This window comes from Singulisphaera rosea (assembly GCF_054877945.1).
The window spans coordinates 115,344-165,594 of sequence record NZ_JBTYIP020000023.1 but is presented as its reverse complement, the minus strand read 5'-3'; the positions used below and the strand labels follow the sequence as shown (position 1 = coordinate 165,594).

64 protein-coding genes and 1 tRNA gene are annotated in these 50,251 nt (G+C 59.7%); 46 read left to right on the top strand and 19 right to left on the bottom strand.

All coding sequences use genetic code 11. From position 1 onward, the window contains the following. Positions 1-424: 424 nt before the first annotated feature. From ACYOEI_RS29980 to ACYOEI_RS29950, 7 genes are all read left to right on the top strand, one after another. Positions 425-1,306 carry a DUF475 domain-containing protein gene (locus ACYOEI_RS29980; protein ID WP_462853343.1) on the top strand — a complete coding sequence of 294 codons (882 nt, stop codon included), beginning with the start codon at positions 425-427 and terminating at the stop codon, positions 1,304-1,306. Beyond that, positions 1,300-1,485, top strand: a complete 186-nt coding sequence (locus ACYOEI_RS29975; RefSeq protein ID WP_462853342.1) for a YdaS family helix-turn-helix protein — start codon at positions 1,300-1,302, stop codon at positions 1,483-1,485. The genes ACYOEI_RS29980 and ACYOEI_RS29975 overlap by 7 nt, the downstream gene beginning before the upstream one ends. A 54-nt stretch (positions 1,486-1,539) precedes the next feature. Continuing rightward, positions 1,540-1,764: a type II toxin-antitoxin system HicA family toxin gene (locus ACYOEI_RS29970; protein ID WP_462853341.1), complete on the top strand. Its 225-nt coding sequence runs from the start codon at positions 1,540-1,542 to the stop codon at positions 1,762-1,764. 109 nt (positions 1,765-1,873) lie between these two features. Continuing rightward, positions 1,874-2,056: a hypothetical protein gene (locus ACYOEI_RS29965; RefSeq protein ID WP_462853340.1), complete on the top strand. Its 183-nt coding sequence runs from the start codon at positions 1,874-1,876 to the stop codon at positions 2,054-2,056. 565 nt (positions 2,057-2,621) lie between these two features. After that, positions 2,622-3,044, top strand: a complete 423-nt coding sequence (locus tag ACYOEI_RS29960) for a hypothetical protein (RefSeq protein WP_462853339.1) — start codon at positions 2,622-2,624, stop codon at positions 3,042-3,044. A gap of 627 nt (positions 3,045-3,671) precedes the next feature. After that, on the top strand, positions 3,672-4,613 hold the full coding sequence (locus tag ACYOEI_RS29955; protein ID WP_462853338.1) for a DUF1559 family PulG-like putative transporter: 942 nt from the start codon (positions 3,672-3,674) through the stop codon (positions 4,611-4,613). Positions 4,614-4,654: 41 nt separating this feature from the next. Continuing rightward, the gene (locus tag ACYOEI_RS29950) at positions 4,655-5,170 is read left to right on the top strand and encodes a hypothetical protein (RefSeq protein ID WP_462853337.1); all 516 of its coding nucleotides are present in this window, start codon (positions 4,655-4,657) and stop codon (positions 5,168-5,170) included. 245 nt (positions 5,171-5,415) lie between these two features. Here the strand turns inward: ACYOEI_RS29950 and ACYOEI_RS29945 are convergent, their stop codons facing one another. The 8 genes from ACYOEI_RS29945 to ACYOEI_RS29910 all read right to left on the bottom strand — a co-directional run bounded on the left by ACYOEI_RS29945 (position 5,416) and on the right by ACYOEI_RS29910 (position 13,723). Next, positions 5,416-5,907 (bottom strand): hypothetical protein, encoded by a 492-nt coding sequence (locus ACYOEI_RS29945; RefSeq protein WP_462853336.1) that lies wholly within the window; start codon positions 5,905-5,907, stop codon positions 5,416-5,418. A 112-nt stretch (positions 5,908-6,019) separates the two neighbouring features. After that, the gene (locus ACYOEI_RS29940) at positions 6,020-6,589 is read right to left on the bottom strand and encodes a hypothetical protein (protein WP_462853335.1); all 570 of its coding nucleotides are present in this window, start codon (positions 6,587-6,589) and stop codon (positions 6,020-6,022) included. Positions 6,590-6,798: 209 nt separating this feature from the next. Continuing rightward, a tRNA-OTHER gene (locus tag ACYOEI_RS29935) sits at positions 6,799-6,897 on the bottom strand. A 51-nt stretch (positions 6,898-6,948) separates the two neighbouring features. Further along, positions 6,949-8,133 (bottom strand): hypothetical protein, encoded by a 1,185-nt coding sequence (locus tag ACYOEI_RS29930; protein WP_462853334.1) that lies wholly within the window; start codon positions 8,131-8,133, stop codon positions 6,949-6,951. Positions 8,134-8,329: 196 nt separating this feature from the next. Beyond that, a complete protein-coding gene (locus ACYOEI_RS29925) occupies positions 8,330-9,655 on the bottom strand; it encodes an Ig-like domain-containing protein (protein WP_462853333.1) in 1,326 nt (441 codons plus the stop codon). A gap of 233 nt (positions 9,656-9,888) precedes the next feature. Further along, a complete protein-coding gene (locus ACYOEI_RS29920) occupies positions 9,889-10,353 on the bottom strand; it encodes a hypothetical protein (protein WP_462853332.1) in 465 nt (154 codons plus the stop codon). After that, complete coding sequence (gene mobF, locus ACYOEI_RS29915) at positions 10,343-13,204, bottom strand: MobF family relaxase (protein WP_462853331.1); 2,862 nt, start codon at positions 13,202-13,204, stop codon at positions 10,343-10,345. The genes ACYOEI_RS29920 and mobF overlap by 11 nt, the downstream gene beginning before the upstream one ends. Positions 13,205-13,540: 336 nt before the next feature. Then, complete coding sequence (locus ACYOEI_RS29910) at positions 13,541-13,723, bottom strand: hypothetical protein (RefSeq protein ID WP_462853330.1); 183 nt, start codon at positions 13,721-13,723, stop codon at positions 13,541-13,543. 104 nt (positions 13,724-13,827) lie between these two features. On the opposite strand from ACYOEI_RS29910, the gene ACYOEI_RS29905 reads away from it, so the two are divergent. From ACYOEI_RS29905 to ACYOEI_RS29875, 7 genes are all read left to right on the top strand, one after another. Then, on the top strand, positions 13,828-14,106 hold the full coding sequence (locus tag ACYOEI_RS29905; RefSeq protein WP_462853329.1) for a hypothetical protein: 279 nt from the start codon (positions 13,828-13,830) through the stop codon (positions 14,104-14,106). Positions 14,107-14,171: 65 nt separating this feature from the next. Further along, the gene (locus tag ACYOEI_RS29900; RefSeq protein WP_462853328.1) at positions 14,172-15,446 is read left to right on the top strand and encodes an ATP-binding protein; all 1,275 of its coding nucleotides are present in this window, start codon (positions 14,172-14,174) and stop codon (positions 15,444-15,446) included. An 8-nt stretch (positions 15,447-15,454) separates the two neighbouring features. Next, positions 15,455-15,703: a hypothetical protein gene (locus ACYOEI_RS29895; protein ID WP_462853327.1), complete on the top strand. Its 249-nt coding sequence runs from the start codon at positions 15,455-15,457 to the stop codon at positions 15,701-15,703. Then, positions 15,703-16,224 carry a hypothetical protein gene (locus tag ACYOEI_RS29890; protein ID WP_462853326.1) on the top strand — a complete coding sequence of 174 codons (522 nt, stop codon included), beginning with the start codon at positions 15,703-15,705 and terminating at the stop codon, positions 16,222-16,224. The genes ACYOEI_RS29895 and ACYOEI_RS29890 overlap by 1 nt, the downstream gene beginning before the upstream one ends. Continuing rightward, the gene (locus ACYOEI_RS29885) at positions 16,221-17,027 is read left to right on the top strand and encodes a hypothetical protein (RefSeq protein WP_462853325.1); all 807 of its coding nucleotides are present in this window, start codon (positions 16,221-16,223) and stop codon (positions 17,025-17,027) included. Before ACYOEI_RS29890 ends, ACYOEI_RS29885 begins: the two co-directional genes overlap by 4 nt. An 89-nt stretch (positions 17,028-17,116) precedes the next feature. Continuing rightward, on the top strand, positions 17,117-17,473 hold the full coding sequence (locus tag ACYOEI_RS29880) for a hypothetical protein (RefSeq protein WP_462853324.1): 357 nt from the start codon (positions 17,117-17,119) through the stop codon (positions 17,471-17,473). Then, positions 17,470-17,655 (top strand): hypothetical protein, encoded by a 186-nt coding sequence (locus ACYOEI_RS29875; protein WP_462853323.1) that lies wholly within the window; start codon positions 17,470-17,472, stop codon positions 17,653-17,655. The genes ACYOEI_RS29880 and ACYOEI_RS29875 overlap by 4 nt, the downstream gene beginning before the upstream one ends. 8 nt (positions 17,656-17,663) lie before the next feature. On the opposite strand, the gene ACYOEI_RS29870 is transcribed toward ACYOEI_RS29875, so the two are convergent. Then, positions 17,664-18,014 (bottom strand): DUF120 domain-containing protein, encoded by a 351-nt coding sequence (locus tag ACYOEI_RS29870; RefSeq protein WP_462853322.1) that lies wholly within the window; start codon positions 18,012-18,014, stop codon positions 17,664-17,666. Between the two features lie 1,636 nt (positions 18,015-19,650). Between ACYOEI_RS29870 and ACYOEI_RS29865 the strand changes: the two genes are divergently transcribed. From ACYOEI_RS29865 to ACYOEI_RS29830, 8 genes are all read left to right on the top strand, one after another. Beyond that, entirely contained in the window at positions 19,651-19,839 is a 189-nt protein-coding gene (locus ACYOEI_RS29865) for a hypothetical protein (protein WP_462853321.1), read from the top strand. A gap of 5 nt (positions 19,840-19,844) precedes the next feature. Then, complete coding sequence (locus ACYOEI_RS29860) at positions 19,845-20,048, top strand: hypothetical protein (protein ID WP_462853320.1); 204 nt, start codon at positions 19,845-19,847, stop codon at positions 20,046-20,048. Next, positions 20,045-20,191, top strand: a complete 147-nt coding sequence (locus tag ACYOEI_RS29855) for a hypothetical protein (protein ID WP_462853319.1) — start codon at positions 20,045-20,047, stop codon at positions 20,189-20,191. The genes ACYOEI_RS29860 and ACYOEI_RS29855 overlap by 4 nt, the downstream gene beginning before the upstream one ends. 121 nt (positions 20,192-20,312) lie before the next feature. Continuing rightward, positions 20,313-20,873, top strand: coding sequence for a GIY-YIG nuclease family protein (locus ACYOEI_RS29850; RefSeq protein WP_462853318.1), 561 nt, complete (start codon positions 20,313-20,315; stop codon positions 20,871-20,873). Between the two features lie 34 nt (positions 20,874-20,907). Continuing rightward, on the top strand, positions 20,908-21,189 hold the full coding sequence (locus ACYOEI_RS29845) for a hypothetical protein (protein ID WP_462853317.1): 282 nt from the start codon (positions 20,908-20,910) through the stop codon (positions 21,187-21,189). After that, the gene (locus ACYOEI_RS29840) at positions 21,186-21,479 is read left to right on the top strand and encodes a hypothetical protein (protein ID WP_462853316.1); all 294 of its coding nucleotides are present in this window, start codon (positions 21,186-21,188) and stop codon (positions 21,477-21,479) included. Before ACYOEI_RS29845 ends, ACYOEI_RS29840 begins: the two co-directional genes overlap by 4 nt. Next, positions 21,476-21,655, top strand: a complete 180-nt coding sequence (locus ACYOEI_RS29835) for a hypothetical protein (protein ID WP_462853315.1) — start codon at positions 21,476-21,478, stop codon at positions 21,653-21,655. The genes ACYOEI_RS29840 and ACYOEI_RS29835 overlap by 4 nt, the downstream gene beginning before the upstream one ends. 50 nt (positions 21,656-21,705) lie before the next feature. After that, the gene (locus ACYOEI_RS29830; RefSeq protein WP_462853314.1) at positions 21,706-22,497 is read left to right on the top strand and encodes a metallophosphoesterase family protein; all 792 of its coding nucleotides are present in this window, start codon (positions 21,706-21,708) and stop codon (positions 22,495-22,497) included. Between the two features lie 613 nt (positions 22,498-23,110). Here ACYOEI_RS29830 and ACYOEI_RS29825 read toward each other — a convergent pair. The 5 genes from ACYOEI_RS29825 to ACYOEI_RS29805 all read right to left on the bottom strand — a co-directional run bounded on the left by ACYOEI_RS29825 (position 23,111) and on the right by ACYOEI_RS29805 (position 24,588). Further along, positions 23,111-23,281, bottom strand: coding sequence for a hypothetical protein (locus tag ACYOEI_RS29825; RefSeq protein WP_462853313.1), 171 nt, complete (start codon positions 23,279-23,281; stop codon positions 23,111-23,113). After that, the gene (locus tag ACYOEI_RS29820) at positions 23,271-23,456 is read right to left on the bottom strand and encodes a hypothetical protein (protein WP_462853312.1); all 186 of its coding nucleotides are present in this window, start codon (positions 23,454-23,456) and stop codon (positions 23,271-23,273) included. The genes ACYOEI_RS29825 and ACYOEI_RS29820 overlap by 11 nt, the downstream gene beginning before the upstream one ends. Then, positions 23,453-23,605 (bottom strand): hypothetical protein, encoded by a 153-nt coding sequence (locus ACYOEI_RS29815; protein ID WP_462853311.1) that lies wholly within the window; start codon positions 23,603-23,605, stop codon positions 23,453-23,455. Before ACYOEI_RS29815 ends, ACYOEI_RS29820 begins: the two co-directional genes overlap by 4 nt. Next, positions 23,602-23,886, bottom strand: a complete 285-nt coding sequence (locus ACYOEI_RS29810) for a hypothetical protein (RefSeq protein WP_462853310.1) — start codon at positions 23,884-23,886, stop codon at positions 23,602-23,604. The genes ACYOEI_RS29815 and ACYOEI_RS29810 overlap by 4 nt, the downstream gene beginning before the upstream one ends. 324 nt (positions 23,887-24,210) lie before the next feature. Continuing rightward, complete coding sequence (locus ACYOEI_RS29805; protein WP_462853309.1) at positions 24,211-24,588, bottom strand: hypothetical protein; 378 nt, start codon at positions 24,586-24,588, stop codon at positions 24,211-24,213. A 96-nt stretch (positions 24,589-24,684) separates the two neighbouring features. Here ACYOEI_RS29805 and ACYOEI_RS29800 point away from each other — a divergent pair, with 96 nt between their 5' ends. From ACYOEI_RS29800 to ACYOEI_RS29790, 3 genes are read left to right on the top strand one after another with little or no spacing between them, the layout of a single operon-like run. Next, complete coding sequence (locus ACYOEI_RS29800) at positions 24,685-24,891, top strand: helix-turn-helix transcriptional regulator (RefSeq protein WP_462853308.1); 207 nt, start codon at positions 24,685-24,687, stop codon at positions 24,889-24,891. After that, complete coding sequence (locus ACYOEI_RS29795) at positions 24,878-25,090, top strand: hypothetical protein (RefSeq protein WP_462853307.1); 213 nt, start codon at positions 24,878-24,880, stop codon at positions 25,088-25,090. Before ACYOEI_RS29800 ends, ACYOEI_RS29795 begins: the two co-directional genes overlap by 14 nt. Next, positions 25,087-25,434: a hypothetical protein gene (locus ACYOEI_RS29790; protein ID WP_462853306.1), complete on the top strand. Its 348-nt coding sequence runs from the start codon at positions 25,087-25,089 to the stop codon at positions 25,432-25,434. Before ACYOEI_RS29795 ends, ACYOEI_RS29790 begins: the two co-directional genes overlap by 4 nt. 267 nt (positions 25,435-25,701) lie before the next feature. On the opposite strand, the gene ACYOEI_RS29785 is transcribed toward ACYOEI_RS29790, so the two are convergent. The 4 genes from ACYOEI_RS29785 to ACYOEI_RS29770 are packed head-to-tail and all read right to left on the bottom strand — an operon-like array spanning position 25,702 to position 29,219. Continuing rightward, positions 25,702-25,998 (bottom strand): DUF2312 domain-containing protein, encoded by a 297-nt coding sequence (locus ACYOEI_RS29785; protein ID WP_462853305.1) that lies wholly within the window; start codon positions 25,996-25,998, stop codon positions 25,702-25,704. A gap of 22 nt (positions 25,999-26,020) precedes the next feature. After that, positions 26,021-27,169, bottom strand: a complete 1,149-nt coding sequence (locus tag ACYOEI_RS29780) for an ATP-dependent DNA helicase (protein WP_462853304.1) — start codon at positions 27,167-27,169, stop codon at positions 26,021-26,023. A gap of 1 nt (position 27,170) precedes the next feature. Next, positions 27,171-28,133 (bottom strand): ATP-binding protein, encoded by a 963-nt coding sequence (locus ACYOEI_RS29775; RefSeq protein ID WP_462853303.1) that lies wholly within the window; start codon positions 28,131-28,133, stop codon positions 27,171-27,173. Positions 28,134-28,142: 9 nt separating this feature from the next. Continuing rightward, entirely contained in the window at positions 28,143-29,219 is a 1,077-nt protein-coding gene (locus ACYOEI_RS29770) for a PD-(D/E)XK nuclease-like domain-containing protein (RefSeq protein WP_462853302.1), read from the bottom strand. A 261-nt stretch (positions 29,220-29,480) separates the two neighbouring features. Here ACYOEI_RS29770 and ACYOEI_RS29765 point away from each other — a divergent pair, with 261 nt between their 5' ends. The 21 genes from ACYOEI_RS29765 (at position 29,481) to ACYOEI_RS29665 (ending at position 49,975) form a co-directional block, all read left to right on the top strand. Further along, positions 29,481-29,690, top strand: a complete 210-nt coding sequence (locus tag ACYOEI_RS29765; RefSeq protein ID WP_462853301.1) for a hypothetical protein — start codon at positions 29,481-29,483, stop codon at positions 29,688-29,690. A 94-nt stretch (positions 29,691-29,784) separates the two neighbouring features. Then, on the top strand, positions 29,785-30,138 hold the full coding sequence (locus ACYOEI_RS29760; protein WP_462853300.1) for a RusA family crossover junction endodeoxyribonuclease: 354 nt from the start codon (positions 29,785-29,787) through the stop codon (positions 30,136-30,138). 310 nt (positions 30,139-30,448) lie between these two features. Then, positions 30,449-31,075, top strand: a complete 627-nt coding sequence (locus ACYOEI_RS29755; RefSeq protein ID WP_462853299.1) for a hypothetical protein — start codon at positions 30,449-30,451, stop codon at positions 31,073-31,075. Continuing rightward, positions 31,008-31,847 (top strand): ATP-binding protein, encoded by an 840-nt coding sequence (locus ACYOEI_RS29750; RefSeq protein ID WP_462853298.1) that lies wholly within the window; start codon positions 31,008-31,010, stop codon positions 31,845-31,847. The genes ACYOEI_RS29755 and ACYOEI_RS29750 overlap by 68 nt, the downstream gene beginning before the upstream one ends. Beyond that, positions 31,844-32,200: a hypothetical protein gene (locus ACYOEI_RS29745; protein WP_462853297.1), complete on the top strand. Its 357-nt coding sequence runs from the start codon at positions 31,844-31,846 to the stop codon at positions 32,198-32,200. The genes ACYOEI_RS29750 and ACYOEI_RS29745 overlap by 4 nt, the downstream gene beginning before the upstream one ends. A 73-nt stretch (positions 32,201-32,273) precedes the next feature. Next, positions 32,274-32,795 (top strand): hypothetical protein, encoded by a 522-nt coding sequence (locus ACYOEI_RS29740; RefSeq protein ID WP_462853296.1) that lies wholly within the window; start codon positions 32,274-32,276, stop codon positions 32,793-32,795. Positions 32,796-32,903: 108 nt separating this feature from the next. Then, positions 32,904-33,407, top strand: coding sequence for a hypothetical protein (locus ACYOEI_RS29735; protein ID WP_462853295.1), 504 nt, complete (start codon positions 32,904-32,906; stop codon positions 33,405-33,407). A 270-nt stretch (positions 33,408-33,677) separates the two neighbouring features. Next, entirely contained in the window at positions 33,678-35,015 is a 1,338-nt protein-coding gene (locus ACYOEI_RS29730) for a hypothetical protein (protein WP_462853294.1), read from the top strand. Between the two features lie 46 nt (positions 35,016-35,061). Continuing rightward, a complete protein-coding gene (locus tag ACYOEI_RS29725; RefSeq protein ID WP_462853293.1) occupies positions 35,062-35,796 on the top strand; it encodes a hypothetical protein in 735 nt (244 codons plus the stop codon). A gap of 37 nt (positions 35,797-35,833) precedes the next feature. Continuing rightward, the gene (locus ACYOEI_RS29720) at positions 35,834-38,584 is read left to right on the top strand and encodes a glycosyl hydrolase family 28-related protein (protein ID WP_462853292.1); all 2,751 of its coding nucleotides are present in this window, start codon (positions 35,834-35,836) and stop codon (positions 38,582-38,584) included. A gap of 47 nt (positions 38,585-38,631) precedes the next feature. Further along, a complete protein-coding gene (locus ACYOEI_RS29715) occupies positions 38,632-39,105 on the top strand; it encodes a hypothetical protein (protein WP_462853291.1) in 474 nt (157 codons plus the stop codon). Positions 39,106-39,108: 3 nt separating this feature from the next. Continuing rightward, positions 39,109-41,931: a beta strand repeat-containing protein gene (locus ACYOEI_RS29710; RefSeq protein WP_462853290.1), complete on the top strand. Its 2,823-nt coding sequence runs from the start codon at positions 39,109-39,111 to the stop codon at positions 41,929-41,931. After that, positions 41,932-43,506: a phage portal protein gene (locus tag ACYOEI_RS29705; protein WP_462853289.1), complete on the top strand. Its 1,575-nt coding sequence runs from the start codon at positions 41,932-41,934 to the stop codon at positions 43,504-43,506. Beyond that, positions 43,507-44,352, top strand: a complete 846-nt coding sequence (locus ACYOEI_RS29700; RefSeq protein ID WP_462853288.1) for a phage head morphogenesis protein — start codon at positions 43,507-43,509, stop codon at positions 44,350-44,352. Further along, positions 44,353-46,065: a DUF2213 domain-containing protein gene (locus ACYOEI_RS29695; protein ID WP_462853287.1), complete on the top strand. Its 1,713-nt coding sequence runs from the start codon at positions 44,353-44,355 to the stop codon at positions 46,063-46,065. Between the two features lie 12 nt (positions 46,066-46,077). Next, complete coding sequence (locus ACYOEI_RS29690) at positions 46,078-47,061, top strand: structural cement protein Gp24 (protein ID WP_462853286.1); 984 nt, start codon at positions 46,078-46,080, stop codon at positions 47,059-47,061. Between the two features lie 26 nt (positions 47,062-47,087). Continuing rightward, on the top strand, positions 47,088-48,176 hold the full coding sequence (locus ACYOEI_RS29685; protein WP_462853285.1) for a major capsid family protein: 1,089 nt from the start codon (positions 47,088-47,090) through the stop codon (positions 48,174-48,176). 22 nt (positions 48,177-48,198) lie between these two features. Continuing rightward, positions 48,199-48,591 (top strand): hypothetical protein, encoded by a 393-nt coding sequence (locus ACYOEI_RS29680; RefSeq protein ID WP_462853284.1) that lies wholly within the window; start codon positions 48,199-48,201, stop codon positions 48,589-48,591. Then, the gene (locus ACYOEI_RS29675) at positions 48,591-49,037 is read left to right on the top strand and encodes a DUF4054 domain-containing protein (protein ID WP_462853283.1); all 447 of its coding nucleotides are present in this window, start codon (positions 48,591-48,593) and stop codon (positions 49,035-49,037) included. The genes ACYOEI_RS29680 and ACYOEI_RS29675 overlap by 1 nt, the downstream gene beginning before the upstream one ends. Positions 49,038-49,088: 51 nt before the next feature. Then, positions 49,089-49,586, top strand: coding sequence for a hypothetical protein (locus tag ACYOEI_RS29670; protein ID WP_462853282.1), 498 nt, complete (start codon positions 49,089-49,091; stop codon positions 49,584-49,586). 23 nt (positions 49,587-49,609) lie between these two features. Further along, on the top strand, positions 49,610-49,975 hold the full coding sequence (locus ACYOEI_RS29665) for a phage collar protein (protein WP_462853281.1): 366 nt from the start codon (positions 49,610-49,612) through the stop codon (positions 49,973-49,975). Here the strand turns inward: ACYOEI_RS29665 and ACYOEI_RS29660 are convergent. Further along, positions 49,873-50,235, bottom strand: a complete 363-nt coding sequence (locus ACYOEI_RS29660) for a superinfection immunity protein (RefSeq protein ID WP_462853280.1) — start codon at positions 50,233-50,235, stop codon at positions 49,873-49,875. The two genes, ACYOEI_RS29665 and ACYOEI_RS29660, sit on opposite strands and share 103 nt — an antisense overlap. Between the last annotated feature and the right edge of the window lie 16 nt (positions 50,236-50,251).

Below are 50,251 nucleotides of genomic sequence, written 5' to 3'. Positions count from 1 at the left end.
ACGACGGAACTGAGTCCGCTGCAGCGCAGGCTCCTGAGCCTGTTGCGAATGACGGCGGCTTATAACCGCTGACGTGGCGACCGCCGGAAATTCGGAGAAATTGAATGCCGGATGTGCGGAACGTAGGTTGCCATCCTCGCGATGGTGGCCTTTTCAACGATTGGTTCGGGCGGCTTCAAGCGCATGGTGACGCTGACCGGTGTATATGCGGTGTGCAGGCCTGGTGGTTATGAAGCTGTCTGTTTCCTTGATGCCGACAGTAAGCAAGGTGGCCTTTCTTGCCTGCCGTTGGCTTCGGTGGGCGGGGAGTGCAGGCGGTGATCGCAATCGACCTACTCATTTTCCTAGGGGTAGTGTCCCTGCTTTGGATCGTGGTGAGGGCTACGAAATGGTGGTATAAGTGATCTTGTTTACAATTCTCATTTTGGCGGTTCTCGAAGTCTCACTGTCCTTCGACAACGCGGTGGTCAACGCCTCGGTCTTGAAAGACATGCCCGCCGTCTGGCAGCGTCGCTTCCTCACCTGGGGCCTGCTGATCGCCGTCTTTGGCATGCGGCTCGTCTTACCGGTCGTCATCGTCTCCCTCTCGGGGGGCGGGGGTATCGCCGACGTGGCTATTCTCGCCTTCACCGATGCGGCGGAATATGGCCAACGGCTTGGCGCGGCTCACACTGCCATCTCTTCCTTCGGCGGGATGTTCCTGCTGATGGTCTTTCTTCAGTTCGTATGTGACGAGGCAAAGGACGTTCATTGGCTCGGCTGGGTCGAGCGTCGGCTTGCCCAACTCGGGCGTATGGAGGCTGTCGAGGTGGTCCTCGCCATCGTTCTGCTGCTATCGCTTCCCGGCACATCGATCCCCGCCGGCCTTCTCGGCCTGATCACCTACATCGCCATCAGGGGAACCCTCGGGCTTTGCGGAGAGGGTGGCGATCCGGCTGCCTGCGCGATGGGCAAGCAGGGGATCGTCGGATTTCTCTATCTCGAGATCCTAGACGCCAGCTTTTCCCTCGATGGGGTGGTCGCGGCCTTCGCGATCACGAGCGACCTTCTCACCATCATGATCGGGCTGGGCATTGGCTCCTTGGTAATCCGGTCGTTGACCGTCCGCCTGGTCCGTCACGGGACACTCGCCCAATTCATTTACCTCGAACACGGAGCCCACTGGGGAATCGGCACCCTCGCCGTCCTCATGCTCGGGAGCACGACCTGGCACGTTCCAGAAGTCGTCACAGGGTTGGTAGGGGCGGCCTGCATCTTCGCCTCGCTGGCCTCGTCCATCGCGTTCACGCGGAGGCGAGCATGCTGACCAAGGAGGAGTTCAGGGAGATTTGCGAGGCGGTCGGCGGTAAGAAGACCGTGGCCAAGTTTCTCCCAGTCACGGTTCGCGCCGTGGAGCACTGGCTGGCCGGGACCAGGCGGATTCAGCCGCCCGAGGAGGCCCGAATCCGAGAGCTCCAGCGTCAGACGTTGGAGGCGACCAAGTGAGAACCTTGCCCGCCCGCCAAACTCCGACCTTGAAATTACCCGAATGGCTGCCGCATGATGCACAGCGGCCCTGAACTACTACGCCTGCTCAAGCGGCACGGCTTCGAGGTCGTCTCCGTGCGCGGCAGCCATTACAAGCTCCGGCATCCTGACGGCCGGGAGGTCATCCTGCCCTACTGCCAGCGCCGGTATCCGAAGGCCACGTACTTCTGCATCCTCAAGGACGCGGGGCTTCGTCCGGCTGATCTGCGAATCCGCGAGAGGGTGGGAATGGCCTGACCAGCTCGAACGGGGTTCGGGCTGAGAGCCACTGCTTGCCCTTGGCGCATCTCCGGCCTGCGGGATACGATACAACTATACAGTATTCTTTCCCAGTCCAGGTGCCGCCGTGGAGATCATCGCCCTGTTCGTCGATTGCCAGAGTTGCCGAGGCCAGGGGCTTGTCCCCGGTTTCGAGCTCCCCGACCGTTGCCCGGCCTGCCTGGGCCAGGGGTTCGTGCTCACGCCCGAGGGACAGACGATTCTGGAGCTGTGGAAGCTGGCCGAGGGGGATGAGGGGAGGGCGAATTAGAGGGAACTTAGTCAATCCCACCGACGCTCACGGTCAAAGCCGGCGGTGCCAGACAGTTAGGTCGCGTCGCTTCGACTCCTCTGAATCAATGCGAGCGGGAACGCCTAGCGCGTGCCAAGCGCGAACTCCGAGTGCGTATGGCCACGTTCGTGCGGGCCGACAAGACCCTGGCTGCAATTCGCGGCAGAGGACGGTATAGTGGGTAATACGGGAGTTCGTCGCAACCTGCCTCGTGCGGGGCGACCTGACTGAGACATCGGGGGATCTGCCGAAGATCGCTTGCAAGGGCAAGCCCAGCCCGACCAAGCCATCTATCGTTTGAGACGGACAGGTCGCTAAATCAAATGTGGAGTTGAGAATGTTGAAAGTAGCTCCTCAGCCATCCATCTCCGGGAATAGCCAATCGATTAAGCGATCAGAATACTTTTAAAAGCCCACAATATGACAAAATTCCGATACGAGGGTCTTGCGGAACTCGGCAGAGGACCGGTACTATCGCAGCCAGCTACGAAGTCCGTAGTGAGCGATGAGTCTTCGAAAATCCCGGCCTAAGGAGGAAGTCTCGATGTTCGGAATGAAAATCAGAACGGCCTTGATTCTGAGTGGGGCTTTGTTTGCATTTTCGTTTATCCCAAGCACCGCATTTTCACAAACCACGTTTACAACTACGATCACATCCCCATCGACGACTTACACACAGACTCACGCCACCATGACAATCAACGTCATGGGGAATTCCGTCCGGAATTCAGGGACCAAGCTATTTTCCTACGTGAACGTCAAAATTTCAGATGGAGTCAGCAGTTGGTATGGCACAGCAGGGGGGACGCCTGATCCGACAGATCCAACCAAATGGACCTGGACCTGCGCAGTAAATGTCACCGGCGCTCTCGATGCAAAAAAGGCATTCATTTACGTGGACACCTATGATCATTTGGATTTGCCGATCGCACCTCAGGCGACATCTTCGTACAATATCAACTACTAACCAGTTTTGTGGTTGGTCCAAAGTCGAATGCGTAGGGTAATGTGTACGCCCTATTAATTTCGATGGATCAGTTGCTTTTGGGGCCTCACGTCCCGGTCGGTATTTTCGATCGGGACTTCCCTTGTGGACTTAGAGCATGCCATTAAAATCGTTGGTTCTTCTCTGCCTACTTTCAGGATGTGGTAAACCGGAATGGCCTAAAGATACTTCAGCTCCTCCATTTGTGCTCAACGACCTTTTTTTTGGCGATCTACCGCAGAAACCTTCCTGTATAATCCTGGCTCCGTCTCATTCGCTAAAGATCGGCCCGAGAGGAAAAGTGGACTGTCGATTTAAACTGGAGGTTCCGGATCGCAAATTGCTCCCCACAGCCATATTGGTCTCTTTGAGCAGTGACAAAAATAGAATGAGCGGTAATGAAGTGGTAGGCGTACCTTCGGCGATCGATGGTCAATCGTATGTATTTCAAGCCACCTTGAGAGCAGGAAAGGCAAATGGCAAATTTGCACTAACAATTAAATTGATCTATTCTCGAGGTCGGAAGGATCCGAAATCCGGTCAAATCATGAGCATAGGCGGTAGGATTGATGAGATTCGCGGTCCTCAAATCACTGTGGAGTCTTTGAAGTGAAGATCCGAACACAACGATCAAGTTTGGCGGGGTTTACTCTCGTCGAATTGCTGACTGTGGTATTAGTAATCGCGATAGTGACCGCGCTACTCATACCAGCGGTTCAATCAGCACGTGAGGCGGCTCGACGAGCGAATTGTCAGCACAATTTGCGCCAGATTGGTTTGGGTTTGTCCCAATATGTGACATCTTTCGGTGTGTACCCTGAGGGCTCAAACGGATTGAATTACTCACTCATTTCGATGATTTTGCCGTTCATGGAAGAACGGCCATTATTCAATTCAATCAACTTTTCGTACCCATCAAGCTCTGCGCAGTCAGAAACGGCAAAAGCATCACATATCAGTTCTTTAATTTGCCCGTCCGAACCTCCCCGTGGCGAAGGACCAGGGCGCACAAACTATTCAGGAAATGGCGGTTATGATCTACCGAATCGAGGATTTAATGGATTGTTCGCGCATCCCTCAATCAAGCACTACGTGGTTGGGAATGCAGCGATCCTTGACGGTACCAGCACAACCTGTGCAATGAGCGAGTTGGTTCTGGGAGAAAATGAGCAATTGGTTCTGAACGGGGTCGTCTTCAAAACCGAGTACTTGTCTGATCCGGAGGAGTTCGATCTCTTTTTAAATGAATGCCGTGATGCCGTCCCTCCTAATGCTGAGTTTTCTAGTTGGACTAAACCTGGGATTTGGATCATGGCTGGATTTAGATATTCACTTATGAATCACAATATCGCCATTAATGGTCACAGCTGCTTGAACGGAACTTCTGTCGATCTCGGGGCTTGGACCGCCGGCAGCAGGCATCCCTCCGGCGCGAACACCTTGTTCGCCGATGGCCATTGCTCGTTCGTTAGAGACTCCATGAATGTTGAGATCTGGCACGATCTCAGTACTCGTAATGGTGGGGAAGTCATCTCTGATCAGCAGTTTTAGCAAACTTCAAAGCTCTGTTCTCGATCGAGAGGCACCCTAGCATGGAACGACCAGCCTTCACACTCCTTCAAGCATGTGGCTTTCTTGCTCTTTTTGCTTTCACGTTCATCGCGTTAAACCATCCGAGCGAGAACGCAATTTTGATCTTATTGTATGTGGACTTAACCTTTCTCGTATTTGGGACTTTCAGAGCGCGTTATGCTTCCCAGCAGGCAGCCGATTGGTGGTTCGGATTTGCGGCGTTCGGCTGGGGCCATCTCATTCTGACATCGCTGAACTTCCCCTCAGGTCTTGCCAATGGAGGGCTTGAGTATGCGCATATGGATGTCAAGCTATGGGACTTGAGCGGTTCCTTCGGCATGTGGTTAAATCACACGTTTCCCCGACCGGATCGCAATGATGTCGCTTATGCTCGTGTCGCGTCCCTCTTGTTTAACATGTTTGTCGCATTTCTTGGGGGCAACATCTCTTCCGCTATCGCATTCCGCATGAATCGAACCCGAGCGTCATCCTCCGTTTCAGAAGAGATCTCCCAGACGGAATCATCAGGTTGTTAAGGATCCGCCGCAAAATTAGTTGACCAATATTCTGGCGCGATTCTTTCGTTGGAATAGGGGCGGCGCCAGAAGTCAGATACCCGGTTTGTCTTGGCGTTTTTCCTGAAACGGTTCGACGGGGAGTGATCACGCACGAGTTGGTCAATCGACCAGGAGGCGAGAAACCATGAAGACCAAACAGCGACCGACGAAGAATCCGCTGTCATATTTCATTACCCGATCGTCCGAGGTCTTCTCAGACAGTTTCAGGCGTGGTGAGGCGTAAGCCTTGGAGCAAAGTGCATTTGGAAGGTGCCCAGCGTGGGGTACGAGATTTGGACTGTTCCCGCCTGTCCTCGAAATGGTCCTTCGAGGAAGATGTAATGGTAAGGCCCCGCGGCGGGATAATGCGCCCAATAACCGCGTTTCAACGCCTTGACCTCGAACTCAGCAAGCCTGGTTCCGTGTTCGTTCGTGATAACGAAGAACCCCGTCGGGTATTCCGTACCGTTACCGAACGAGCCGCGGAGGTGCCCAAAGATGTTCCCGGTGACTCCTTGGTGAAAGACCAACGAGTCCGCTGGGGGGCTGATCGATCCCCGGCCGCCGAAATCGAAGTCGAACGAGAATCCGCGCACACTCTTTGAACCGGAGAATGAGCCGTCGAGTATGCCTGCGGCCGCCGCCGCCTTCACCGAATGTCCGGGGACGATGAGCGCCGTCGCAAGGAGCTGTCGTCCCTCGAGGGTCTCGACCACAGGTCGGATGCACTTGAGTCGCCGGGCGTGCATGCTCATCGTTTCCTTCGCGCCATCGGTGACCCGATGCCGACGTGAATGTTCAATCGTTTTATCACAGGACAGGGGACGTTCACCAGAGAAGGAAGACGCCACTCAGGCCAGATGCAGGCGGGGCTTCCATCTCGGGGTGCTTCGGATGAATCACGACGAGCTGGTCGTGGCGGTCCTCCTTGATCCGATAGAAGAACGGGGATCCCCACCTTTCTTCCCAAGCGGGTTCGTGGTGGAGCAAGTAAGGGGCGAGTCTTGTGGTCGCGCTGACGTCCCGAGTTGCAGCATGGTATGTCAATTCGAGTGTCGGAATGGAGCCGGGCACTTTGACTTCGGAACTGACGACCATTTCACCGTGCGGCTTGATTGTCCCGGCCCGTTGCTTGTACCATCCATTCGGTCCATAGAAATCGATGTGAAATCTGATGACATGATCCGTCATGTTGTCCATGCCGACGATCGCCCATAGGTGGCGTAGTGGGGGCAGCGGCTCCGAACTTCGCACGACTACCGTGGTCAATGCATGGTGCGAACCCGCCACCGTGGTCAGCACGCGTTCCTCGATCGATTCGAGCTGGGGGGTAGCTCTGCGCTTCATGGCGGCTTGCCTCGGTGCAACGGCGCACTTAGGGGGGATACGACCGTTCACGTCGCCGGTTCCTTTCGGACGTCGGCGCATTCGTCAAGTCTGGAATGCTCCGGGTGCGATGTCAAGTGGGCACGACCGGACTGACGATCGGGTGATCGAAGAGTTTGCTCTTCCAGCACCGCTGAACAAACTGAATGGGAAAATTTGGTGGGCGGTAGGGTAAGTGACGCGACTGACCATTTCGGGGACCGAGATCAGAATTTGTCGAAAGCGACGCGTTGGATTCGAACCAACGACCTCCCCCTTTTCGGGAAGCTCCTCGGAGCTGCCTGAGAGGGGGGTGCTCTAGCCAACTGAGCTAGCGTCGCATTTTAGACATTATGCGTCAGGGCATTGGCTAGTCAACAGTGCAATTCTGTTCAGATTACTCCATGAGAAGTTAAAAGTGTTTGAAGAGCCATTTCATTTGTAGGTACTGGTACGCCTGCTGACCTTGCCAAAGACTTAATTGCGGCGAATCGCTTGCCGCTCCCAACCGGGGGGAATTTCTTCCGAGGGTCAACACATCGCCGGATCTGGGAGACCATGTAATTCTCGCTCCCGGTTGTGACTGACAAGGCAGCATCCAGCGTAACAATTAGACGATGTACAATACTGCTGAGAGCAACGACATCAGGCAGTGACAACGCAATCGGCCTGTTCAATGTTACGGCTGGCATTTGCATTGGGCCTGAGAGGCCTAAATTACTTTTATCAATTGCTCGGGCCGCGTTGTACGCATCTACTGCCGTCTGAGTTCCTAGACCGCCGGAGTGGATCAGCGAGTTTCGGCATTCTTTAAAGTACCGGTAGGCGCGCAGAAGCTCCTCCATCATTAGCCATGAGTTTTTGCGATGAGTTCGCAGCAAAGGGAAGGCCTCGCTCACCATGTAATTAGAGCGATCGGCTGTCACGCGTGCAAGTTGAGATCGGAATCCTGTTGTATGTCCGGCAGGATTCAATTCTGTCGGAAACTGCATGCCTTTCACGGCTTTTCGGATCAGTGACTCCGTTGCTCCCGCAGGCATGGCTATCACTATGGTCGCCTCAAGCCACCCTTCGAACATGCTACACAAATCGAATAGCAGGATTTTGGAGGCGTTTTCTTGGAAGTCAGCCCATGACCACTTAATGCAAGTTGTTCTGAGGTCCGCGCTACTGACTCCCGTGTCCTTTACGAAACGAGCAGCGAGTTCTGCATCCGTTCGTTCTCCCGTCAGTGCTACAAAATCTAATACATTCTCGCGCAGATGCCACATTCCAACCGTGTTGGCCCACACGAAATTGCATAATTCACCCAGTCGGTCAGTGGCGCTATGCGTGCTCTCGAATAGCTCTTTTGAATTAACCCGCCGAAAAACACTCTTGCTCGTTGCGTACTTGTATTTCCTGGCAAGTAGGATTCGCGCCGCTGCCCTGCAGAAATCCTCATGTGCTTCCTCTGGATCATACGGTGGTAGTTCTCCGCCACCCCGGCGTAGAGCAAAAAAGTACGACTCGCGCTGGGCCTCAGCGATCTCGTCCTGGCTCAGGAAATCTTCTGCCTCATTATGTTCAATGGGCATTTGACCGAATCCTCAAATTGCTTTTGAACAAGCTATCCGTGTTTCTTGAGAATGATGACGTGAATGGCGAGTACGACCATTGGAATCCATAACTTGGCGACAACACAAACGAGTATCCATCATACCGGATCTAATCTCGGTTGACCGAGGCAATCGGGCCTGCCTGCAATTCTGGATCGTCAAGCTTCTCCCCTTGTCAAAACCCATTCAGGACAGGCGAGGTGCTGCCGGCGAACGCAACATCGCCTTCATAGCGGGCCACGATGTCGCGGGTCCCGGGCGGAAGCGTTGTGGTGAGCGAGGCGGTAACCCCGGAAGGAGGCGTCGGAACAAAGTTTCCGATGCCAACCTGCGGCGTGTTGAGAACCGCCGTGCCAAGTACGGTCGTCCCACTCATAAAGGTCACGAGGCCCCTGATCGGCCCTAGGGATATGGCGTTCGACGGCTTGACTGTTGCCGTGAGCGTCACAGCCGTCGGGCCCTGAGTGACCGTCAGCGTCGTCGTTGTGCCGGTGACGGAGGGCGATCCTACGGCGTTAAAGAACTCGTCCGTCGAGAAGAGGGCGATCTGCATCCCCAGGGTATTGACCGGCCTTCCTGGCGGTTTGATGGCTTTTGCCAGCTCAGCCGAGGTTGCCGGACGGCCAAGATAGGATTCGTAAAGGAACTGGGTCGTCGCGATCTTGGCCGACTGGAAAGAGAACGCCTGGTAGGCCACCCTGGTCAGGGGTACGCCGTGGGCGATCTCGCTTGCCAGCTTCGCCCGTTGAGACGAGGTAAACGGCACTCCGGTCGTTGATGATTCAAGCACCTTGAGGTAGCCGTCGACCGTGTTGCCGGACCAAGTCTGGTAAAAGAGGTGGGAGCCCACAATGGCCGCCTGGATGCTTCCACCTAAGCGGCGAGCAGACTTCAGCGTTTGGAGAACCTCTTTGGGCGTGGCGGCGCGTTCCATGTAGATCGCAAATTCATCCTGGACCATGTGTTGCTGGCCGGACGGGGAGTACATGAGATTGACGACCATGGGCTTACGGTTATGCGTCACACTGAGCTGCCGGTCGTAAGCTTGCATCTCTTCCGCAGAGGCGGGTGTGCCGATGAGCCCCCGATGCGCGTCGTTCATGAACCGCTCGAAAGTGTTTCCGAAGGCAACTGGCACCTGACCGGAGAGGCTCGCCGCGTTCTTGGAATCGCCTAGATATTCGGCGGTAACCGTGTTCATTCCAAAGGGCATGAGCTTTACGTCGATGCTCGCCTTCCCGTTTTCCAGCGTCGATGTTCCCAGCGGCATGCCGTTGTCGAAGAATTGGATGGAACCCGTCGGCGCCATCCCCTGAGAAACCTCCGCCGTCAGCACGAGCGTCTGTCCCATCGAGGGATTTGAGTTCGATGCCATCAATGTCGTCAACGTCGGGACGCTCGACAGTGCCAGCCGCGTCTCCAGCTCTTCGGCCTTTAAAATCGCCCCCTGAGTTTTGCCACGTTCTGAGCGCCGGCCCTTCCACAACTCAGAAAACGACATGGCGTGACCCCCGTGGGATAAGTCGAGCTGTGAGATTCGTAGGCGATCGGATCAAGTGTAGCCGAGCAGGGATTCGCCATTCTACCCCTTCGTCTCAACTTTCCAAAATGACAGCATTCGGAAATGAGTCTAGCAACGATTCGTCGAGTCAGGTTGGATTGTTCGGACCTTCCGCCTGAAGGCGAGGCTCATCGGCCCGCCCTCGTCACCTTCCTCGGAATCGCTTATCCGTCCTACAGCCTCTTTCCCGTCTCGTCGACCTGGTACACGGCGATCTCGGTAATCACCGGCTCGCCTTTCGGGACACGATCCGGGAAATCTCGGCCGGGCATGACCTGCTGAATCATCCGGGCCGCGTGCCTCGTGCAGGCGTCGTATACCTTCCAGAGATCTCGACCTTTGACCTCGACCGCCCAGTAGCCGAACGCCGAGACGAACCGCAACAGGAAGCGGCCTGGCTCGTACTCGGAATAGGCGTCCAACGAGCTGTATTGCATCGTGATCCGCTTCCCCGGCTCGCGAATGATGTGGAGGCGGACCAGCGGCTTGCCCTGGCCGATGATGCCCATCGCGGTCACGCCGTCGAATTGCGATTCGGCCGTCCCTTCGTCGTCGTCTGACAGCTTGCCGTTCGCGGGCGTTCGAGCCGACTCCGGCAGGTGCTCGTCCAGGTTGATCCAGTCTCGTTTACCGTTCATATGCAAGTTCCTTTGCTTTGGTTGGTTGCTTCGTCTCCTGATACCGCTCGAGGATGCGCTTGTAGGCTTTCTGGACCCGTTTCCAGACGTCCTTGAGCTTCGCTTTCCGCTTCGGAACCTCCACCGGAGTCATGAGTTCCGTCGCGGTCATGCGCGTGTCGGATTTCTGAATTGCGTCGCGCAAGTTCGCGGGCGAGAGGCTCGTGTAGATTTGGGCGGAGTCACGACCACGGGACACGGAGACGTAGAACTGCTCGGCGTTGATCGCGGGCCGGGATTCTCCGCCCATGGCGATCAGAACGCGGTCGACGGTCTTGCCCTGGGAAGCGTGCGAGGTAGAGACGTAGGCGTGATCTATATGGAGGGCTTTCGATCCGTCGAGGACCCAGCCGTTGGAAAGCTCAATATCGTAGCTTGGAATCGCGGTTTCATCGGAGCTTCGACTATCCGGCTCTTTGAAGCCTTTAACGGTATACACCGCTCCGGTGTCGAGCCGGTGGCCGTCCTTGGACTTTCCTCCGGCGGTGATGCGGATCTGGTCTCCGGTTGAGAGGGCGATCTCGGCGGGTTGGAAAACAGAGAGATGATTTCCTTGCAGTTTTGATCCGTCAGACAGGAGCTGATTAGCCGCAACGCGGTCGCCCGATCGATGGCGGCCCGAGTTTCGGACGAACTGGATGATCTCGGACCCGTCGTAACGGTCACGGTCACCTTTCTCAGCCTCCGTCCAAGCCAGCGGCTTAAGCTGGTCAAAAACGACCTCTTCGGCCCCCAGCCGCATGACCGGCTGCTTCTCCTTGTCCTTGACGATCTTCCCATCCTTCCCCCTGACCGGTGTCTCCTTAAGCCGCTTCCTGATCTCGGCAGTGATCTCATCCCCCTCCGCGTGGGTCGGGGCCACGACCAGGACGGACTTACCACGGTTGATCGAAGACAGGTAGTCGTCGACCAGCGGCTTGTTGTGATCGAAGGCCTGGTGGACCCAACCCATCGACGCGAGCTTATCATACCCGGCGAGGATGTCACCCTTCTGGATGGAGGCGACGACCTTCTTGTAATCGCCCTTCTGGCGTTTGATGTCGGTGAGCTCGGCCACGGGGAGGCCGGCGAACTCCTCGAGGACGCGGAGGGTGGCCCCTCGCTCGATCGCTCCATGTTGCTTCTTGTCGCCTTGGAGGACGACGCGGGCATCCAAGCTCTCAGCGATCTGGAAGAGGTGGTCGAGCTGCCGCATGGAGACCTGACCGGCTTCGTCGACCCAGATGACGCCGTTTCGGGCGTTCTCCTGGAATTTCTCGTCCATGAGGAACTTGGCCAGCGTGTCGGCTTGCTTGAAGCCCTCCTTGCGGAGCACGCCACGGGAGGCGTCGGAGGACGGGGCCAGGACGACGGTGGGGAGGTCGATGCCGTCGATGGCGGCTTTCATCATGTGCGTCTTGCCGGTCCCTGCGCCACCGCGTATCAGTATGACCCTGTCGGGGGATTCCCAGACGTGCTTAACTGCCGCTTGCTGTTGCTCGGACAGTGTGCCAAGGTCGATGTTGGCTGCGGCGGCGTGGATGGACACGCGGATGGAATCGCCGTCAGGGGTGCGAGACGGAAGCAAGAACCCCGGAGAGTCGGTATCAAGCCCGGCCCGCAGCCCCTGGCACGTCCCCCTGCCTTCGCTGGCCCATGCCACCACCCTGCCCTCCTGGGCCAGGACATCTCTTGTCGTCGCCAGGCCGTCTTTCAGGAGCAGGCCCTGCTTGAACGCCTCGGGCTGGATGTCCTCCGGCATCGCACCGCCCATGGCCCGTTCCATCGCGGTGACTGCCAGATCGTGCCAGTCCACGACACTCCGCCGCTCGAACTGATGCAGGAAGGCGTATTCGACCGCCTGCGGGGCCTTCGGTTCAGTCTTGGGGTTCTTGCCCGACATGGCCTTCAGGATCGTGGCGGAGATCTGCTTGGCCTCATCCGGGGTGATGCGTGACTGCCAATACTCCCGGTAATCGGCGAGGGTCATGTCCTTCCGCTTGAACTGACGGGAGGTGGCGCCCAGCTTGTCTTTCCCCATCGGGCTCAAGACACCCAGTTCCTCGGCAAGGGTTTCGACTTCGGCGGAGCGGCGGGAGAATTTTTTGACGACTGAATCGGGAATTCCCTTGATGTCCCAGGAGAAATACCGCTTGCCGCCTTTCTCGTCGGGCTTGTATTTAGTCTCGATCTGATAGCCCAGTTCGGCGAGCTTGCTGGATAGCCGCAGGTCGAAGCTGCGGTCGAAGAACTTCCGCTGGTCCATGATCGGCCGGAACTTTACGGCCTTCCATTCCCCTTCAACCTGGTCGTAGGTGAGATTCATCACCACATTGTGTATATGCCTATCTGGATCAGGCATGTTGTCGCTCTTGGCGGGACGGGTCTCGGGATGCTCCGTTGAGAAGCAAACCATATTCGCGGTGATGCGATCATCCTGCTCGTCGCCCTTACGGACGCGCGTTGTGATATAGCGTTCGAGGTCGGCCATCGCTTCACGGTTGGCTTCCCAGAGGGCTTGATGGATGCGGTCGTCGCCCATCTCCAGGGCCGTGGTAACACCTTTGGGGATAGAGGAGGTGATGTCCCAGGCGGGGATGCGGTTATCGACGATCTTGGCGGTGAGCTGCTCGCCCGTATGGGGATCGAGGCCTTGGATCAGGCGTTTGAATTGCTCGAAGTCGGGAGGGTTGGTGAGGCCGAGGCGTTTGGCGCCCTCGCCGGTCCATTCACGGTGGAGGTCGGAACCGTCGAGGTAGTAGCCTTGGCCGTCTGTGCGGCCGAAATATTCGATTGCAGCTTGGGCGTTAGCGATCGGATGAAATCTTTGCACCTTGTGTGCCGCCCTCATGGGATGTGGTTAAAACATCCTATGGGGGTTTATGGGAATGTCAAACGCTAGATGTGGGATGCTGGACGGCAGTATGAGAAAATCATTGACGAACGCTAACGGCGATGACAAAGTCGCCGCACTGAACACCTGCCTTTCTTCTCTCTTTCATGGGAATGAGTGGTTGGTAAACACGATGTTAACAGCATCGTGGGGATATGAGCCGCCAGCAGCCTGCCTGTTTGGCGGCTCAGTGTTTTCGGGGCGATTACGGTTCCCCTACGCTGTTCGCTGCGCTCCGTCCCTGCGTGACCCCGCTACGGTCAACCGATCGCGACCTCACTGGTGCTTGTAAAGCACGTCGACCAGCCGTCTGATGCCATCATCGAACATGAACGCCGTGTCGGGCTTCTGCCTCCAGCGCCAGACGGTGGTGTAGTTTCGGCCGGTTATCTCTGCGATCTGGTGATCGTCGAGTCCTTTTGACTCGGCTTCCTCTAGTAAAGTGCGCAGATCATACATTTATTGCATCCATGCAAAATAGTCGTTGACGGAGTGTTTTTGTTGCACTAGCTTTTGCACGCATGCAATCGCATGTCAACACGAACTTTAGAATGGAGCCCAAAATGAAGAACAGTGTAAAGATCGACGGACGGCCGTTTGACCGTATAAAGGCCAAAGTCGCAGCCAAGCAAAAGGCGACGGAGGACGCGAATCGAATCACGAAGGAGGCGCACGACGCACTCTGGGATGCGATCCACGATGAATACCCCCAACTCAGCCGGGATGCCAATCTCAACCTGGATGTCGAATACGAGGACATCGGGTTCTACGTCGTGAAAGAATCCGAGGGCAGGATCTCCTCGGGCTTCTTGAAGGCGCTGAAAGCCTCCCTGAAGGATTAAATAGCCGCGACACCTGCGATGTGGTGCGACTGCCGGGAGAGATCGGCTAACCAAGGAGGAAGACTATGTCGGGTAAAAGAAACGAGATGGATTGGGTAATGCAGCAGATGAATCAAAGGTTCGCCCAAATGAATCCGGTTTGGATCGAATATAACGAATCCGAGAAGGCTCCTCCCGGCAGCAAAGAACTCAAGGAGGCGAAAGAGACGATCAAGGAACTCTCGGAGATCCTCGAGCGGGTTCAGAAAGAACCGCTGATTCTCTATCGGATAGACCGTCTCTCGAAGGACGGCAAGCATGCCTACGTGAAGAAGGGCGATACCGACCTGCGGATAGAAGCCTGCAACGATTTGAAGCAGGGCGATGAGGTATTGCTCCATCCCAAGACGTTTCAGATTGTCGAGAGGCTGGGGAAACCCCCGCTCGAAGTCTCGCGGTTCGCTCCGGATAAGATCCCGAATGTGAAGTGGAAGGACATCGGCGGCCTGACAGAAGCGAAGGCCGACCTGATTGAGGCCATCGAGTTGCCTCACAAGAACAAGGCACTCTTCGACTTTTACGGCAAAAAGCAGATCAAGGGCGTTCTTCTGTCCGGCCCTCCGGGTTGCGGCAAAACGATGCTGGGCAAGGCGTCGGCGAACTCACTGGCTACGATCTACGGCAAAGAGAACGCCCGAACGGGTTTCCTCTACGTCAAAGGACCGGAGATCCTCAACCAGTACGTAGGACAGACGGAGCAGACCATCAGGGACATGTTCGACGACGCCCGTCGGCACAAGGAAGAGCACGGCTATCCGGCGATCATCTTCCTCGACGAGGCCGACGCGATCTTGGCCGCCCGAGGCACTAGAAACGTTGGGATTGGGAACACGATCGTACCCATGTTTCTGACCGAGATGGACGGGCTCGAAGAATCATCCGCCATCGTCATCATCGCCACGAACCGACCCGATGTCCTCGACCCTGCCATCGTGCGGGATGGTCGAATCGACAGGAAGGTCACCGTCACCAGGCCGTGCGTGAAGAGCGCGGAGGAGATAATCCGCCTCAATCTCAATCGTGTCCCGTTGCAGAAGGGTCTGAGCGTTGGCGAAACGGCTCAGGAAATCGCCTCGCTCGTCTACTCCGACCGTTTCGTCGTGAAGCGTGACACCTACCTTCGCGATATTGTGAACGGGGCCATGCTGGCCAACTGCATCAGCATCGCGGTTTCTTATGCGATCCAGCGGGACCTGGGTGCGGGGAAGACCAAGACCGGCTCTGGGATTGTGATGGACGATGTCCATGCTGCTGTCGACCGCATCCTGCGTCAGAGCCGAACCGTTGTTCACGAACTTTGAGAATAGCCATGGAACTCAAATTTAAGCCAACCGAGCAGAAAGAGGATGACACGTTTGACGCGGGGTTCAAACTGCCCGATACGAAGTCGATTCTTGAACGCCTTGAGGTGGCCGCAAAGGATGAGCTTCGTAGGGAGCACAAGGAGGAAATGGAGAAGGAGGAGAAAGCAGGGAAGAAACGCCAGAAGCGTGGGGGGTCGGTTTGCTGCTGCGAGGATCCGCACTGCCGAATCGGTCCATTCATCGAGAAGAGCTAGTGACCGAGACTTTTTTCATAGGCGACACGCACTTTTCGCACAGGAACATCCTGCGATTTGATGCCGTCAAGCCGCACCGGCCGTTCGAGAATATCGAAGAGCACGACGCCGAGCTCGTCCGTCGCTGGAACTCCGTCGTCTCGAAGGGCGACATCGTCTGGCACCTGGGGGATTTCGCGTTCAGCTCGAAGGCCATCTCAATCGCCGGAGAGCTGAAGGGCCAGAAGCGACTCGTATTGGGCAACCACGATCACTACCCGACGGCTGAATACCTGAAGTACTTCCATAAGGTCTACGGCGCGGCGACGCTCAAAGATGACATCCTGCTCACGCACATCCCGGTTCATCCCGAGCAACTTGAGCGATTCCGCTTGAACGTCCACGGTCACCTGCATACGAATCGCCTGGACGACCCGAGGTACGTGAACGTTTCCGCCGAACAGACGAACCTGACCCCGGTGCCGATGGAGTGGGTACACAAAAGAATGAGAAATGCAACACATAAGGAGGAAAAACAATGACCGAAGAAACCGTAAAGATCGATCCCGAGGCCGTCGAACCGCACGAATACTTTGCCGTTCTCAAAGAGAGCGTGAAGACCGTCGATGCCGAGGCGTTGCAGAGTCAGCTATCCATTGTGGCCGAGCATCTGATCCGGGCGAAAGCCCTGGGACAGAAGAACTTGCTCAACCAGCTCGCCTTTACCCATGACGTGATCGTACGTGAGATGAAACTGCTCGCGGGAGGAATCACCCGTTTCGTCTACCAGGACGACGTAAAGAATCTGCTCGACAAGACCAAACACATCAAGATCATCGAGCTCGAGCGTTACCCTCGGGTCATCCCCATCGAGCAAATGGACGCGATCCAGAAAGCCAAGGACTTGGCCATCTTCGACGAGTTTTGCGTCGTTTTCAGCGATTACACGGGCGAGGACTACAAGACGCCGGAGGAAAAGGCCACGATCGCTCGCAACCGCGATCCCGTCGTGTTCGGGTATTTTCGGCACAAGGTCACGGCCATCAAGCACGACCGCTTCTACTTCATTACCGACTGGGAGGACGAGTTTTGCGACCTCACATTCAGTAAGATGATCGAGAAAATGGCGGCCGTCGGCATCAAAAGGCCCGACCATGAGATTGGCACCGACGCGACGTACGTCCAGGAGTTGGTCACGATGACGCTGGAGGACATGGGCAAACGGGGCCAGGTGAACAGCCTTTCTTCAAGGCTCGACGCGGCTCAGGCAGAGATGGAATCGCACACAATGCCCGAGAAGAAAACCTTCTGGGAAAGGGCGTCCTCGTGGATTGGGGGCAAATAGATCTGACGCTCGAGGCTGTGATCGGTGGCGACTACCAACCCAACATGCTGTCCTGGGAGCAAAGGCGAGATCGTCACAGTGACCTCTACATGGAGCTGTTCCGGGGCGACAGGGAAGGCATTTTGATGATAGTGGACGACCACGATCTGGACCGAGGTCCGATCATAGACCGTGAGTTTGCCGGCTTCGCCGAAGAGAACGCAGCGAACTCGTTCATGGGCATCTTCAACCGATTCCCGGCCTGGGCAAAAACGAAGTGGGATTTCCTGAACAGGGCGATGTCGGGCGGCGATCAGTGTGACCGGTGTGGGATAACCATGAATCTATTGAACTCAGCCAGTCTCGGATGCTGCGATAAATGCGAGATCGAGATGGCCGAGGAGATCGCGGCCAGACCAGATGTGGTCTTCGCCTTTGAGTCCGGCACCCTGATAGCGGTCGCATGACCCCCGAAGCATTCATCCAAGCCGTCCTCACCCTCTACGGCGATCACTGGCAGAAGCCCCTTCAGGCCCTCCTGGCCGAGCACGGGCATGTCTACTGCCGGCAGCAGCTCTGGAACTGGAAGAAGGGACACAGACGGGTGCCGGAGCATGTGGAAGAGCTTTTGAAGGGACGGATGAAGTGATTAATGCCCTAATTGTGATGGTCCGACACCACTTCAACCTCGATCTCATCTCCATCGACGATGGCCAATGCATCCCGAAGTTTCAGGGACGCGAATATTTCTAAGCGGCTTCTCAGCGGAACAGACGCTGCTCTACGAATCAAGCCAGACTCTGTTCGATCTCCATGTCCGATTGAGCACCGATAATAGTTATAGCCACCACGTTTTTGCGGAATGCGTGATGGTGTCGGATAGTTAATCGTCTCCGGCTGCTCAAAGTAAACCTCTTTCAGAAGCAGAAGGTCTTCTACATGCCTCTCTGCGACCGTGAGGTTTAGCGTTCCTGGAAAGACATCATCCCAACCCATGATCGCCCGCATCCATTTGACCCTCTGCGGGTTTATACCCAATAGCTCCGCTTCCCCTGGTGGACCTCCACTGCTTTTTGAGCTACGAGACGAAACTATCCCGCGAAAGTTCTGCATCAAAGGCATCCCCGGATATCAGGTTTCGGCAATCGCCCTAATCTGCATTGTAGCGAGAACGTACGCAGTAGGGAGGTAGATCTTATGATCCCCTCCTTTTCGGACTTCTCCAGGATCCCCTCTCGTTCGGTTCCGCAAGTAGGATCGCTTCCGCGCGATGGCCGGTCATCTCCGGGGTTCGCTGAAGACTCAGTCGCCTGACCGCGACCACCGAAGTAACAATCGGAGAATGTTGGCTTGGGCGATTCGATTTGGGGCCACAGCTTCCCTTCGGCCAACTTAGCCGCCCTGGAGCCATTTGACATACATCCTTGCGCCCTGGAATAGCACGGCGAAGATCGCAGTTACGACCATAAGTCGTCCGATGGAGACCCGGAAACGATCTGCACGCCAGATGTAGATCAAATAGAGGAAGCCCCACACTCCGAGAGCCAAACCGATCACCTCGAACCACTGATTCGCGACTCCTTCAAACATGCCTCGCTTTGCCATTGCCGTGCACATCGCCGACGAAAGGAGCAGGCCAGAGGCGCAGAGCAACGATAGCGGTCGATTGAGAGGGATGGGCTTGGGGCTTTGGATCGTCACGGTGAATTCTCCGGTTCGGCTATTCCATTCCCCAGTTTATTGGCTCTGAATCCCCTCATCAAGCAGCGAGCATCACGATGTCGCAGACGGCCTCCCTCCGCTGTCGCTCCATCGCTTCAACGCGACCAATCATGACCTGTTAGAGTTCTATCAAAGAACGAACGGCTATCTCCCGGGGACGAACACTATCGCCCCGGACGAGTCATCAACTTCGATTCCGAAGTGATCTCCTACCGCGATCGCCGGCCCGTTAGGCTGAAAAAAGATGAACCAGGATTTCCCAGACTCATCGATGCTGGCGTCTGAATTGTCATATTTCGACAGAGTAATGCCACGTTTCAATGCGGCCTTTTTGGCAAGGTCTAATGCCTGGACTTTTGTAAGTTTAGTTTTCCCGAGAAATGGTTGCGGAGAGTGGTCCGGGGTTGGCCGGCATCCTGCGAGTAGGCACGCCAAGACGGGGAGCACCCACTTGAGTCGGTTGCGTGTCATGCCATCCCTCAAACTCGGACCAAATCGGTAGCGGGGCAGCGGATCAGCCTCCGTCCCCCAATCCTATCGGAGCGGAGAGTGGACGCCAAGAAGGGGTTGGGCGATCCGGCTGCGCCGTCGGCGTGCTCCGGGTTCCGTCGCCAAGAGGCGACCGGCTTCGCCGCCTGCGCATGCCTATCGCTTCCCCGTCCCACCACCGCCGGCACCCGCCTCACGACCGGCTAACCGCCGGTCAAATCGTGAGGGACACCCTCCCGACGTCTGCGTCAAGCACCGGCTTCCGTTGCGAAACGACTGGATGAGCGGCTAAAGCCGCAGACCTTGCCGACGTCGTTTCGTTCTCACCCGCCGCTTGACGCATCCCCTCCCGAAGATGGCCATCCATTGGTTTTATGAGCAGGCGGCTACGCCACCTCTCAAAAACCAACAACCAACTGGGAAGGAACCCACCATGAAACCCTACACCTACTACCGCAACAGCGACGGCTGCGACGACACGTTCGACATCATCGACGCCGATGGGAAGAACCTAACCTCGGTTCATTTCTGGGACGAGCCAACCGGCCTGGCGGCTCGCAAGGCGATGGCGGACGCAACGCTGATCGTCAACGCCCTCAACGCCTATCAACCGAAGGAGTGACCCCGATGAAAATCACCATGCTCGATACTCGCAGAGGCTCGGAAGATGGATTCGCGGTCAGACGGTTTCACAAAGGCACCACCTACGAGGTAGGAGAAGGTCTTGCCCGAAGCTTCATCCGGCAGGGCTGGGCCACTGCCGTTGAGCCGCCCTCGCTCTTTGACACGGTCAAGGGGATCGTCACGGCGTTCGATGCGGGGAAGTCGTGAAAGCCGTGTTTGACAGCTCATACCCGGAAGAGCAGCTCACCGCCGAGTTCTGGCGGGACGTGATGCTGGAGGCGATGGCCGAGTGGATTTTGCGGGAGATGGAGGCTGGGAGAATACCGTCGCCGGGGGTGTACGACGACTGAAGAAAAGAGTTGACCGTTACTGCTAACCGCGCTATCAGTCGTTACATGAAACGATGCCCTGCCTGCAATACACCAATCAAAGCAAAGTTAACAACCTGCAAAGAATGCGGAGAAGAGTTCTATGGAGTCAGAGAAGCGATTTACTGCTCGGTGGCCTGCAAGGTTCGAGCTTTTAGGAGACGGCGAAAAGGCCGGAGTCTACCACATCCGCTGCCTGAAGAATGACCGCGTATATATCGGCCAGACGGACGACATTTTTGTCAGATGGCGATCCCACATCAGTATGCTGTGGAGTGGCGTCCATTCTAACAAACCTTTGCAGGACGATTACAACCTCTACGGACAGAACTCATTCCTTTTCAGCTTGGTGAAGGCTTCCGAATGCCACGAAGAAAGGCAGCGATTAGAAGCCAGCCAAATCGAGAAAATGATCGACGCTGGCGTGGCGTACAACCTTCAGTTGCGATCACCAGCAAAGAAACGCAGAAAATCAGCTCCGCCCGAAGATGTTATAGCCCCCACCGAACTGAAGCCAATCGTCGCCGCCTGGGGAAGTCCAGAGAAGTTCGCCGCGATGCTCGAAGTCAGCCCGCGGAGCGTCTATTACTGGCTGGCCGGGACGAGGTGCATCAGCAAGCCAAAGAGCAGGCTGATCCGCATGTTGACGCCGCCTGCCGCATAGCAACCAACGGGCGGAGAGCCCAGCAAGGAGGAGTATGACCACGGATTCAATTATCTCGGAAGTTCGGAAGCGACTACACGCCGACAGGGATCGGCTCAAAGTTCACCACATCGCTTGGGACGGTGCCGATGTCATGGAGGTTATAAAGCCCTTTCTGCACGAACCAACGGTAGACGTGTACGCCCTGCGGCGATCACTATCCGTCATGACCGGCCTTTGCCGGATCAAGTACGGCGACCTCGATCAGGACATATACGCAGAAATTGAGAAAGCCGAGAAGCTATTGGCCGCTACGCACAGCAAGGAGGATATATGACGAACACGAAAGACGAAATCGAACCAGCCAAGCCCTTGAACCCGGAACAGGTCGCGGCATTGGAGGCCGAACTACGGGATGCCATCGCCGGACATATGCAGTCCTGCCGAGGATGGTCTGTTTCGAGTCTGGCCGCTCATCTGGCCAAGTCGATCATAAGGGCCGTTCCGACCTGGGGCCAGCAATATGAAACCTACGCGGCCATTCAGGCGAAGCAAGCCCACATCCAGGAGCAAGTCGAAGCACTGAGACTTTTGTTGAACATCCCGCCAAAGAGTGACGGCGCATGACCGCTGCTAAACCGCCCGGCCCCTATCTCGACGAGATCGATGCCCGCATCGCCGAAGCCGAGCAGTACGGCGACCAGAAGGCCGCCGACTTCGCTCGCTGGCAGCGTGGGTTCGTCCAGCGGGAATGGGCTCGGCGGGTGAGACGACAGGAGCGGAGTGAGGGGAAGGGAAGATGACCCGACTATCCTCTTGCCCCATGCACCGATCCGGCCTACCCTCCGTTCCCATGAAACTCGCTTGGTTCACCGACATCCACCTGAATTTCCTCCGCCAACCCGGCCTCAAGGCGTTCTTCTCCTCCCTGCCGGACGCCGACGCCTTCGCCATCTCGGGTGATATCGGGGAATCCCACGACGTGGCGGCCCACCTGCGGGCATTCGCGGAGCTTCGGCCTACCTACTTCGTCCTGGGGAACCACGATTTCTACGGCGGCTCTATCGCGGGCGTTCGGGCCGAGATCAGCGAGCTCTGTCGGGACGTGCGGAACCTGCACTGGATGCCGGACGCCGGTATCGTCCCCCTCAGCGAGTCGACCTGCCTGGTGGGCCATGACGGCTGGGCCGACGGACGGCTTGGCGACTATCACGGCTCGGACGTCAGGCTCAACGACTTCCGCTACATCGAGGAGTTCGGCGGGTTCAACGAAGACCCCGCCGAGCGGCTCGCCAAGCTCCACGCCCTTGGGGATGAGGCGGCGTCTCACTTCCGGGCCGTGCTGCCGGAGGCCCTTGAACGATTCCAGCACGTCATCGTGCTGACCCACGTCCCGCCGTTCCGGGAGTCCTGCTGGCACGAGGGGAAGGTCTCGGACGACAATTGGCTGCCGTTCTTCTCGTGCAAGGCCGTGGGGGACGCACTTCAGGAAGCGATGGCCACCGCTCCCGACCGGCAGATGACCGTGCTGTGCGGGCATACCCACGGGGCGGGTGAGGCCCAGATTCTGCCGAATCTCCGCGTGCTGACCGGAGGGGCGGAGTATGGGAAGCCGGGCGTGCAGCGGGTGTTGGAGGTCAAGTGACCGACATCCGCGACGAGCTCGGCCTATTCCTCCTCTGTGCCGCCTACGACTGGGCCGAGGTCGCTCGACTCGGAGGCGACCAGGCGGCGAGCATACGAGATTTACGAGCGGGAACTGGCGGAGGGGAAGACAGGCTGAGTCAGCTCACCAAAACTACGCAAGGGCCGGGGGAAACCTCGGCCTTTTTCGTGCTTGGCGTGTAGGCTGTGGGATAGGGGCAAGGATTGAGTAAGTTATCTGGCTAAAATATTTCGATACTACAGTCTGATGCCCTTCGCATTGCTCGAAGGAAATTGCGCCGCGCAAGTGGCATCAGCCTCCTCGGCGACTACGTTTTTTCGCCTCAGCTGTCGCCCGTTCGAGCCGTCACCTGCCGCGCCCCGCTTGCTTCTCAAGCAGCCTCACGACTGCCGCCGCTCCGGCCCCGGCCAGGACGACCGCGCTGACGTAACACAGACCCGCCCCGAAGACGACAACCGGCTTCAACGGTCTTGTCTTTCGAGGAGGGACGGCTCGGTATAGGTCGTGAGATATGGAAGAGAGGACCACCGGTCAGCTGGGTAACTGAGCAGCCCCAGGACGATTAGAAGGGCGATCAGAGCGAAGATCAGCCTCATGTCGGACTCACCAGCTTGAGGATGCGCTCGGCCTTAGCCAAGGCGATGCGGCGGCGTTTGGACGCGTCTCTGGCCCATGTGCCGTAGACCTTCCTGTCCTCTCGACGTAGATCGAAGGCGGCACGGTCGATCTCCTGGGCAACCTGAATGACGAGGTCACCGTCCAAGATCGGTCTCCATCAGTTTCGCCAGCCTCTCCGTCTTCACTTTCGAGAGACGACGGCGTTGCACGTCTTCCAGGTTCAGCCTTACCTCGGCGCCCTGGATTTGGGGCTTCGCCTTTGGCGGTTCAGACGGAGTGGTTTCCGCAGCGATCTGGCTGAACAATTCGTCGAAGATCATGCGTCCTCCAGATGCTTCGTTTCCCAGATGGGCCGGTGGCGATAGGACTCGAAGTGCCTGGCGACCACAGAAGGCATCTCCGTCCGCTCGACGCGGAACATCCCCAGGGGAGCGGGCTCGGTCGATACGTAATCCTCGGGGAAGCTCATGGCGCCCTCCGGAAGAGCTGAGGCACCATGCGCGGGGTCTCGATCACGACGTTCAATCCCGCCAGGCGGAGCCGTTCGGCACTCCCGTCGGAGATGAACTCCGCTCCGAACGCATCGGCGAGAGCCCTGGCCAAGTCGTTCGCCGGCAGGAGCCGCTTGTCGATTTCACGAAGTAGGACGGTCGGCGCACCGGCGGAAGGCGTTCGAGGCGTCACGCTGGCTCGTTCGTGGACGACGCGGACGCTCTTCACTTTGCCCCCCGAGCTTCGTCGATTCGGCATAGCCAGTCCACGCACATGCTCGCTGAAACCATCTCATCCACCGCGTGAATCTGCTCCGGGGTGTAGGAGGCCGCTTCGGCTCGCTGAAATGACCTATCCACCATCCAGTCGGTCAACGGGATCATGGCAATCGCCAAGGTCCCAAGCACAATCCATCTCATCCTTCGTTCCTTTCAAAGTGTTTCGCGAAATCGCAGACCAGTCTGGCGTTCAGATCGACGTGGATCAGCTTCTCGGGAGCTGGCGAGGATTCGATCCCCCCTGCCCTGTTTTTCGCCCAGCGGGCCTGGGCCTCTTCCAAGGTCTCATTCGGATTCGTGAAGCTCATGCCGCCTCCCGCTTGATGGCCTTTTCATAGACGAACAGCCAATCCTCGATGGCTTGTATTACGGCGGCTTTGAATCCCTCGGTATCGGAATCCATGGCCCGCTCCTGTTCGCAGAGCAATGCTCGTTCGTCGTGGACCGAGAGGGTCGTGACTGTGTTGAGGGCCTTCGACGCTCTGTCCAACGCGACTCCGATCATGAGCCACCGTTCGCGAGCGTGGCCGAAATCCGCCCGGGGGAATTCTCGATACGCCCGATTGACGATGTCTCTCAGATGATCTGTGTGGGCTCCGAGGATTTGCTCGGGGACGCTCATTCGCGAGCCGATGGTCGCTTCGAAGGCTCTGGTGTTGAAGTTGTCGGGTAAGTTGCTCATCGTTGCCTCCTCTTTGTTGCTTGACATTAATGGTAGTCTATGCGACTTTTAAGGTGAGCGCAACAATAATCGTACACCATAGGAAACATTTAATTCATGTCGCTGATAAGTCAGGATTTTCTCACGGCGCAGGAACTCGCCGACCTCAAGGGGGTGACCCTCAAGACCGTCTATAGCTGGGTGGATAAGGGTAGGTCCCCGCCCTATGAACGTTTCGCCGGTCGAAACTGGTTCTATCGCAAGCCTGCGGAGGCCTTCCAGCCCCCGAAACGCGGGAGGAAGGCAACCGATGAAAACCGCTGACAAAGTCATCGCCGAATGGAAGCACCAACACCCCGAGCGTAGCGGCAGGACACCCGAGCTCAGCGACGAAATGCTCGCCCTCTGCGCCGTACTGGACCGCGAGCGAATTCGGATGATCCAACTCCGGCCCGGCTATGCCGACGGCGTGAATCCCCAGCCCTCGGTACGGATACGAGGAAAGCGGGAGTCTGTGGAATGACCCGCCGTCCGTGGTGGGACACTCCGCCGCCGCCACAGAAGGTCTTCAAGAAATCCCGCGCAATTCCCAAGGATCGGCCGGCAACCCAAGAGAGCGCCGAGATCGCTAACACTCTCCGGAGCAGTCCGTCACCGAGCGTCGTCCATCCCTATGACACGGCCCGTTTGACCATGAACGCGCTCGAACTGGCCGACCACATCCTGCAGGAGGAGAAACGCCTGGTCCTGCATTGCGGCGCCTATTTCCTCGACGGGAAGTACGAGCTTCCCTCCAAGCGGATTCACGAGGCCGACATCGTGCTGAAGCGACTTGGGTTGAGGCCGATTCCTATGAGGCGTCGGTGATGGCCCGGATCCTCCCCTTCCCCGTCGCGAGAGAGTCCATCGTCGAGGCGGCACGCATCGACCTGAGGGCGGCGTGGTATCGATTGGAGAGCGTCAGCGAATCGCTGGACGCCCGGAACCCGGAGAATTGGGGATGCTTCCAGTTCGCGAGGGAATCCGTCCTCGAGGCGGAGGAGAGATTGAGGGCGGCGGGTGGGTCAGCGGAGCACCTTTCGGCCCGATTCTCCACGAAATGGCCACCCCGCTAACCGTCTCGCCCGCTCCCCATCAGGCCGCATCGGACTCATCTCCATCGAAAAGGTCTGGCTGAGCCATCCCCAAGGCGACGAGGTAGACGTCGAGCACCGTCTCCTGCTCCTCGCGCTCGCCGGCGTCCATCTTCCTCATCTTGAGGATGGCCCGAAGGGCTGGGACCGAAAAACCATTCCCCTTGGCCTCGGCGAATACGTCACGGATGTCGGCCGCGATCCCGGCCTTCTCCTCCGATAGCTTCTCGATCCTTGCGATGATGCTCTTAAGCTGGTCGGCTGCGATGCCTCCAGCTCGGTTGTGACCTTGTTTCATGTGGATTCCTTTCCGTTGGTTGTTAATCTCGTAGTAGGATCGTCAGGGCGGTCTCCGCCCTGGTCGCCGCCGTGTAAAGCCACTTCGCGCCGTTCTCCCTGAACGCCACGCTGTCGTCGACGACCGTCACGTCCTCCCACTGGCTGCCTTGCGCCTTATGGCATGTGACGATGTAACCGAAATCGAACTCGTTCAGCGCCGGCTTGTAACCCGGGACCTTCTCGGATCGACCTTCGGTGAAATGGTTGTTGAAATGGACCGGGTCGGTCAGCAGATCTTCCGTCTTGCTCGGCAGGTCGTCCATCGCTACGCCGAGGGAATAGACGTCGCCACCACGGCATCGAGCGTCGGATATCGAGACGAGCCTCCCCATCCCGCCGTTGAAGATGCCCTCCTTGTGGTTGTTCTTGCAGCAGATCACCTTCTCGCCGGGGATCGGCCTCTCCCCTTCGTGGCCGAGGCGCGCCCGCAGCCTCCTGTTGTAGGCCCACCGCACCCGATTCAGGCCACAGATCGGCTGTGTCCCCTCCCGGTAGATCAACTCCTGCGTCTCCTTGGTCAGCAGCCGGACCGAGACCCCGGCCTTCGTGTAGCCGATCGGCAACCGCTCGCCCTTTCGCGCCAGGGTCGCAAGTTCGAGGATCGGGCTGTCGGCCGCCTGGCGATGGATCTCATGGAGGAAGACGTCCGGGGCATTACGGGTGAACGCGCCCTGGCCGTTGACCGGCGGGAGCTGGCCGGGGTCGCCCATGACGAGGATCTTCTTGCCGAAGGAGCGGAGGTCGTCCGCCATACGGTCGTCGATCATGCTGCACTCGTCGAGCACGATCAGGTCCGCGTCCGCTGCGGCCGATTCCTCCGAGAGGATGAACTTCAGCTCGCCCGTCTTCTTGTCCACCTTGGGGAGGTAGATCAGGCTGTGGATCGTCTGCGCCCCCTCGTTCCCCTTCTTGCGGAGGACCGAAGCGGCCTTGCCGGTGTAGGCGGCCGTTCGGATCTTCCTGGCACACCGCTTCTCCTTGATCTCCTCGATAGCCAACCGGGCGATGGTCGACTTGCCGACCCCCGCGAAGCCGGCCAGATAGAATTCGTTGCGGCCTTTCTCGCCGTACCATTCGACGATGGAACCGATCGCCTTGGCCTGCTCGTCCGTGGGGGTGACGTCGGTCATGCTAGAACTGCATCTCGGGGAGGCGAGGAGTGGTCCCATCTTCCCCTGCCTTCCGGCCGTCGGCCATCCTCGCAAGCTCCTTGAGTTCATCGTGGCGGGCCAGCAGTTCCTGCTTCTGGGCATTGGTGATCGACTTCCAATAATCCGCGTAGGAGCCCGTCCCGGTGGAGGCGATGGCGAGAGCCTGCTGCACGAGGGCCTCTCCGGCCAATGCTCCCTTCGCCCAAAGGGCCAGGCGCTCGCCGACTTGCTCGCTGAGTTGTTGGCCGTCGGGGACCAAAGCCTTGTGGGCGTCGCCTCGCTTCGGCACCCCCTGTCGGAAGGCTTCGGGCGACCAGTCGGGCACCCCCTCCGCGCCCGGCTGCAGCAGGCACCGCACCGTCATCTCGAACGAGAACTCCTCCCCGGCGATCGCCTGCCAACCCAGCGGGATCGGCTCCATCCCCTTGACGATCTTCAACTTCTCCTTGGCTCGGAAGCAAAAGACGAAGGCGCAGTTCATCTGGAGGATCGAGTTGATCAGCCGACGACGCTCCTGGGCCGGCTTGATCCACGCCGAGAAAGTAACCCGCTCGCGCTTCTTCCAGTCGTCCCCGGCCATGCGATCGAGTTCGGTCTCGTGGAACTCGAGGTATCCGCCCTCGCCCTCGTGCTCGTGCGACATGGAATCGACGATGACCACACCGCCGTCCGCTTTCTCCGAGGCCGCTTTCAACACCTCGAGGTAGCGCTTGGATGAGAACGAAGGCTTGAACTCCAGGTAGGTTAGGGGAAACTCGTCGGCGTAATGGAGCATGCGCCGGGCCTCGGTGTCGATCCCGACCAGCTTACCGCCCCTGACCTTCCGGATTCCTGCCGCGAGGCGCAGGGCGCTCTTTGTCTTCCCGCATCCCGACGGCCCAACCAGCCCGATCAGGAGCGGGGTGCTCTCGCGTTTCGCGTCTTCGATGAACTCCAGATCCATACACTTTCCTTAATAATTAAATAGCAGTTGTGGCATGTCGGTATCCTCCAGGAGGTGTGGGGGAAGTTGGTCTCTCCACGGTCCGTTGCCGTACTTTTCGAGGCATTCGGCGTAGAGTCGTTTCATGTCGCTGATCCTGAGCTCGGCGGAAGACCAGAACACGTTGAGGTCGGCACCCGATGCCTCGGCCTGCTTCAAGAGGATCATGCGAAGGTCGTACGGTTCGGAAGATTCGATGAAAATCAGCACGAATCCATGGTCGGGAGTGTCGGTGAAGTCTTTAAGCCACTGCTCGCTCACTTCGCCGAATGTCGGGATTTCTCCGGCGGATAGCTGTTGCCTGGCGAGCTCGCGGACCTGGTTATAGAAGACGCATTGCAGGTGATAGCCTTCGTAATAGATGGCCTCGAAGATGGCCTTCTCGACCGGCTTCCCGCGTGAATTGGAGAAAGTCTTCAAGTCGACGGTCGATCGCGGGCGTACGTAGTCCATGCGAGCCTTGAGCATGACGCCGGTCTCGGGATCGCGGACGAAGAAGGAAACCTCGGGCATCCCACCGGAGAGGGCCGCACTCGCGTAGGGATCCGCCGCCAGGACCTCGGCGGCGGCGGCGATCTTGCGGGACTCCTCCTTGGTCAGGAAGGTCTTGCCCGCGTGGAGGGATGCGTGCCGCGAAAGCTCCTGGTCCCAGACCATGGCGGGTAGGCCGCTCGCGAGGATCCGTTCGGCGAGATCGGACTTCTTCTTGCCCGATTTCGGCAGATTGTTCGCCTCGAGGAACGCCTTCATGTCCTCCATCGTCACGAGCGCGCCGGGGTAGTCTTCCGGCGAGAGCTTCATCGCGAAGCTGCTGGCGAATCGCTCGGGCTCGAGCGCGAAGGAATGGACCGCCTTGCCGAATCGCCGCGCGCCGTTATCGTCCTCCGGCTCGCGTGCCGGATTGAGGTTCCGGTGCCAGTAATTGAGCTTGGACACAGTGAGATGCTTGATGCCGCTGCACGAGAGGCCTTGCGCCGCATGGTAGGTTTCCTCCGGCATCTGGAAATAGATGCCGGGCTCGATCTGAAGTCGCTCGCACTCGGTCATGACGCCCCGTTGACAGCTGTAATTTAATGTGCAATCTATAGAACATAGTATGGAGCCACGCGCAATAAGAATTTTGCACCCTTATGGACAATGTTACCAACCCTCAGAAACTACTGAATGATGCCAAGGAAAGGTGGGGGAGCTATGCGGAGATTTGCAGACGCACCGGGCTCAATAAATCCACACTGCGACGAATCCGCCTCGGCCTGGGCAAAGGCAATTGGCATGATGGCACGCTCGGCAAGCTCGTGAAGGCCCTCAATGACTGACCGCACGCGGGGCTATCGAAACATGCTGTCCAAGGCGTCCAGGGACAATCAGACCGGGCTGCCCAACAATGTCTGGGCGATGATCATGGAGAGCCACCACGAACACGACCTCACCCGCCAGGACGTGTCCGACCTCCGCCAGGAGATCAGGAAGCTGAAGGCCGAGCTGTCCGAGTTGAAGACGCGGATGGACCAGGAATGAGGCTCACCGGTCGCATACGGATCTGCCCGGGCTGCGGTAAGCGATTCTGCTTCTACCCGGCACGTCAGAGGGTCTTCTGCCGCGATTGCAGGCCGTGACGACGACGATCCGCCTTCCCTATCCGCCATCGGTCAACCACCTCTATGCGACGAACTGGAAGACGAAGATGCGGTTCAAGAGCCGCGCCTACAAGAAATGGATCGAGTCGGCCGGATGGGAACTCCGGAGTCAACGGCCGAAGTCCCATTCCGGGAAGGTTGTCGTCACCTACTTCGTTAAGAAACGGGACAATCGCAAACGCGATATCGACAACCTCGCGAAGCCACTCCTCGACCTCCTCGTCTCCCACCAGGTCATCAAGGACGACAGCCAAGTGACCGCGCTTCATTGCTCGTGGGCGGATCATGGCGAAGGCGTCACGGTCTTGATCGACGAGCTTTCCGGTTAACGAGAATCAACCGCTTCCGCCGTAAAGCCAGCATAAGTGTCACCGAAACTTGTATAAATTATCCGTTGTCGAACACCAGCTATGGTGATATGAAATTTTGTGGGGCTTGAGTTGCGCGACGGTGCATCTGACAGGCTCGCTTCTTCCCTCGCCGGAAATGAGCGCCCCACCATAATCACCGGCGGGGATGGGGCGAGGTTCAATGGACTGGCTGAGACTATGGCATGATATGCCGAACGACCCGAAGTGGCGGACGATCTCCCGCGTCTCCGGGCGATCCATCTCGGAAGTCATTTCCGTCTACATCCACATGCTCATCTGCGCGTCGAACGCGAGCGAACGCGGTCGAACGCAAGGATGGAACGACGAGGATGTCGCCAGCGCACTGGATTTGGAGGCGGCAAACGTCGAAGCCATACGGATCGCCATGCAGGGGAGGGTCCTCGAGGGCGACGCGATCCTCGGATGGGACAAGCGCCAGCCGAAAAGGGAGGATAATTCGGCGGTTAGGGCGAAGGAATGGCGTCAGAAACAGAGGGACGAACGCGAGCGAACGCAACCGAACGCGAGAAAACGCCCAGAGAAGATTAGAGAAGATAAGAAAGAAGACTCAGGTACTGACGTACCTTCGTCCATCCCTTCGGGGTTGCCCGACTGGCTACCTGGCGAGGAATGGGCCGCCTTCAAGCAGATGCGGCAAAAGCTCAGGTCGCCGTTGACGCAGGCCGCCGAGAAACTCGCCATCCGCGACCTCGATAGCCTCAGACAGCTCGGACACGATCCGAAGGCCGTCCTGGAGCAATCCATCCTCCGCTCCTGGAGGGGCCTCTTCGCGCTCAAAGGAGAAACCAACCAGAAAGGACCAAACCATGGCAAGCACAGCAAATTCGCCGATCAAGACTATCGAGCAGGGGCGGACGGGTTCGTCACTACCTGAGTTTCAGCAACGGGAAATCGACTTCGATTGCCCGGCCCACGGCATCCAGAAGTCGGTCATCTTCCGCCTCTTCTCGGATGGATGGAGCGAGCCGAGTTGCGGGATTTGCTCGGCGGAGCGGGAAGCGGCCGAGAAGCGAGCCGAGGCCGAGAAGTCGATGAGAGACGCCGACGAGGCCAGGAAGCGTGCGATCGCATCCTCGCTACGGCAGGCCGCCATCCCGCCGCGGTTTGTCGGGAGGGAGTTCGATTCGTACACCACGACCGAGGCGGGTGCCAAGAAGGCCCACGAGACCTGCCGGGAATACGCGGAACGGTTCCCCGCCCACCTCACCGGCGGCGTATCCCTGATCCTCTGCGGAAACGCCGGGACGGGGAAGACCCACCTGGCCTGCGCCATCGCCCAGCGTGTCATCCTGGAGCATGCGAAGACCGCCGTCTACATGACCGTGGGAAGGGCATTCCGCATGGTGAAGGACACCTACCGGCGTGATTCCGAGAGGTCGGAACAGGAGGCGATCTCCTTCTTCTCCAAGCCTGACCTCCTCGTGCTCGACGAGATTGGGGTCCAGTACGGCTCCGATGCGGAGAAGAACATCCTCTTCGAGATCGTCAACGAACGATACGAGGCCCTCCGTCCGACGATCCTGATCAGCAACCTCGCCCTGCCGGCGCTCACGGAGTACGCCGGAGAGCGGGTCATCGACCGTATGAAGGAAAACGGGGGGAAGCTGGTCGTATTCGATTGGAAGAGCCGTCGCGGGGTCGCATGATCGATGAACTCCTCGCCAAAGCCCGGAAGAAGGGAACCGACAAGAAATTCCTCGACTGGATCAGATGTCAGCCGTCATGCCTATCCGGCCGCTTCTCGGAATGGGTCGACGGGGAAGGCCGATCGATACCCGCCCATGTCCGGCGTGCGAAAGAGGCGGGGACCGCGTTCAAACCGGAATACTCGGCGGTTCCCTTGCACTTCGACGAGCACAACGAGCAGAGCTGGTACGGGGAGTCGGCGTGCCTGAATAAATTCAAGCCGAAGGGCTCGGGCTTCTGGACGAATCTCGACGCGAAGGAGTGGTTCGACCGGAAGCGGATCGAGTATCTCAAGGGGTGGCTGGAGTCATAAAGGCGTCATAAATACTTGGTTGCCGAATACAACCCCTCGTGGTAATCTTCCGCAAAACTACAAGGGATTGTGGATGGCAGCCGACGAAACCCCCTCCTACAAGCGCGAACACCTCGTCCCCCTGAAGCAGGCGGTCAAGCGCGGCCTTGAGGTGACCTACGACGCCGCCGGCTACATCAAGACCGCCCAGGTTCCCCTGCCCTTCCTCATCGATCTCCTCCTCGACAAGAAGATCATCAACGGCGACCACCACTTCTATGGGGTCCAGATGATCACCATGCGCCAGCTCTTCCTCAAGGACGTCTCGGCCCGGGTCGGGATGCTCCGGGTGAAGAGCGACGGGGAGGCTTCGAGTGAGAACCCCGTGGCCGTCCCGATGGAGGACAACGATTACCTCAAGGTCTTGCGGGGGATGCGGGTCATCCGCTGGAAGGAGATCGTCATGGCCGTCTGCACGGTCGATGCCGATCCCCGCCTTTATCCGCAACTGGAGAGGATGGAGGGCACGGTGAGCATGGCGTTCGGGAACATGGCGGATTCGGTGAAGGCGTTATGGGAGCAAAAGCGAGCGGCCGAAAAATGCGAGGTCGAATGAAGATAGCGCTTGCGCATAAAAAATCGATGTGCAATTATCAGGACAGCAAGACCCCTTCGCTCGCCCGGAATTTCCCCAAACACCAACCCGCTATAGGCGGGGTTTTTTATGTCTGATAATCCTCAAGTTGGCCGCCCGACCAAATTCAAACCCGAATATTGCGAGCAGGTAAAGAAGCTCGCCCTGTTGGGCCTCACGGACGTGGAAATGGCCGAATTCTTCGAGGTATGCGAAGACACGCTTCACGAATGGAAGAAGGTATACCCGGAATTTTCCGAGTCCTCCCGCGCGGGGAAGGTCCGTGCCGACGCCGAAATTGCCAGTTCTCTGTACCACCGGGCCAAGGGCGCACAATGGACCGAGCAGGTCGCCTTCAAGGTGAGGAATCAGGCGGCAGCCGGGGTCTTCACCGAGGAGGTCCAGGTCGTAGATATCAAAAAGACCGCCCCGCCCGACACGCAAGCCGCATCCTTGTGGCTTCGCAACCGCCGGTCCAGAAACTGGCGAGACACCCAGCACATCGAGCAAACGGTCACCGAGAAGGAAGTCCCCACCGACTTCCCGTCCGATGAAGAAGCGGCCGCAGGTTACGCGGAATACATCAAAACTTAGACCCCCATGGAATGGACGCCCGACTATAAGGCGGAATTCCAAAGACGCCTGCGGAACAAGAACAAACTCACGGTCGATAAGAATCTCCGCGCCCTCATCATGGCGCACTACAGGAATAGCCCCGTCGATTGGATCAACGACTGGTGCGTCACCTTCGACCCGCGTAACGTCTCGCCGCGTCCCAGGCTCCTGCCGTTTATCATGTTCCCCCGCCAGGTGGAATTCATCCGCTTCCTCAAGTCGTGCCTCGACGACAAGGAATCCGGACTCGTGGAGAAGGCCCGCGACATGGGGGCGACGTGGCTCTGCTGCGCGTTCTCCGTGTGGCTTTGGCTCTATCGTCCGGGCACCGTCGTCGGGTGGGGGTCGCGCAAGGAAGAGTATGTCGACAAGCGTGGCGATCCGAAGGCCATCTTCCCGAAGCTGAGGCAGATCCTCGAATTCCTACCGCCTTGGATGCTGCCCGAGGGGTTCAACCCCACCGTGCACGCGACCTACATGCGTATCGTGAATCCCGTCAATGGGAGCGCGATCACCGGCGAGGCGGGAGACAACCTCGGCCGTGGCGGACGCACCACGATCTACTTCAAGGACGAATCGGCCCATTACGAACACCCGGAGATGATCGAGGCCGCACTCGGGGACAACACCGAAGTGCAGATCGACATCTCGAGCGTCAACGGCTCTGCGAACGTCTTCTATCGACGCCGGATGGCGGGAGAAGTCTGGGCCCTTGGCTCCAAGCCCACACAGGGCAAGACGCGAATTTTCATCTTCGACTGGCGTGACCATCCGCTCAAGACTAAGGAATGGTACGACAAACGTCGGAAACGAGCCGAAAGCGAAGGACTCCTTCACCTCTTTGCCCAGGAGGTCGATCGAGACTATTCGGGCTCCATTGATCGCCTGATCATCCAGCCGGAATGGATACGAGCCGCCGTCGACGCCCACATCAAGCTGGCGTTTGGGAGTGATGGCGAGAAAGTCGCGGGCCAGGACGTCGCGGACGGAGGAGGGGACAAAAATGCCCTCGCCGTGCGCCATGGCGTCATCCTCAGATACGCCGACCATTGGGGAGGAGAGGCAGGGGAGGCGGCCAGGGTGGCTGTCCCGATCTGCGCGGAATACGGGATCAAAGAACTCTACTACGACAGCATCGGAGTCGGTGCGGGGTTCAAAGCCGGCATCAACAGCCTCCAGCTCCCGGCAGGACTCAGGGTGTTCCCCTGGGACGCGGGGGCGGGGCCGATCGATCCGCAGGCAAATATCATTGCGGGCGACAGGCAATCCCCTACGAATGAGGATCAGTACGCTAATCTCAAGGCTCAAAGCTGGTGGCGGCTGAGGACCAGATTCTATAAGACATTCCGGGCCGTTCAACACGGCGAGAAGCACGATGCGGCCGAACTCATATCGCTGGATTCGACGCTGCCTCGATTGCATGAAATACAAATGGAGCTGGCCCAGGCCGTCCACAAATATAACGCGGTAGGCAAAGTTCTGGTTGATAAGAAACCGGACGGGGCGCATTCGCCCAACCTTGCAGATGCCGTCGTCATGGCGTTCAACCCCGTCAGGCCGCCGAAGAGCTTCTTCGATATCTCGTAGCCGGACGGCACCGTCGCTCCTCACCGAAAACAGACAACAGGATTCCATGTCAGCCACATCGAACACGATCACGATCGTCGATTCCAGCAGCAGCACGACCACCGGCCAGGGCGGCCAGTCGATCATCACCGGGAATCCGACGACCGGCTCGTTCGTCATCTTCCCGCTCTTCGCCATACCCTCCCCTACCCCGAATTCCTATCTCATGACGATCAGCGGGACATGGACGGGAACGCTGCAATTCGAGACGTCTCAGGACGGCACCTATTGGGTTTCTTCCGACACCATGATCGTCGGGATCGACTCCGTCGTGACGCAGATCACGGCGAACGGCGTCTTCAAGGGCAACGCGGCCGCCGTGAGCTATATCCGGGTGCGCGCCGTTGCCGCCATGACGGGAGCCGCGAACATCGAATTCGCCCTGGCCGGCGGGAGCGACGTCCAGCACAGCAGCCTGCTCAGCAATCCCGACAACCCGCTCGCCGTCGTCATCTCGGTGGGGAACCCGGTCCTGGCGACGGGCCAGGCGATTATCGCCGTCACCGGCACGGCAGTCCAACTCCCATCGCATGCACTCATCAACGGTGTCATCGTCACGGCCCACGGGACCAACGCCGCCAGCATCACGATTGGCGGCTCGAGCGTGACCAATACGCTGACCGGCTCGGGGAATGGCGTCGAATTGGCCGCCGGGGCTAGCGTCTCCGCGGCCGTCTCCAATACGAACCAACTCTGGGTGAATGGGACCGCGGGCGACTGGATTTCCTTTATCGGAAGCTGAAATCGACATGCGGATCATCCATACCAATTAGCCAGGCATGCCGCTCCTCCCCTTCTCCACGCCGACGAACTACGTAAAGGCGAGCGGCTCGACAACTCCGAGGACGCTGGCGAATCGATTCGCCGACGTCGTCAACGTCAAGGACTTCGGCGCCGCGGGCGACGGGTCGACGAACGACACGGCGGCGATCCAGGCGGCGATCAACTCCGCGGCCGCGCTCGTCGTCGGGGCATCATCGGGGGCGACGGTCTTCTTCCCGCCCGGAACCTACCAGGTCTCGGCCGACGGTGGGAACGGCCTCCTGATGGCGAACAATGTCCAACTCAAGGGCAGCGGCCCCTTTATCACCGTGCTCCGCTGGAACGGGACTCCTTCCCTCGGGGGTAACCTGATCCTGGTCCGGGGAGCCAACGTCTCGTGCGGGTTCAGCTCCTTGTCAATCAAGGGGCCGAATACGCAATTCGGCCCGACGTCTGACCCCAATTGCCAGGCCATCGTCGTCTCGAGCCCGACCACGATCGCCGGCACCGTCACGGTCGACAACTGCCAGATCTCGAACTTCTGGTACGCGATCCACATCTCGCCGAACGCGACCTCGGGCAATGCGAGCGCCCTGCACGTCACGGACTGCGACCTGCAGGCGTACACGGCCATCCAGAGCGCCCAGAAGGGCGCCGGGACCATATCGCTGCTGAACTGCGACATCCACGGCTGCGGCGCGGATTCGTCCAACCTCTACCATGGCATCTACCTGTTCCCGAGCAACTCGGTCCAGATCAACAATTGCCGATTCTACAACTACTGCCCCACGGCCACCGGCTACGGGATCCAGCTCTACGGCGACGACCCCGGGGCCCCGGCCTACTGCCTGATCTCGAACACCTCGATCGATGCCAGCCACGCGCACGGCATCATCACCAACACGAACGGCCCGACGCAGATCGGCAACTCGCAGATCTCCGCCACGGGCTACGCGGTCGCCGCCCAGAACCGGGTGTTGATCGCCAATTGCCTGATCGCGGGGACCGGCCAGGGCATCGTCGATTATTCGGCGGCCACGATCGATGTGAATAATACACTCTTCATGGTCAGCAATACGGCTAAAGGGCAGATCATACTCTCCACGAGCGGCAGCGCTTGCCATGCGGAGAATTGCCGGTTCCCCTATCACACGGCATCCCAGGCCATCACGCTCGGGGCCGGGACGTCGCTCTACGGCGACCGGCTCTCCTTCTCGAACTCGCAGGCGCCCGGCGTCAGCACCACGGCCAACGTGCCCAGCCCCGCCACGCTCGGAGTCGGCTCGCAGTGGTTCGACTCCACGCTCAATCAGGCCCTGACCAGCACCGGCAGCGCCTGGCAGCAGGCCGCGCCGCCGGCGAACGTGCCGACCACATGGACGGCCTTGCAGACATTCGCCGGGGGCGCGGCATTCACCGTCGCGCCCACGGCCCAGATCGCGTCGCCGAACCTATTAACGAGCTCCGCCGCCGATATCGAGCAGCTCGCCTCGAACGCATGGGCCGGGGGGAACGGGACCGTCACCACGGCCACGTCGCCCGTCCTCCACGGCAGGCAGTCGCTCCAGGTCACCTCCGGGGCGGGAGGCGGCACGCAGGTGCTCGCCTGCCAGGCCCCGTCGTCCTATGCGGTGGCCGCGAATGCGACTTATACGTTCTTCGGGTCGGTGAATTCCGCGGCGGCGAGCCGGGGTCTTTATGCGCAGATCGTCTGGCAGGACGCGTCCCACGCGACGATCTCCACGATCAACGGGACGCAGATCACCACGGCGGTCGGCTCCTGGCAATCATTCTCGGTGACCGGGGCGGCCCCTTCCAATGCGGCCTACGCGGTCTGCCAGTTCCGGATCCTCTCGGCAAGCGCGACCGAGACGCACTATTTCGACTGCTTCGCGCTCGTCGCGGGCACGTCGACGTCCTGGTCCCTACCCGGCACCTCGACGCTGACGATCAACGGGACCGGCGTGGTGGCCAGCGGACCTTCCGGCGCCGCCCAGCTCGGCGTCGTCTCGCCGAACCTGCTGACCGCCAACCAGGCCTCTGTCGTTACCGACACGACGGGCCTCACAGCGGGCACGAACACGACGATCGCCCGAGTGACGACGCCGGTCCTCTTGGGATCGGGCTCCTTATCCTTGGCCGCGACCGCCTCCGGGACAATTTCGGCCAGCACCGCGAATTTCAGCGGTGCGCCGTCCACCTATTTTGCCTATCTCGGGCCGAATGCCGCAGGCCAGGTTTTCACGGGCATCGCCTTCGTGAGGGCGGCTTCCTCGGCGCGGACCTGCAACGCCATCCTGCGCTTCTACGACGCCAGTGGGAATTCCACCGGTTCGGCCTACACGGGCACATCCATAACGGATTCGACGACCGGCTGGACGCTGCTCTTCGCAAGCGGGACGGCCTACGCCAATACGACCCAGGCATCCCTGATCGTGCAAGTGACCGGATGCGGCGCGGGCGAGATCCACTATGCGGATTGCTTGCAGATCGCCCAGGGCGACTATACGGACTGGTTCTATCCGGGAACCGGATACCTCAACTTTGACGGCAAGACGCTGAGCCTTATCGCCACCGACGGCGTCCCCGTCATGCAGGCGAATCAGATGACCGTCAACAACGCCTTGTACTTCAACGGGACCGGCTCGCCAAACTCCGCCATCGCCGCGCCGGTTGGCAGCATCTACACGGATTCCGCGGGTGGCGCGGGGACGACGCTCTACGTCAAGGAGTCGGGGACCGGTAACACGGGATGGGTTTCGAAATGATCAAGTTTCGCTACATTGCGATTTTAAATAGTTTCAGGAAATAAAACATGTCACTCCTCCCCTTTTCCAACGCGCCGTCGTCGGCGCAGAAACTATACAGGGGCCCCGGCTCCAACATCGTCGGCAACAATCAACGGATCGTCCAGAGCGGCCAGCTCGGCGCCGTCTCCGGCCAGTTGTCCTATTCCGCGAGCGGCAATCAGGTCTCCGACACGGTCATCCCGGTCAACACGAATCTCTATTCGATCCGGGCGACGAACGAGAACGCCGCGGCCCGCTACCTGTGGGTCTTCAACGCGCCGATCGTGACGCCTGCGGCCCCGGTCGTCGGCGTATTCCCGATCGCGGCCGGGTCGGCCACGGCCCCGGCCTCGGTCACGCTGGGCGATGACGTGATGGGCAAGAACGGCGTCTACCTGTCGGCGGGCCTCTCCTACGGCTTCTCGACGTCGAAGGCCGCCTATACGACGACCGGCATCGTCGCCGCCGACCACACCTTATTCATGATCTACCTGGGATAACACATGGCGACCACACGATACGTCTCCAACGGCGCCTCCAACGGCTACTCGCTGGGCAGCGACTCCAATAACGGCACTTCGAAATCCACGCCGGTCCTCACGATCACCCACGCCCTCGCCATCTCGGCGGCAGGGGACAGCATCTACATCAACCCGACGGCCACGCCCTACGCGGAGAACGGCGGCAGCAACTACCTGAACATGAACGTCGCGGTGACGATCACCACAGATCCCGGACTCGTGCTTTCCGTGGGGAAGGCCATCATCCAGCCCGCGACCACCACCGCTACCCGCGTCGTCAATAACGGCATCAATGGCGTATCGCTGCAATATGTGATCCTCGATGCGTTAAGCGCCGCCGGCATCACCAACGTGGCGAATATCCAGGGCGCAACGGGCAGCTACATCGGGATCGATGTCAAGAATTTCGCCAATGCTACCGGCATATTCAACGCCACCGGCAGCAATGGCAACATGGTTATTGATAAGTGTTCAGCTACCGCCGCCAATGGGAATAGCGGCAAATTCCTCGATATCAGCGCATCCCAGTCGGGGGGGGCTTACGTGGTCTCGGGCTGCAACGTCGACGGGATCGCGAGCGTATTCAATCCGAATAATGCCAGCACCACGTGGAATAGCCTCACTTTCCAGAATTCGGCGGACGGAACGCCCAATACGTTCAACAACATGACAAGCTATGCATTCAATCTTCCCGTCGGCATCACGCCCGGGGCGATATACATGTACGGCAATCAGTTCACGGGCGTATCCTCGGGCAATAACGCATCCTTCTTCATCGCTTCCGGGACGACAATCTCCGGAGGAACCGCCCCGTTCGTCATCGTCGGCAACAATTTCGCCGCCTCCGCCGCGAATCCGTCCCTGCAATTCAATAACACCGTCGGCGGCGCCACGATCACGGGCAATACCTTCGCCAATCCGCTTTCCTATGGCATCGCGCTTGCCGGGAATACGACCGGCAACAACTTCAGCTATAACACCTTCGCGAACGGCGGGACGGCGGGGTTCTACCTGGTCAGCGGCTGCGTCAGCAACAACGATTTCGTGACCTACAACAATTTCGCCGGCATCAAATCCACGAGCGCCTTCCGCATGGAGGGTTCCGCGAACAACCTGACGATCGCCAACAACACGTTCGGCTATACCTCGTCGTACAACCTGTGGCTGAATTCCTCGGTCGGCTTCAACGGCGTGGTCATCCGCGACAACACGTTCAACGGCGTCGGGACGAACGTCGTCATGAATGTCGTGTCGATCTTCGTTTCGAACCTCGGCACCGGCCTCCTCGTCACCGGCAACCGATACCAGGGCCCGATGGGCCTGATCTTCGTCTCCGACGCCCGCCAGACGGACGTGACGGTCTCCGGGAATAAGGTCATGCAGTACAACGCCAATCCGGCGGTATACGCCGATCCCATCCGCATCTACGCCGGCGGCCAGACCGTCGCCCAGAACAACACCGTCTATTCGGACGCCCCGCTCGTCCACGGCATCATCATCGGTTGTGACGGGTTTCAGAGCAATGTATCCAATGCGACTTCGACGAGTACCCAGAATTTCGGGGACGTTTCCGGGAACAATTACATCGCCCAGCCGTTCATATTCTCCAGCGGGTCCAACAACGACCCGATCCTGGGCGGTATCTCGGTGCCTTTCAATAAGGTGGGCACACCCGCAGGCACGATCAATTGCTCGATCTATTCGGACAATGCGGGCGTCCCCGGCACCCTGATCGCGAACGGAACATCGAACCTTGCCCCCATCGGCTCGACGGCCGTGAACGGGCAGAATTTCCTGTTCACGTTCTTCAACCGGCCGACCCTGGTCTATAACACGACGTACTGGATCGTCCTGCACTATACCGGGAACAACGACGGGTCGAATTACCTGACGATCCCGACGAACACGAGCGCGACCAACGGGGCGAAATCCGCCAACGGGACCGCCTGGACAGCACTTTCGGCGTCGGCCCTCTTCAACGTCATGGTCGGCAATTTCTCGAACGTCAACCCGATCATGTCCGGGAACACCTGCATCAGCACGAACCTCAACGCCCCCCAGTTCCACGGCTGTTTCCTGGCCGCGGTGACCGGAGGCCAGATGTACTCTAACTTCATCATGGGCGGCGGCCCGCTGCTCATCGCCAAGGAAGTCGACGGGCAGGTCACGCCGTGCAACATCTACAGCAACATCTCCGTTTCCACGAAAGGGCTCCAGCAGTCGGCCCGCGACAAGGGGAGCCGGAACGTCAATTTTGTGAACAACACATTCGTCGTCTACAAGGCCCCGGCCCAATGTTTCCTCGCGGATTCGGACTTCTACGCGAACACGGTTAATAAGGTCCCGAGCCAGAATGTGAACGTCCAGAACAATATCTTCCTCTTCGGCATGGGTGCGAACAACACCTCGCCGCTCCTGCAATTGGGCAGCGGGGTCAATACGTGCCTGAGCCCGACCCTCACCAACAACGACTACTACGTCTATTCGCTCGCGGGTGCCTCCGCCCCGACCCTGGTCAGTGACTTTCGCGGCGTCTCCGCCACGAACTACACGTCCCTGTCCTCGTGGCAGGTTGCGTCCGGCCTGGATGTCGGAAGCGTCAATGCCGACCCTCAATTGCCCGGCGAGGTGACGGGATTCACGACGGACATCGCCGTCTACGCCCCGATTTTCCTCAACAACGTCACGGCCGGCCTCGGCGCTTCTCTGACCTCGATCGCCCCGAACGATTATCTCGGCGTCGGGTACAGTACTCCGGTGGTCATGGGTGCCCTGAATCCGATCCGCCCGCAACGGCTGCAATAGATGTCCTGGTTCGGGAAGAATACGCCGCCCAAGGCCGCGCCCGAGCCGCGCAACCATAGCTTCTTCTCGACCGACGGCATCCCCCAGGCCCGCGACAACCCGGTCAAGCGGATGAAGCGGCTCCACGACTACATGGCGATGACCTTCCAGCGGACCATCGACGACCTGAACCCGGTCGACGAGGACGGCAATGCCGTCGCGATGGATGCGGGCAATCTCCAGCAGGTCAAGACGCTCAACGGGCTGGGCCTCGGCGGGTACATCCCGGAGACCCAGTTCGCCTGGTACTGCGGCCAGGGATTCATCGGCTACCAGGCAGCGGCGCTCATCAGCCAGAATTGGTTCGTGAAGAAGGCATGCTCCATGCCCGCCAAGGACGCCTCGCGCAACGGCTACGAGGTCTCTGTCAACGACGGCACCGAGGTCGATCCGGAGGTGCTCGATTATATCCGCGAGCAGGACAAGAGATTCGAGGTGCTCCGCAACTGCGTCGAGTTCATCGACCTCGGCCGCACCTTCGGGATCCGGGTCGCGATGTTTGTCGTCGACTCGCCCGACCCGAAATACTACGAGAAGCCCTTCAACCCCGACGGCGTGAAGCCCGGCAGCTACAGGGGAATCAGCCAGATCGACCCCTACTGGATCTCGCCCGAACTGGGCGGGGAAGCGGCGGCCGACCCCGCCGCCCCGGACTTCTACGAGCCGACCTGGTGGCGGATCGGGGGACGGCGGGTGCATCGCACGCACCTGGTCATCTTCCGCAACGGGAACCTGCCCGACATCCTCAAGCCCGCCTATCTCTACGGCGGCCTGCCCGTGCCCCAGCTCATCGCCGAGCGGGTCTACGCCGCCGAGCGCACGGCCAACGAAGCCCCGATGCTCGCGATGACCAAGCGGCTCACCGTCCTGAAATGCGACATCACGCAGGCGGTGGCCAACCCCGAGGCGTTCAACGAGCGGATGACGCTCTGGACGCAGCTCATGAACAACTTCGGCGTGAAGATCATCGGCGAGGCAGACGAGGTCCAGCAGTACGACACCGCGCTCGCGGACCTCGACGCGCTGATCATGACCCAGTTCCAGATCGCCTGCGCCGGGGCGGAGGTCCCCGCGACCAAGATGCTCGGCACGCAGCCGAAGGGGTTCAATTCGACCGGCGAGTACGAGGAGGCCAGCTACCACGAGATGCTCGCCTCCTTGCAGCAGCACGACCTGAGCCCGCTGGTCGAGCGCCACCACCTCCTCCTGATCCGCTCGCACGTCGCGCCGAAGTTCAAGATGGCCCCGTTCAACACGGAGGTCGCCTGGAACGAGCTGGACGAGCAGACCGCCGCCGAGCAGGCCGATACGGAATTGAAGAAGGCCCAGGCCTCGGCGCATTACGTCGAGATGGGGGCCGTGGACGGGTTCGACGTGCGGGGCAAGCTGATCTCCGACAAGCATTCCGGGTTCAACGGGATCGATCCGGTCGTGCCGGGAGGCCCCGGCGATCGCGATGCCGAGATGGAGGCGAAGGCGGCCGAACAGGCTTCCGGATCCGAGATAGACCCGGGCGAGGAAAACGCGGTCGAGTAGATGCCCAAGGTCCGCAAGACGCCCTGGGTTGACAATTCACGCAAGGGGATCGTCAAGGGCAAGCCGCTCAACCCGTCGGCAGCTATCGAGCAACGCTACTATCTGGCGCTGCAAGTCCTCATCGATCGGATGACGTCCGACACCGAGCATGAGCTGCAAAAGCTCTTCAAGACCGAGCACGCCGAGGAATTCTTCGCCCAGGATGCCAGCGTCTCGAGCCAGGCGCGGATCCTGACGAACGCCCTGATCAAGAAATACACCGACCTCTTCGCCTCGCTCTCGAAGCCGATGGCCGAGGAGCTCGCCGACCAATCGGACAAGGCCAGCGACATCGCGGTCAAGTCGAGCATCCGCAGCATGACCGACCAGGTGACGCTCTCCACGAAGACGATCACCTCGGGCCCGCTCGCCGACATCCTGAACGCGACCGTCACCGAGAACGTCGCGCTGATCAAGTCGATCCCGGCCCAGTACCTGGGCGGCGTGCAGCAGGCCGTCATGCGGTCGATCACGACCGGAAACGGGATGCAGGAACTCGTGCCCTACTTGCAGAAGCACAAGGGGATCACGCTGAGGCGGGCGAGGTTCATCTGCCAAGATCAGACAAAGAAAGCGATGGCCAACCTCAGTTTCGCCCGCCTGAAGAAGGCCGGAATTGCTTCCGCCATCTGGCGGCATACGTCGGGGTCACGCCACCCGCGCCAGACGCACATCCACATGGACGGCGAGACGTTCCTGCTGTCCGAGGGCCTCTACGATTCCGCCGTGAAGCGGAACGTCAAACCTGGCGAGTTGCCCGGGTGCGCGTGCAGAGCCCAGCCAATATTGTCATTCGACGGAGAATAAATGCCCAGTAAGTCCGAAGCCCAACATCGCCTCATGGAAGCGGCCGCCCATACGCCCGGCGGATATGGCGGAGTGCCGCAGTCCGTCGGCAAGGAATTCGTCAAGGCCGACGAACGAGCCGGCAGAGACGCCGCCATCAAGGCCGCCGGCATCATGTTCATCGCCGGGAATGAAGTCCTCCTGCTGAAACGGTCCGACCCGGGCGATATGCCCGGCACCTGGGCGTTCCCCGGCGGCAAGCTCGAGGACGGCGAGACGCCCGAGCAGGCCGCCCTGCGCGAATCCTACGAGGAGACCGGCCTCAAGCCCGCCAATCTCGAATCGATCGACGCCAGCAACGACGGCGCGGTCGAGTTCACCACGTACCTCGCGCGCATCGACAAGGCCGACCCGGCGCTCAACGACGAGCACAGCGAATTCCGCTGGGCGGATCTCGCCGCCCTGCCCCAGCCGCTGCACCCCGGCGTGGCCAGGACGCTCAAGGCCTACGCGGCGAACCGCCACGCCCAGGACCGGGCCGAGTCGGCACGCCTGGAAGACATCAACAATTACATCACCATCGGTCGCAACCCGATCTCGCGCTCTGGCGTGTTCCAGTACCTCGGACGCAGCATCGGCGCGCCCATCCCGGACAAGATCTACAACGTCTACCGCCCGGCCGAGGAGTTCACGCCGGAGACCGTCGACAGCTTCCGGCTCCTGCCGATCGTCGACGACCACACCATGCTCGGGCCGCAGGAGAAGGGATTCGTCCCGGCCGAGGCGAAGGGCGTCCACGGCACGACCGGCGAGACGGTCGACTTCGAAGACGGCGTGCTCTACGCCACGCTCAAGATCTTCAGCGACACGCTCGCGAAGATGATCGAGAGCGGGAAGACCGCCCTCTCGCTCGGATACCGGTGCATCTACGAGAAGGCATCCGGCATCTTCGACGGGCAGAGATACGAATACATACAAAGGAATCTCAGGGGCAACCACCTCGCGTTGGTTGATGCCGCGAGGTGCGACGTTGCAGTTCTTGATAACCACATGGCGTTCGATCATTTCGATCTGGCGCTCGACAACTCAAAGGAGACGAATATGGCTGAAGAAACCCAAAAACTCGAAGACCGCCTGAAGAAGGCCGAAGACTGGATCGCGGGCCGCATGGCCAAGGATGCGGAAGAAGAAGAGATGAAGAAGAAACAGGCCGAGGACGAGGCCGCCAAGGAAGCCGAGGCCAAGGACGCCGAGGAGAAGGAGAAGGCGGAGAAAGAAGCCGCCGACAAGAAGGCCCGCGACGAGATGAGCGAGGAGGAGAAGAAGAAGGCCGACGAGAAGAAGGCCGAGGACGAGGAGAAGGAGAAGAAGGAAAGCATGGACGCCGCGGAGCTGAAGCGCGTCAGCGCCGAACTCAAGTCCGTCAAGGCCGCGATGGATTCGCTCACGAAGGTGACCCACAAATCACTCCTCGGCGAGGTATCCCGCCGCGACGCCCTGGCCTCCCAGCTCTCGCAGCACATCGGCACCTTCGACCACGCCGACAAGACGCTGGCCGAGGTGACCAAGTACGGCATCGACAAGCTCGGCCTCGACTGCCCGGCTGGCCACGAGGAGACGGCCCTCAACGCCTTCTTCAAGGCCAAGAAAGCCCCGACGTCCGGATTCGCCCTGGACGCGAAGCCCACCAAGCGTTCCGGCGAACTCGACGCTTACCTCAGCAAAACCAACTAAGGAGAACCGAACATGGTTGCCAACTTCCAAAACACCGTAAATATCTGGTCCGCCGCAGGCGTCGTCGGCGAGCTCGCCTTCGACGGCCCGATGCGCGCCGCCCCGTACAACCTGTACTCGGCCGGCGTGCCCAACCTCGTCGGCAACGCTTACACCGTCACCTCCGGCGGCAATCCCGACCCGACGGCCAACAGCGCCCTGGCGGGCACCGCCCAGGTCGGCGGCACCGGCATCTTCGCCGGCATCCTGATCAACCCGAAGGACTACGCCTCCTACGGCACGACCGGGACCAACGGCCCGCTGGCCCCGACGCTGATCCTGCCGGATTACTCCATCGGCCAGCTCGCCACGATGGGCTATTTCTTTGTCAACCTCCCCGGCCCGGCGAGCGTCGGCGATCTCGTGACCTACGACCCGCTGACCGGCAACCTCAACAGCATCACGCCCACCACCAGCTTCACCGGCACCATCAGCACGACCACGCTGACGGTCTCGGCGGTGTCCAAGGGCCAGATCGCCGTCGGCCAGATCATCTCGGGCACCGGCGTCACCCCCGGCACCCGCATCACGGCGCTGGGCACCGGCACCGGCACCACGGGCACCTATACGATCAGCGTGAGCCAGACCGTGGGCTCGGCCACCGCCATGACGGCCGACAATCGCCCGGCCCCGGCCTTCGCGGCCTCGGCGGCCTACATCACCACCTCCGCGGGCGTGGACACCCTCACCATCGGCACCCTAACCTCCGGCGAAGTGCTGGTCGGCCAGCAGGTCTTCGGCGCGGGCGTCGCCCCGAACACGGTCATCACGGCCTACGGCAGCGGCACCGGCGGCACCGGCACCTACACGCTGAACACCAGCGGCCAGACGGTGGCCAGCTCCGGCAGCCCCGAGGCGATGACCGGCCCGTCCAACGTGCTCGTGCCGAATTGCGTGGTGGACCGCTTCACCGCCAACACCGGCGGCGGACTCGCCGTGATCAAGCTCACCAACTAATCATCCAACATCAGAGGTAACACACCATGGAAACCATCATTCACTCCGCGTTGGATGCCCAGAGCGTCCGACAGTTCGCGTTCAAGAACGTCGAGGACTACGAGGACCTGGGCCGCATCGGCCTGGGCGGCTTCGACAAGATCGTCGACGAGGGCTTCGGCATGGACTCGATCCAGTCCGGCGTCACCCAGGGCAGCATCCCCGTGCAGCTCCAGTTCCTCCAGCAGTTCCTGCCCGGCTTCGTCATGGTCATGACGGCGGCCCGCAAGATCGACGAGATCGTGGGGATCAACACCGCGGGCAGCTGGGAAGACGAAGAGATCGTCCAGGGCATCATCGAGAACACCGGCACGGCCGTCCCCTACGGCGACCAGACGGTGGTCCCGCTGGCGAGCTGGAACGAGAACTGGGTGCCGCGCACCGTGGTCCGCTTCGAGCTGGGCATGCGCGTCGACGTGCTGGAGGCCAAGCGTTCGGCCCGTATCATGGTCGACACCGCCGGCCGCAAACGCGAGTCCGCGGGCCTCGTCCTCGAGCAGCAGCGCAACGCCGTGGGCTTCTACGGATACAACTCGGGGAACAACTTCACCTACGGGTTCCTCAACGACCCGGGCCTGCCCGCCTACAAGAACGTGGCGGCGACCGGCGCCGGCAGCTCGACGCTGTGGTCGACGAAGAACTTCCAGGAGATCACGGCCGACCTGATCACGGCGTTCGCCCAGCTCCAGACCCAGTCCCAGGACACGATCAACCCCGAGGACGTGGCGACCACCCTGGCGTTGGCGACGGCCGACTACCAGTACCTCGCCGTCACGACGGACTTCGGCCTGAGCGTGCGCCAGTGGCTGAAGGACACCTACCCGAAATGCCGCGTGGTCTCGGCCCCGCAGCTCAACGGCGCCAACGGCGGCGCGAACGTGTTCTACCTGTTCGCCGACGCGGTCCAGGACCTGTCCTCGGACGACGGCCGCACCTTCGCGCAGCTCGTCCCGGCCAAGTTCCAAGTCCTGGGCGTGCAGCAGCTCACCAAGGGCTACGAGGAAGACTACTCGAACGCCACGGCGGGCACGCTCTGCAAGCGTCCGTTCGCGGTCGTGAGATACTCCGGGATCTAAGATCAACAACCAGGTAATAGCTATGCATCATGTTTTCAGCACCATGGCCAACTCCAACGAGTATGTCCGCTACAGCAACCACGGCCCGCGCGGCGTCAACGTCGCCGAGGCCAGCGTCGTGATCAAGGGAGGGTCCGGGATGAACCACAAGTATCTCCGGACCCCGCTCGGGGTGCACACCGCCGTGTCCGACGAGGACATGGAATGGCTGAAGGACGACTATTCGTTCAAGCAGCACATGGCCAACGGCTACATCACGGTGAAGAAGAGCAAGGTCGACCCCGAGGTCGCGGCGGCCGACATGGTCACGCACGACCGCAAGACCGACGCCTGCCCGCTCGTCCCCCAGGACTTCAAGGACGACGGCGACAGGGAATTCGTCAAGCCGATGGTCAACAAGAAGAAGGCCGGCTGATGCCCTGCATCGCATACGACGACGCCAAGTTCCGGGCCCTCTTCCCGGCGTATGCGGACGCGACCACCTACCCCCAGGCCGTGATCCAGGTCTACTGGGACACGGCCACCGCCTATGTGAGCAACCGCTACGGCGGCTGCTACATGGGCGGAATGACTTTGGCCCAGCAGACGCTGGCGCTGAATCAGATGACAGCCCACCTTGTCTGCCTCGCGGGCCTGATCGCCTCGGGGCAGACCCCGGGCGTGATGGTCGGGGCGACCGTCGACAAGGTGAGCGTCACGCTCGAGCCGCCACCCGCTCCGAACCAATGGCAATACTGGCTCCAGACCACGCCCTACGGCCAGCAATTGCTCGCGCTCTTGCAGGTGGCTTCGGTTGGTGGCTTCTATGCGAATTCGGCTGTTCCGGGACGGGCGGGATTCTGGTTCGGGAACGGCTGGTAGATGAAAATCGAGCGATCAAACCCCAAGGCCTTCGAGACGCTGACCAACCGATTGAAGGAACTGGCAGGTATCGAGACGAAAGTCGGCTGGTTCCCATCGGCAGTTTACGAAGATGGAACTTCCGTCGCCATGGTCGCCTCCGTGCAGGAGTTCGGCCACGGCCCGATCCCTCCCCGTCCTTTCTTCCGCCCCACGATCGCCGAGCAGAAGTCTGCATGGGCAGAGAACGCCGCTCAAGGGGCCAGAGCCGTCCTGAAAGGTTCGCTAACCGCCTTCCAAGTTTTGGACGCCCTCGGCGAGCGCGCCCAGGAGGATGTCAAGGAGACGATCAACCAGATCACGTCACCGCCGCTGTCCCCGATCACCCTCGAAATCCGGGCGATGAAGCACAAGAATCCGTACCTCAAGGTGACGGGCACGCTCGTCGGCCAGGTCGCGGCCAAGGTCAGGCAGCCGGGCTACAAGCTGGCGAGCGGCACGCCGGATAAGCCCCTCATCGATTCAAAAACGCTAATTACAACCCTCACCCACGTCACCGAAACCGTATGATTCCCGGCGCGAATCTGCTCTCCATGGCCACGCGCCTGATCGCGACACAAGCCTTCGACTATTACGCATTCGATTGCCGCACGCCCAACGCCATCGGCCTGGACGTCGCCGTCTACAAGACGCCCGTCACGCTCAGGGGGAGCATCCAGCCGGTGCCGCGCTCGCTCTACCAGGCCTACGGCCTCGACTTCCAGAAGAACTATATCAACGTCTACGTGTCGCAGGCCATCACCGACATATCGCGTGACGTTTCCGGGGACCAGATCGTCTTCGAGGGGAACCCTTATCAGTGCGTCTCGAAGACGCCCTGGGTCGGCATCGACGGCTGGGATGCCGTGCTCTGCGTGGCGATCACCAAGGACGCGGCCTTCGCCTGCTCACGCAGGTAGAACTCGGCTTGCGCCTCCCGGACGCGGGCCTTGCGTTCGTTGTTCCGGCGGATCTGTTCGAAGTCGAGCAACGACAGGCCGAGGGCGAAGAGGTAGCCGATCACCGTCCAGCCCAGGACCAGGTTGATGAGGAAGATATGCCCGACGTCGGCCCAGGCCGCCCTGCGATTCAGCGCGGCGAAGATGGTCGGCGCGAAGTAGGCCCCGCCCAGGATCAGCGGCGGCACGCAGTCAGTCAATAACGATTGATAAACATCCATAAACCCTCTCGATTGC

Bases quoted from the DNA above. Each gene is read 5' to 3' on its own strand.
- ACYOEI_RS29975 (WP_462853342.1), top strand. From the start codon at position 1,300: ATGCTGACCAAGGAGGAGTTCAGGGAGATTTGCGAGGCGGTCGGCGGT.
- ACYOEI_RS29970 (WP_462853341.1), top strand. From the start codon at position 1,540: ATGATGCACAGCGGCCCTGAACTACTACGCCTGCTCAAGCGGCACGGC.
- ACYOEI_RS29960 (WP_462853339.1), top strand. From the start codon at position 2,622: ATGTTCGGAATGAAAATCAGAACGGCCTTGATTCTGAGTGGGGCTTTG.
- ACYOEI_RS29950 (WP_462853337.1), top strand. From the start codon at position 4,655: ATGGAACGACCAGCCTTCACACTCCTTCAAGCATGTGGCTTTCTTGCT.
- ACYOEI_RS29930 (WP_462853334.1), bottom strand. From the start codon at position 8,133: ATGCCCATTGAACATAATGAGGCAGAAGATTTCCTGAGCCAGGACGAG.
- ACYOEI_RS29925 (WP_462853333.1), bottom strand. From the start codon at position 9,655: ATGTCGTTTTCTGAGTTGTGGAAGGGCCGGCGCTCAGAACGTGGCAAA.
- ACYOEI_RS29920 (WP_462853332.1), bottom strand. From the start codon at position 10,353: ATGAACGGTAAACGAGACTGGATCAACCTGGACGAGCACCTGCCGGAG.
- ACYOEI_RS29910 (WP_462853330.1), bottom strand. From the start codon at position 13,723: ATGTATGATCTGCGCACTTTACTAGAGGAAGCCGAGTCAAAAGGACTC.
- ACYOEI_RS29905 (WP_462853329.1), top strand. From the start codon at position 13,828: ATGAAGAACAGTGTAAAGATCGACGGACGGCCGTTTGACCGTATAAAG.
- ACYOEI_RS29900 (WP_462853328.1), top strand. From the start codon at position 14,172: ATGTCGGGTAAAAGAAACGAGATGGATTGGGTAATGCAGCAGATGAAT.
- ACYOEI_RS29895 (WP_462853327.1), top strand. From the start codon at position 15,455: ATGGAACTCAAATTTAAGCCAACCGAGCAGAAAGAGGATGACACGTTT.
- ACYOEI_RS29885 (WP_462853325.1), top strand. From the start codon at position 16,221: ATGACCGAAGAAACCGTAAAGATCGATCCCGAGGCCGTCGAACCGCAC.
- ACYOEI_RS29880 (WP_462853324.1), top strand. From the start codon at position 17,117: ATGGAGCTGTTCCGGGGCGACAGGGAAGGCATTTTGATGATAGTGGAC.
- ACYOEI_RS29875 (WP_462853323.1), top strand. From the start codon at position 17,470: ATGACCCCCGAAGCATTCATCCAAGCCGTCCTCACCCTCTACGGCGAT.
- ACYOEI_RS29870 (WP_462853322.1), bottom strand. From the start codon at position 18,014: ATGCGGGCGATCATGGGTTGGGATGATGTCTTTCCAGGAACGCTAAAC.
- ACYOEI_RS29865 (WP_462853321.1), top strand. From the start codon at position 19,651: ATGAAACCCTACACCTACTACCGCAACAGCGACGGCTGCGACGACACG.
- ACYOEI_RS29860 (WP_462853320.1), top strand. From the start codon at position 19,845: ATGAAAATCACCATGCTCGATACTCGCAGAGGCTCGGAAGATGGATTC.
- ACYOEI_RS29850 (WP_462853318.1), top strand. From the start codon at position 20,313: ATGGAGTCAGAGAAGCGATTTACTGCTCGGTGGCCTGCAAGGTTCGAG.
- ACYOEI_RS29845 (WP_462853317.1), top strand. From the start codon at position 20,908: ATGACCACGGATTCAATTATCTCGGAAGTTCGGAAGCGACTACACGCC.
- ACYOEI_RS29840 (WP_462853316.1), top strand. From the start codon at position 21,186: ATGACGAACACGAAAGACGAAATCGAACCAGCCAAGCCCTTGAACCCG.
- ACYOEI_RS29835 (WP_462853315.1), top strand. From the start codon at position 21,476: ATGACCGCTGCTAAACCGCCCGGCCCCTATCTCGACGAGATCGATGCC.
- ACYOEI_RS29830 (WP_462853314.1), top strand. From the start codon at position 21,706: ATGAAACTCGCTTGGTTCACCGACATCCACCTGAATTTCCTCCGCCAA.
- ACYOEI_RS29820 (WP_462853312.1), bottom strand. From the start codon at position 23,456: ATGATCTTCGACGAATTGTTCAGCCAGATCGCTGCGGAAACCACTCCG.
- ACYOEI_RS29815 (WP_462853311.1), bottom strand. From the start codon at position 23,605: ATGAGCTTCCCCGAGGATTACGTATCGACCGAGCCCGCTCCCCTGGGG.
- ACYOEI_RS29810 (WP_462853310.1), bottom strand. From the start codon at position 23,886: ATGCCGAATCGACGAAGCTCGGGGGGCAAAGTGAAGAGCGTCCGCGTC.
- ACYOEI_RS29805 (WP_462853309.1), bottom strand. From the start codon at position 24,588: ATGAGCAACTTACCCGACAACTTCAACACCAGAGCCTTCGAAGCGACC.
- ACYOEI_RS29800 (WP_462853308.1), top strand. From the start codon at position 24,685: ATGTCGCTGATAAGTCAGGATTTTCTCACGGCGCAGGAACTCGCCGAC.
- ACYOEI_RS29795 (WP_462853307.1), top strand. From the start codon at position 24,878: ATGAAAACCGCTGACAAAGTCATCGCCGAATGGAAGCACCAACACCCC.
- ACYOEI_RS29790 (WP_462853306.1), top strand. From the start codon at position 25,087: ATGACCCGCCGTCCGTGGTGGGACACTCCGCCGCCGCCACAGAAGGTC.
- ACYOEI_RS29785 (WP_462853305.1), bottom strand. From the start codon at position 25,998: ATGAAACAAGGTCACAACCGAGCTGGAGGCATCGCAGCCGACCAGCTT.
- ACYOEI_RS29780 (WP_462853304.1), bottom strand. From the start codon at position 27,169: ATGACCGACGTCACCCCCACGGACGAGCAGGCCAAGGCGATCGGTTCC.
- ACYOEI_RS29775 (WP_462853303.1), bottom strand. From the start codon at position 28,133: ATGGATCTGGAGTTCATCGAAGACGCGAAACGCGAGAGCACCCCGCTC.
- ACYOEI_RS29770 (WP_462853302.1), bottom strand. From the start codon at position 29,219: ATGACCGAGTGCGAGCGACTTCAGATCGAGCCCGGCATCTATTTCCAG.
- ACYOEI_RS29765 (WP_462853301.1), top strand. From the start codon at position 29,481: ATGACTGACCGCACGCGGGGCTATCGAAACATGCTGTCCAAGGCGTCC.
- ACYOEI_RS29755 (WP_462853299.1), top strand. From the start codon at position 30,449: ATGCTCATCTGCGCGTCGAACGCGAGCGAACGCGGTCGAACGCAAGGA.
- ACYOEI_RS29750 (WP_462853298.1), top strand. From the start codon at position 31,008: ATGGCAAGCACAGCAAATTCGCCGATCAAGACTATCGAGCAGGGGCGG.
- ACYOEI_RS29745 (WP_462853297.1), top strand. From the start codon at position 31,844: ATGATCGATGAACTCCTCGCCAAAGCCCGGAAGAAGGGAACCGACAAG.
- ACYOEI_RS29740 (WP_462853296.1), top strand. From the start codon at position 32,274: ATGGCAGCCGACGAAACCCCCTCCTACAAGCGCGAACACCTCGTCCCC.
- ACYOEI_RS29735 (WP_462853295.1), top strand. From the start codon at position 32,904: ATGTCTGATAATCCTCAAGTTGGCCGCCCGACCAAATTCAAACCCGAA.
- ACYOEI_RS29725 (WP_462853293.1), top strand. From the start codon at position 35,062: ATGTCAGCCACATCGAACACGATCACGATCGTCGATTCCAGCAGCAGC.
- ACYOEI_RS29720 (WP_462853292.1), top strand. From the start codon at position 35,834: ATGCCGCTCCTCCCCTTCTCCACGCCGACGAACTACGTAAAGGCGAGC.
- ACYOEI_RS29715 (WP_462853291.1), top strand. From the start codon at position 38,632: ATGTCACTCCTCCCCTTTTCCAACGCGCCGTCGTCGGCGCAGAAACTA.
- ACYOEI_RS29710 (WP_462853290.1), top strand. From the start codon at position 39,109: ATGGCGACCACACGATACGTCTCCAACGGCGCCTCCAACGGCTACTCG.
- ACYOEI_RS29705 (WP_462853289.1), top strand. From the start codon at position 41,932: ATGTCCTGGTTCGGGAAGAATACGCCGCCCAAGGCCGCGCCCGAGCCG.
- ACYOEI_RS29700 (WP_462853288.1), top strand. From the start codon at position 43,507: ATGCCCAAGGTCCGCAAGACGCCCTGGGTTGACAATTCACGCAAGGGG.
- ACYOEI_RS29695 (WP_462853287.1), top strand. From the start codon at position 44,353: ATGCCCAGTAAGTCCGAAGCCCAACATCGCCTCATGGAAGCGGCCGCC.
- ACYOEI_RS29690 (WP_462853286.1), top strand. From the start codon at position 46,078: ATGGTTGCCAACTTCCAAAACACCGTAAATATCTGGTCCGCCGCAGGC.
- ACYOEI_RS29685 (WP_462853285.1), top strand. From the start codon at position 47,088: ATGGAAACCATCATTCACTCCGCGTTGGATGCCCAGAGCGTCCGACAG.
- ACYOEI_RS29680 (WP_462853284.1), top strand. From the start codon at position 48,199: ATGCATCATGTTTTCAGCACCATGGCCAACTCCAACGAGTATGTCCGC.
- ACYOEI_RS29675 (WP_462853283.1), top strand. From the start codon at position 48,591: ATGCCCTGCATCGCATACGACGACGCCAAGTTCCGGGCCCTCTTCCCG.
- ACYOEI_RS29665 (WP_462853281.1), top strand. From the start codon at position 49,610: ATGGCCACGCGCCTGATCGCGACACAAGCCTTCGACTATTACGCATTC.
- ACYOEI_RS29660 (WP_462853280.1), bottom strand. From the start codon at position 50,235: ATGGATGTTTATCAATCGTTATTGACTGACTGCGTGCCGCCGCTGATC.